Source organism: Streptomyces sp. M41 (assembly GCF_043673425.1).
GTDB lineage: Bacteria > Actinomycetota > Actinomycetes > Streptomycetales > Streptomycetaceae > Streptomyces.
On sequence record NZ_JBIMKE010000015.1, the window covers coordinates 1 to 55,131 of the forward strand.

The 55,131-nt window shown below is 71.7% G+C and carries 54 protein-coding genes and 1 pseudogene (1 of these 55 only partly in view); 32 read left to right on the forward strand and 23 right to left on the reverse strand.

Going from position 1 to position 55,131, the window contains the following annotated elements; translation table 11 throughout:
- The first annotated feature begins 85 nt into the window (after nt 1-85).
- A complete protein-coding gene (locus ACHBTE_RS19475; RefSeq protein WP_394725227.1) occupies nt 86-865 on the forward strand; it encodes an SDR family NAD(P)-dependent oxidoreductase in 780 nt (259 codons plus the stop codon).
- Between the two features lie 21 nt (nt 866-886).
- Here ACHBTE_RS19475 and ACHBTE_RS19480 read toward each other — a convergent pair whose 3' ends face one another.
- On the reverse strand, nt 887-1,459 hold the full coding sequence (locus ACHBTE_RS19480; protein WP_394725228.1) for a GNAT family N-acetyltransferase: 573 nt from the start codon (nt 1,457-1,459) through the stop codon (nt 887-889).
- 95 nt (nt 1,460-1,554) lie between these two features.
- On the opposite strand from ACHBTE_RS19480, the gene ACHBTE_RS19485 reads away from it, so the two are divergent.
- Nucleotides 1,555-1,989 (forward strand): PPC domain-containing DNA-binding protein, encoded by a 435-nt coding sequence (locus tag ACHBTE_RS19485; protein ID WP_394725229.1) that lies wholly within the window; start codon nt 1,555-1,557, stop codon nt 1,987-1,989.
- A gap of 255 nt (nt 1,990-2,244) precedes the next feature.
- Here the strand turns inward: ACHBTE_RS19485 and ACHBTE_RS19490 are convergent, their stop codons facing one another.
- Nucleotides 2,245-2,883 (reverse strand): phosphoribosyltransferase, encoded by a 639-nt coding sequence (locus tag ACHBTE_RS19490; protein ID WP_394725230.1) that lies wholly within the window; start codon nt 2,881-2,883, stop codon nt 2,245-2,247.
- A gap of 175 nt (nt 2,884-3,058) precedes the next feature.
- Here ACHBTE_RS19490 and ACHBTE_RS19495 point away from each other — a divergent pair, with 175 nt between their 5' ends.
- The 5 genes from ACHBTE_RS19495 (at nt 3,059) to ACHBTE_RS19515 (ending at nt 5,902) form a co-directional block, all read left to right on the forward strand.
- Nucleotides 3,059-3,457, forward strand: coding sequence for an SseB family protein (locus ACHBTE_RS19495; RefSeq protein ID WP_394725232.1), 399 nt, complete (start codon nt 3,059-3,061; stop codon nt 3,455-3,457).
- Between the two features lie 17 nt (nt 3,458-3,474).
- Nucleotides 3,475-4,365, forward strand: a complete 891-nt coding sequence (locus ACHBTE_RS19500) for an SDR family oxidoreductase (RefSeq protein ID WP_394725233.1) — start codon at nt 3,475-3,477, stop codon at nt 4,363-4,365.
- A 91-nt stretch (nt 4,366-4,456) separates the two neighbouring features.
- Nucleotides 4,457-4,705, forward strand: coding sequence for a hypothetical protein (locus ACHBTE_RS19505; protein WP_394725234.1), 249 nt, complete (start codon nt 4,457-4,459; stop codon nt 4,703-4,705).
- Nucleotides 4,706-4,807: 102 nt separating this feature from the next.
- Nucleotides 4,808-5,167, forward strand: a complete 360-nt coding sequence (locus tag ACHBTE_RS19510) for a hypothetical protein (protein ID WP_394725235.1) — start codon at nt 4,808-4,810, stop codon at nt 5,165-5,167.
- A gap of 93 nt (nt 5,168-5,260) precedes the next feature.
- Nucleotides 5,261-5,902: a phosphoribosyltransferase gene (locus ACHBTE_RS19515; protein WP_394725236.1), complete on the forward strand. Its 642-nt coding sequence runs from the start codon at nt 5,261-5,263 to the stop codon at nt 5,900-5,902.
- Between the two features lie 31 nt (nt 5,903-5,933).
- Here ACHBTE_RS19515 and ACHBTE_RS19520 read toward each other — a convergent pair whose 3' ends face one another.
- Nucleotides 5,934-7,058: a CapA family protein gene (locus tag ACHBTE_RS19520; protein WP_394725237.1), complete on the reverse strand. Its 1,125-nt coding sequence runs from the start codon at nt 7,056-7,058 to the stop codon at nt 5,934-5,936.
- A gap of 203 nt (nt 7,059-7,261) precedes the next feature.
- Here ACHBTE_RS19520 and ACHBTE_RS19525 point away from each other — a divergent pair, with 203 nt between their 5' ends.
- On the forward strand, nt 7,262-8,674 hold the full coding sequence (locus ACHBTE_RS19525) for an RtcB family protein (RefSeq protein ID WP_394725238.1): 1,413 nt from the start codon (nt 7,262-7,264) through the stop codon (nt 8,672-8,674).
- Nucleotides 8,675-8,766: 92 nt separating this feature from the next.
- Here the strand turns inward: ACHBTE_RS19525 and ACHBTE_RS19530 are convergent, their stop codons facing one another.
- Nucleotides 8,767-9,222 carry an archease gene (locus ACHBTE_RS19530; RefSeq protein ID WP_394725239.1) on the reverse strand — a complete coding sequence of 152 codons (456 nt, stop codon included), beginning with the start codon at nt 9,220-9,222 and terminating at the stop codon, nt 8,767-8,769.
- 214 nt (nt 9,223-9,436) lie between these two features.
- Between ACHBTE_RS19530 and ACHBTE_RS19535 the strand changes: the two genes are divergently transcribed.
- On the forward strand, nt 9,437-10,765 hold the full coding sequence (locus ACHBTE_RS19535; RefSeq protein ID WP_394725240.1) for an enolase C-terminal domain-like protein: 1,329 nt from the start codon (nt 9,437-9,439) through the stop codon (nt 10,763-10,765).
- Between the two features lie 25 nt (nt 10,766-10,790).
- Here the strand turns inward: ACHBTE_RS19535 and ACHBTE_RS19540 are convergent, their stop codons facing one another.
- From ACHBTE_RS19540 to ACHBTE_RS19560, 5 genes are all read right to left on the reverse strand, one after another.
- Nucleotides 10,791-11,603 (reverse strand): amidohydrolase family protein, encoded by an 813-nt coding sequence (locus ACHBTE_RS19540; protein ID WP_394725241.1) that lies wholly within the window; start codon nt 11,601-11,603, stop codon nt 10,791-10,793.
- A gap of 66 nt (nt 11,604-11,669) precedes the next feature.
- Entirely contained in the window at nt 11,670-12,053 is a 384-nt protein-coding gene (locus tag ACHBTE_RS19545; RefSeq protein ID WP_394725242.1) for a luciferase family protein, read from the reverse strand.
- A gap of 167 nt (nt 12,054-12,220) precedes the next feature.
- Entirely contained in the window at nt 12,221-13,303 is a 1,083-nt protein-coding gene (locus tag ACHBTE_RS19550; protein ID WP_394725243.1) for a maleylacetate reductase, read from the reverse strand.
- Nucleotides 13,300-14,181 (reverse strand): dioxygenase, encoded by an 882-nt coding sequence (locus tag ACHBTE_RS19555; protein ID WP_394725244.1) that lies wholly within the window; start codon nt 14,179-14,181, stop codon nt 13,300-13,302. Before ACHBTE_RS19555 ends, ACHBTE_RS19550 begins: the two co-directional genes overlap by 4 nt.
- A 303-nt stretch (nt 14,182-14,484) precedes the next feature.
- Nucleotides 14,485-15,027: a hypothetical protein gene (locus ACHBTE_RS19560; RefSeq protein ID WP_394725245.1), complete on the reverse strand. Its 543-nt coding sequence runs from the start codon at nt 15,025-15,027 to the stop codon at nt 14,485-14,487.
- Between the two features lie 251 nt (nt 15,028-15,278).
- Between ACHBTE_RS19560 and ACHBTE_RS19565 the strand changes: the two genes are divergently transcribed.
- The 4 genes from ACHBTE_RS19565 to ACHBTE_RS19580 all read left to right on the forward strand — a co-directional run bounded on the left by ACHBTE_RS19565 (nt 15,279) and on the right by ACHBTE_RS19580 (nt 20,073).
- A complete protein-coding gene (locus ACHBTE_RS19565) occupies nt 15,279-16,448 on the forward strand; it encodes an FAD-dependent oxidoreductase (protein ID WP_394725246.1) in 1,170 nt (389 codons plus the stop codon).
- 120 nt (nt 16,449-16,568) lie between these two features.
- Nucleotides 16,569-18,686: a molybdopterin cofactor-binding domain-containing protein gene (locus ACHBTE_RS19570; RefSeq protein ID WP_394725385.1), complete on the forward strand. Its 2,118-nt coding sequence runs from the start codon at nt 16,569-16,571 to the stop codon at nt 18,684-18,686.
- Nucleotides 18,687-18,707: 21 nt separating this feature from the next.
- Nucleotides 18,708-19,166 (forward strand): (2Fe-2S)-binding protein, encoded by a 459-nt coding sequence (locus tag ACHBTE_RS19575; protein WP_394725247.1) that lies wholly within the window; start codon nt 18,708-18,710, stop codon nt 19,164-19,166.
- Nucleotides 19,167-19,209: 43 nt separating this feature from the next.
- A complete protein-coding gene (locus ACHBTE_RS19580) occupies nt 19,210-20,073 on the forward strand; it encodes a fructosamine kinase family protein (RefSeq protein WP_394725248.1) in 864 nt (287 codons plus the stop codon).
- Between the two features lie 21 nt (nt 20,074-20,094).
- Here ACHBTE_RS19580 and ACHBTE_RS19585 read toward each other — a convergent pair whose 3' ends face one another.
- The 7 genes from ACHBTE_RS19585 to ACHBTE_RS19615 all read right to left on the reverse strand — a co-directional run bounded on the left by ACHBTE_RS19585 (nt 20,095) and on the right by ACHBTE_RS19615 (nt 26,149).
- A complete protein-coding gene (locus ACHBTE_RS19585) occupies nt 20,095-21,288 on the reverse strand; it encodes a CaiB/BaiF CoA transferase family protein (RefSeq protein WP_394725249.1) in 1,194 nt (397 codons plus the stop codon).
- 45 nt (nt 21,289-21,333) lie between these two features.
- Complete coding sequence (locus ACHBTE_RS19590; protein WP_394725250.1) at nt 21,334-22,650, reverse strand: MFS transporter; 1,317 nt, start codon at nt 22,648-22,650, stop codon at nt 21,334-21,336.
- Nucleotides 22,651-22,653: 3 nt separating this feature from the next.
- On the reverse strand, nt 22,654-23,199 hold the full coding sequence (locus ACHBTE_RS19595; protein WP_394725251.1) for a DUF5825 family protein: 546 nt from the start codon (nt 23,197-23,199) through the stop codon (nt 22,654-22,656).
- Nucleotides 23,196-25,094, reverse strand: a complete 1,899-nt coding sequence (locus tag ACHBTE_RS19600) for a RiPP maturation radical SAM C-methyltransferase (RefSeq protein WP_394725252.1) — start codon at nt 25,092-25,094, stop codon at nt 23,196-23,198. Before ACHBTE_RS19600 ends, ACHBTE_RS19595 begins: the two co-directional genes overlap by 4 nt.
- Entirely contained in the window at nt 25,091-25,216 is a 126-nt protein-coding gene (locus ACHBTE_RS19605; RefSeq protein ID WP_394725253.1) for a hypothetical protein, read from the reverse strand. The genes ACHBTE_RS19600 and ACHBTE_RS19605 overlap by 4 nt, the downstream gene beginning before the upstream one ends.
- Before the next feature lie 126 nt (nt 25,217-25,342).
- Nucleotides 25,343-25,801, reverse strand: coding sequence for a MarR family winged helix-turn-helix transcriptional regulator (locus tag ACHBTE_RS19610; protein ID WP_394725254.1), 459 nt, complete (start codon nt 25,799-25,801; stop codon nt 25,343-25,345).
- Between the two features lie 126 nt (nt 25,802-25,927).
- Nucleotides 25,928-26,149 carry a hypothetical protein gene (locus tag ACHBTE_RS19615; RefSeq protein ID WP_394725255.1) on the reverse strand — a complete coding sequence of 74 codons (222 nt, stop codon included), beginning with the start codon at nt 26,147-26,149 and terminating at the stop codon, nt 25,928-25,930.
- A 123-nt stretch (nt 26,150-26,272) separates the two neighbouring features.
- Between ACHBTE_RS19615 and ACHBTE_RS19620 the strand changes: the two genes are divergently transcribed.
- Nucleotides 26,273-27,178 (forward strand): LysR family transcriptional regulator, encoded by a 906-nt coding sequence (locus tag ACHBTE_RS19620; protein ID WP_394725256.1) that lies wholly within the window; start codon nt 26,273-26,275, stop codon nt 27,176-27,178.
- Nucleotides 27,179-27,317: 139 nt separating this feature from the next.
- Here ACHBTE_RS19620 and ACHBTE_RS19625 read toward each other — a convergent pair whose 3' ends face one another.
- A complete protein-coding gene (locus ACHBTE_RS19625) occupies nt 27,318-27,881 on the reverse strand; it encodes an NADPH-dependent FMN reductase (RefSeq protein WP_394725257.1) in 564 nt (187 codons plus the stop codon).
- A 99-nt stretch (nt 27,882-27,980) separates the two neighbouring features.
- Here ACHBTE_RS19625 and ACHBTE_RS19630 point away from each other — a divergent pair, with 99 nt between their 5' ends.
- Genes ACHBTE_RS19630 through ACHBTE_RS19645 form a run of 4 tightly spaced genes read left to right on the forward strand, consistent with a single transcriptional unit; the run spans nt 27,981 to nt 32,443 of the window.
- On the forward strand, nt 27,981-28,655 hold the full coding sequence (locus ACHBTE_RS19630; protein ID WP_394725258.1) for a TetR/AcrR family transcriptional regulator: 675 nt from the start codon (nt 27,981-27,983) through the stop codon (nt 28,653-28,655).
- A gap of 58 nt (nt 28,656-28,713) precedes the next feature.
- Nucleotides 28,714-29,748 (forward strand): LacI family DNA-binding transcriptional regulator, encoded by a 1,035-nt coding sequence (locus tag ACHBTE_RS19635; protein ID WP_394725259.1) that lies wholly within the window; start codon nt 28,714-28,716, stop codon nt 29,746-29,748.
- A gap of 49 nt (nt 29,749-29,797) precedes the next feature.
- Complete coding sequence (locus tag ACHBTE_RS19640; protein WP_394725260.1) at nt 29,798-30,976, forward strand: 4-hydroxybenzoate 3-monooxygenase; 1,179 nt, start codon at nt 29,798-29,800, stop codon at nt 30,974-30,976.
- A gap of 30 nt (nt 30,977-31,006) precedes the next feature.
- The gene (locus ACHBTE_RS19645; protein WP_394725261.1) at nt 31,007-32,443 is read left to right on the forward strand and encodes an aldehyde dehydrogenase family protein; all 1,437 of its coding nucleotides are present in this window, start codon (nt 31,007-31,009) and stop codon (nt 32,441-32,443) included.
- A 31-nt stretch (nt 32,444-32,474) separates the two neighbouring features.
- Here the strand turns inward: ACHBTE_RS19645 and trxA are convergent, their stop codons facing one another.
- Nucleotides 32,475-32,861 (reverse strand): thioredoxin, encoded by a 387-nt coding sequence (gene trxA / locus ACHBTE_RS19650; RefSeq protein WP_394725263.1) that lies wholly within the window; start codon nt 32,859-32,861, stop codon nt 32,475-32,477.
- A 121-nt stretch (nt 32,862-32,982) separates the two neighbouring features.
- On the opposite strand from trxA, the gene ACHBTE_RS19655 reads away from it, so the two are divergent.
- The gene (locus ACHBTE_RS19655) at nt 32,983-34,416 is read left to right on the forward strand and encodes a dihydrolipoyl dehydrogenase family protein (RefSeq protein WP_394725264.1); all 1,434 of its coding nucleotides are present in this window, start codon (nt 32,983-32,985) and stop codon (nt 34,414-34,416) included.
- A 253-nt stretch (nt 34,417-34,669) separates the two neighbouring features.
- On the opposite strand, the gene ACHBTE_RS19660 is transcribed toward ACHBTE_RS19655, so the two are convergent.
- Nucleotides 34,670-37,069, reverse strand: coding sequence for a carbohydrate-binding protein (locus tag ACHBTE_RS19660; protein WP_394725265.1), 2,400 nt, complete (start codon nt 37,067-37,069; stop codon nt 34,670-34,672).
- A gap of 888 nt (nt 37,070-37,957) precedes the next feature.
- Between ACHBTE_RS19660 and ACHBTE_RS19665 the strand changes: the two genes are divergently transcribed.
- Both ACHBTE_RS19665 and ACHBTE_RS19670 read left to right on the forward strand, forming a co-directional pair.
- Nucleotides 37,958-39,529 carry a DUF4874 domain-containing protein gene (locus ACHBTE_RS19665; protein WP_394725266.1) on the forward strand — a complete coding sequence of 524 codons (1,572 nt, stop codon included), beginning with the start codon at nt 37,958-37,960 and terminating at the stop codon, nt 39,527-39,529.
- 187 nt (nt 39,530-39,716) lie between these two features.
- Nucleotides 39,717-40,664, forward strand: a pseudogene (locus ACHBTE_RS19670) (PepSY-associated TM helix domain-containing protein); the annotation flags it as partial.
- Nucleotides 40,665-40,744: 80 nt separating this feature from the next.
- On the opposite strand, the gene ACHBTE_RS19675 reads toward ACHBTE_RS19670, so the two are convergent.
- The 3 genes from ACHBTE_RS19675 to ACHBTE_RS19685 all read right to left on the reverse strand — a co-directional run bounded on the left by ACHBTE_RS19675 (nt 40,745) and on the right by ACHBTE_RS19685 (nt 42,190).
- Complete coding sequence (locus tag ACHBTE_RS19675; RefSeq protein WP_394725268.1) at nt 40,745-41,092, reverse strand: tetratricopeptide repeat protein; 348 nt, start codon at nt 41,090-41,092, stop codon at nt 40,745-40,747.
- A 67-nt stretch (nt 41,093-41,159) separates the two neighbouring features.
- Entirely contained in the window at nt 41,160-41,702 is a 543-nt protein-coding gene (locus ACHBTE_RS19680; RefSeq protein WP_394725269.1) for a MarR family winged helix-turn-helix transcriptional regulator, read from the reverse strand.
- Nucleotides 41,699-42,190 carry a MarR family winged helix-turn-helix transcriptional regulator gene (locus ACHBTE_RS19685; protein WP_394725271.1) on the reverse strand — a complete coding sequence of 164 codons (492 nt, stop codon included), beginning with the start codon at nt 42,188-42,190 and terminating at the stop codon, nt 41,699-41,701. Before ACHBTE_RS19685 ends, ACHBTE_RS19680 begins: the two co-directional genes overlap by 4 nt.
- Nucleotides 42,191-42,303: 113 nt before the next feature.
- On the opposite strand from ACHBTE_RS19685, the gene ACHBTE_RS19690 reads away from it, so the two are divergent.
- The 3 genes from ACHBTE_RS19690 (at nt 42,304) to ACHBTE_RS19700 (ending at nt 44,629) form a co-directional block, all read left to right on the forward strand.
- A complete protein-coding gene (locus ACHBTE_RS19690) occupies nt 42,304-43,269 on the forward strand; it encodes a pirin family protein (RefSeq protein ID WP_394725272.1) in 966 nt (321 codons plus the stop codon).
- Between the two features lie 28 nt (nt 43,270-43,297).
- Nucleotides 43,298-43,807 carry a flavin reductase family protein gene (locus tag ACHBTE_RS19695; protein WP_394725273.1) on the forward strand — a complete coding sequence of 170 codons (510 nt, stop codon included), beginning with the start codon at nt 43,298-43,300 and terminating at the stop codon, nt 43,805-43,807.
- 69 nt (nt 43,808-43,876) lie between these two features.
- Nucleotides 43,877-44,629 carry a VC0807 family protein gene (locus tag ACHBTE_RS19700; RefSeq protein ID WP_394725275.1) on the forward strand — a complete coding sequence of 251 codons (753 nt, stop codon included), beginning with the start codon at nt 43,877-43,879 and terminating at the stop codon, nt 44,627-44,629.
- A gap of 25 nt (nt 44,630-44,654) precedes the next feature.
- On the opposite strand, the gene ACHBTE_RS19705 is transcribed toward ACHBTE_RS19700, so the two are convergent.
- Nucleotides 44,655-45,320: a GntR family transcriptional regulator gene (locus ACHBTE_RS19705; protein ID WP_394725277.1), complete on the reverse strand. Its 666-nt coding sequence runs from the start codon at nt 45,318-45,320 to the stop codon at nt 44,655-44,657.
- 95 nt (nt 45,321-45,415) lie between these two features.
- On the opposite strand from ACHBTE_RS19705, the gene glyA reads away from it, so the two are divergent.
- From glyA to ACHBTE_RS19745, 8 genes are all read left to right on the forward strand, one after another.
- On the forward strand, nt 45,416-46,729 hold the full coding sequence (gene glyA, locus ACHBTE_RS19710; RefSeq protein ID WP_394725278.1) for a serine hydroxymethyltransferase: 1,314 nt from the start codon (nt 45,416-45,418) through the stop codon (nt 46,727-46,729).
- Nucleotides 46,726-47,946 (forward strand): sarcosine oxidase subunit beta family protein, encoded by a 1,221-nt coding sequence (locus tag ACHBTE_RS19715; protein ID WP_394725279.1) that lies wholly within the window; start codon nt 46,726-46,728, stop codon nt 47,944-47,946. The genes glyA and ACHBTE_RS19715 overlap by 4 nt, the downstream gene beginning before the upstream one ends.
- A 34-nt stretch (nt 47,947-47,980) precedes the next feature.
- Nucleotides 47,981-48,277: a sarcosine oxidase subunit delta gene (locus ACHBTE_RS19720; RefSeq protein ID WP_394725281.1), complete on the forward strand. Its 297-nt coding sequence runs from the start codon at nt 47,981-47,983 to the stop codon at nt 48,275-48,277.
- Entirely contained in the window at nt 48,274-51,102 is a 2,829-nt protein-coding gene (locus ACHBTE_RS19725; RefSeq protein WP_394725282.1) for a sarcosine oxidase subunit alpha family protein, read from the forward strand. The genes ACHBTE_RS19720 and ACHBTE_RS19725 overlap by 4 nt, the downstream gene beginning before the upstream one ends.
- Nucleotides 51,095-51,715 carry a sarcosine oxidase subunit gamma gene (locus tag ACHBTE_RS19730; protein WP_394725284.1) on the forward strand — a complete coding sequence of 207 codons (621 nt, stop codon included), beginning with the start codon at nt 51,095-51,097 and terminating at the stop codon, nt 51,713-51,715. Before ACHBTE_RS19725 ends, ACHBTE_RS19730 begins: the two co-directional genes overlap by 8 nt.
- Nucleotides 51,715-52,587 (forward strand): formyltetrahydrofolate deformylase, encoded by an 873-nt coding sequence (gene purU / locus ACHBTE_RS19735; RefSeq protein ID WP_394725286.1) that lies wholly within the window; start codon nt 51,715-51,717, stop codon nt 52,585-52,587. The genes ACHBTE_RS19730 and purU overlap by 1 nt, the downstream gene beginning before the upstream one ends.
- 125 nt (nt 52,588-52,712) lie before the next feature.
- Nucleotides 52,713-53,924 (forward strand): serine hydrolase domain-containing protein, encoded by a 1,212-nt coding sequence (locus ACHBTE_RS19740; protein WP_394725287.1) that lies wholly within the window; start codon nt 52,713-52,715, stop codon nt 53,922-53,924.
- Nucleotides 53,925-53,986: 62 nt separating this feature from the next.
- Nucleotides 53,987-55,131 carry the 5' portion of an aromatic acid exporter family protein gene (locus tag ACHBTE_RS19745; RefSeq protein WP_394725288.1) on the forward strand. It continues 10 nt past the right edge of the window, so the window shows 1,145 of its 1,155 coding nt (coding positions 1-1,145); it begins with the start codon at nt 53,987-53,989; its stop codon lies off the right edge, out of view.

The following is a 55,131-nucleotide window of genomic DNA, read 5'->3' on the forward strand; positions in this document are numbered from 1 at the left end:
CACGCCGAGAGCACGCACCTGACGCCGCGCGGCCCGCCCTGCGGGCGGACGACGGGAATTTGACGACAGGCCCTAGGGTGCGGGCATGACCTCACAGGCGTATCTCTCCGAACTGTTCTCGCTCGACGGCCGGGTCGCCCTGGTGACCGGCGGCAGCTCCGGCATCGGCCGGGCCGTCGCCAGGGCCCTCGCCCGCGCGGGAGCGAGCGTCGTCGTCGTGGCGCGCAGGGAGGCGGAGCTGGCCGAGACCGTCGGCGAACTGACGGCCCACGGCTGCCGGGCAGCCTGGGTGAGCGCCGACCTCGCCACCCGCGACGGGGTGCGCACGGCGGCGGAGCAGGCGACCGGGGTCTTCGGTGAACCCGACATCCTCGTCAACAGCGCCGGGATCAATCTCCGGCCCCCGATGGGCGAGCTGGACGACGAGGTGTGGGACACCACCATGGCCGTGAACCTTCAGGCCCCCTACCTGCTCGGGCAGCGGTTCGGGCCGGGCATGGCCGAGCGGGGATTCGGGCGGATCATCCACGTCACCTCCCAGCAGGCGCACCGGGCGTTCGTGCAGAGCGGTGCCTACGGCGTCTCGAAGGGGGCACTGGAGTCGCTGGCCCGCTCACAGGCCGAGGCATGGTCGCCGTACGGAGTCACCTGCAACACGCTCGTGCCGGGGTTCGTCATGACACCGCTGAACGCCCGGCTGTCCTCCGACCCCGAGAAGGTGGCCGCGTTGGCCGAGCGGACGATGGTCGGGCGCAACGGGCTGGCCGACGACTTCGCCGGGGCGGCGGTGTTCCTCGCGAGCCGCGCCTCCGCCTACGTCACCGGACAGGCGGTCTTCGTCGACGGCGGGTTCTCCGTCCACTGAAGGCGGAGCGGGGCGGGCCCGTCAGGTCAGGTCGAGCCGCATCAGGATCCGGGGATGACCGGCCAGCACCGAGGTGGTGTCGGCGGCGTGCACGAACCCGGCGCGTTCGAAGTTCTTGCGGATCCCGGCGTACGCCATCGTCAGGTCGACCCGGGCGTCCCCGTTGTCCAGCGGGTACGCCTCGATCGCCGGTGCGCCCTGTGCGCGGGCGAAGTCGACCGCGCCGGCGATGAGGGCGTGAGTGATCCCCTGCTTGCGATGACCGGGCCGGACGCGGATGCACCACAGCGACCACACCGGCAGGTCGTCGACGTGCGGGATCTTGCGGTTGCGCGCGAAGGACGTGACCGAGCGTGGCGCCACCGCGGCCCAGCCGACCGGCTCGTCCCCGTCGTGGGCGAGCACCCCCGGCGGAGGATCGGCACGGCACAGCCCGGCGACGTACTCGCCGCGCTCCGGGCCGCGCAGCTCCTTGTTGAGCTTCGCCGGGATCCGGTAGCTCAGACACCAACAGACGTTCGCGGTGGGCGACTTCGGGCCCAGCACGGCACGCACGTCCTCGAACTCCGACGCCGGGCGAACTTCGATGGCCATGCCCCCACCCTGTCACGACGGGACGGCGGCCGTCGCGCGATCCGTGCGAGGCGACGGGGGCGTACGGGCGGGGCGAGGCGGGTACCCGGGCGCGCATGAAGTGGCAACAGGTGCAGGACTCCCCGGCCCGGGCGTACGTCCTCGTCCTGGCCCCGGGCGAGGATCCCCTCGCCGAGATCACCGGCTTCGCCCGGGACCGGTCCCTGGGCGCGTCCCAGGTGACCGCCGTGGGCGCCTTCTCCCGGGCCGTGGTGGGGTGGTTCGACCGCGCGGCCAAGGACTACCGGCGCATCGGCGTGGACGAGCAGTGCGAGGTGCTGTCCCTGCTGGGGGACATCGCCGTCGGCGCGGACGGACCGACCGCGCATCTGCATGCCGTCCTGGGGCTGTCGGACGGTACGACCCGTGGGGGCCATCTGCTGGAGGGCGAGGTGTGGCCGACCCTCGAGGTGATCGTGCGGGACAGCCCGGCGGAGCTGGCCAAGGTCCACCACCCCGACCTCGGCCTCGCCCTGATCGACCCGGAGTGACGACCCGCCCGACCGGAGCCGTGACCCCGGTGCCGGGGTGGCGCCCGGGACAGCGGCTTCACCGAGGACCGGGTGGGCCGGCCGCCCGGTACATGCCTCACACGCGAGCGCGTACGCCGGCTTCAGAACCTCCCTGCGGCTGCGGGCACGCGAGACGGGGCAGCGGCTGCCGGCGCGGAGCCGAGTGCGCAACCGGCGAGCCCAGGCCCGGCATGGGGCGAGCCGACTTCCGCCGGGGCGTCAGGCCGTGGCGCGTCACGCCGGGGTACTGAAGGCGAGCAGCGTCTTCGCCACCTGCGTGTCGGAAACCCGGGTGAAGTCCTCGTACCACTCGCCGACCACGTGCAGGCCCGGCGGCTGCTCCAGGCACACCACGTCGTCGCACCAGGCGCGGATCGCCGACGTCGTCCGAGGGCTGCCGACGGGGAACGCCGCGACGAGCCGGGCCGGAGCAAGCCGGCGCAGGAAGCGCAGCGCCGCCGTCGCGGTCAGACCGGTGGTCAGGCCGTCGTCGACGAGGACGACCGTGCGGCCCTGGACGGACGGGGCCGGCCTGCCGTCGCGATAGACGTGCTCGCTGCGTTCACCCGCCACGACATCGCCGAGCCGGTCCTCGGACAGATGCATCATGGCCAGGCCCTGCCGGTCGTATAGCGGCGGATCGTCCGCGACGATCGCGCCGACCGGCGTCTCCGGCCGGATCGGGGTGCTGATCTCACGGGCGACGAGCACGTCCAGCGGGACATGCAGCGCCCGGGCCACCTCCGCGGCGACGGGCACACCGCCCGGCGGCAGGGCCAGCACGAGCACATCGGTCAGGTCACCGGAGTCGGCCCACTCGACCAGCCGCAGCGCGAGCTCGTGTCCGGCGTGGGTGCGGTCACGGAAAGGCACGGCGCGCCTCCCTCGGATCGGGGCAGCCGCCGAGTGCCCGGTGGGTCGGCGGCCAAACCGGGGTGTACGGCCCACCGCACGGCAGCGAGAACGCACATGAGGGGCACCGGACCGGGTACCCGAAGCGTCCGGGCGTACCGGACGGCAAGTGCACGACACGGCGACGGGACCAACCATGACCGACCCCCACTTCGAGAGCGATGCCTCCGCGGCCCAGCAGGCCCTGCGCACGGTCGTCGAGCAGGGCGCGGACGAGGCGGCACTGAACACACTGGCGCACAGCGAGGTGCTGGTACCCGCGGCGACGGACGCGGAGGGCCCAGGCCCCGCGGCGCTGACCCTGCCCGTGTTCGAACAGGAGGACGGGACCGAACTCGTACCGGTCTTCACCACGCAGGAACGCATGGAACAGGCCATGCCCAAGATGCAGCGGCACCGCAGTGTGCAGCTCGGCGCCCTCGCCCACGGCTGGCCCTCCGACAATCTGTCCCTGGTCATCGACGCCGGCACGCCCGAGCAGCTGGCGCTGACGGCCCACGGGGTGCGGGCCCTGCTGGACCGGGAAGACAGCTGACCGAAGAGGAGGACGTGGTGACGGATCCGCAGCACGCCCAGCAGAATCCGGCCACCCAGTACCCGCGGCCCGACTTTCCCGCCCAGGACCAGCCGCACCCCGGCTGGACCGGGCCGATGGATCCGCCACCGGATCACGGCGAGGAGAGCTACCGCGGCACCGGGCGGCTGGAGGGTCGCGCCACCGTTGTCACCGGTGGGGACTCCGGTATCGGACGCGCGGTCGCCCTGGCGTTCGCCCGGGAGGGTGCCGACGTGCTGTTCACCCATCTCGAGGAGGAGGCACAGGAGGCGCGTGAGACGTCCCGGCTGGTCGAGGACGCGGGCCGCAAGGCGGTCGCGGTGGCCTGCGACATCCGCGAGGAGGACAACTGCCGTGCGCTGATCGACCGTGCGGTCGCGGAGTTCGGGCGCGTCGACGTCCTGGTGAACAACGCCGCCTACCAGATGTCCCAGCCCGACGGCATCGAGGCGATCACGACCGAGCAGTTCGACCGCGTCATGCGCACCAACCTCTACGGCATGTTCTGGCTGACGAAGTTCGCCGTGCCGCACATGCCGGAGGGCGGCAGCGTCATCAACTCCACGTCGGTGCAGGCGTACAAGCCCAGCCCGCATCTGCTGGACTACGCGATGACCAAGGGCGCGATCGTGACCTTCACCCAGGGGTTGGCCCAGATGCTGGTCGACCGCGGCATCCGGGTGAACGCGGTCGCGCCGGGGCCGGTGTGGACGCCGCTGATCCCGGCGACGCTGCCCGACACGGCCGAGTTCGGCAAGCAGAGCCCCCTGGGCCGGCCGGCCCAGCCCGCCGAGCTGGCTCCCGCCTATGTCTACCTCGCCTCCCAGGAGGCCGGTTTCGTCACCGCGGAGATCCTCAACGCGACCGGCGGAACACCGCTGCCGTAGCCCGCGGGGCGTATCGGACGCTGGGCCGGATGGGCCAGCCGGTCCGGTACGCCGGGCTGCGCGGCGGGCGTGCAGAGCGCATGGTGGTGACATGAGCACGCGTCCCCCAGTGGTGGTGCTGCCCGCGGCGTCCGACGGCGGGCGCCAGGTGACGATCAACGGCGAACCGGCGGGCACCGCGTACAGCCTGTTCGACGTCCTGGACCTGGTGCACCGCGCCGACCTGCCCGCCGAGGACCGGGCCGTAGACGACCCCGAGCTGATCGAGTGGCGCGGAGGCGGGCCGTACGACTGGACCGAGACGGACGTGCCCGACGCGCCGGATACGCCGAACGGGTGAACGCGCCCACGACCCTCGGATGTCCGAGGTTCCCCTCCGGACGCCGCTGACCTTGACTTGAGGCGGCAAGTCGAACGGAACCACGACATCACGGGGGCACGTATGAATCGCAGGAAGAGCATCTTCGCGGCCGGTCTGGCCACCACCCTCTCGGCCCTGGCCCTCACCGTCGGCGTCGGGGCCGCGCCCGCACAGGCCGCCGGGTCGGGCGGGGCCGCGGCCCTGGCGGGCACCGTCGACTGCGACGGCTGGGTGCACAACAACAACCCGGACCACGGCATCGCGGGCTGCAAGAACAACACCGACCGGACCATCACCTTCCGCGCCGAGATCGTCTGCGGCTGGGCCCCCGACGTCTCCGGCCAGTGGGTGACGCTCGCCCCCGGCCAGTACAGCGAGTCCTCCGGCGTCTGCGCCGTCTACAGCTCCGGCGTCGGCAGCGTGGGCTGGACCATCCAGTAGGGCCCCGCGGACCACGGGGCTCCCTTGTGATCCGGCCGGTGTGTCCGGCGCCGGTGAGCGGGGTACGCGGGCCACGGACGGAAGGGGAGACCCATGCGGTTCCGTGACCGTGGGGAGGCCGGACAGGAGCTGGCGGAGCAGCTGCGCGTCCGCCAGGAGAAGGGCCTCCTCGCCCATCCCGTGGTGCTCGCGCTGCCCCGGGGCGGTGTCGCCGTCGCCCGGGAGATCGCCCGCGTGCTCCAGGCACCGCTGGACGTGCTCGTCGTCCGCAAGATCGGGGCCCCGTTCCACGAGGAGTTCGGCGTCGGCGCGCTCGCGGGCGACGACCCGCCGCTCTTCGACGAGGCGACGCTGTACCGGCTGGGACTGACCGAGGCCGATCTGGCGCCGGTGGTGGAGCGGGAACGCAAGGAGCTGCGGCGGCGCGAGGAACGCTATCGGCAGGGCCGGCCGGCGCCGCGGCTGGGCGGGCGCACCGCCGTGGTCGTGGACGACGGCGTCGCCACCGGCTCGACCGCACGCGTGGCCCTGCGCGCCGTACGCGGCCGGCAGCCCGAGCGTCTGGTCCTGGCCGTTCCGGTCTGCGCACCGGAGGCGGCCGGGGAACTGCGCCGCGAGGTCGACGACTTCGTCTGTCTGCACGAGCCGAGGCTGTTCAGTGCGGTCGGGGAGTGGTACGAGGATTTCGGCCAGCTCTCCGACGCGGATGTGCTGGAGGCGCTGCGGGAGGGATGAGAGCCCGCCGAGGTGGTGACGTGCCCGCCGTTCAGGCACCGCCGGCGGAGGCCGGCTTCGCCAGGGTGAGCGTGCCGTCCGCGGTGAGGGCGAGCCGGGTGCCGTAGGCGATGCGGTCGAGGGTGGCGTGCAGCCAGGCGCGGTCCTCGGGCGGGGCCGGTTCCAGCCGCATCCGGCGGGCGAGCAGGGGCAGCATCCGCAGGTCGGTGAGCTCGCCGGTGTCCGCCGCCAGCGTCACCAGATGGGCGAGCCGCAGATCGTCGCGGTACTCCTCGTAGCCCGGGATGCCCTCGTAGTCGTCGATGAAGTCGCCGCAGCCGTGCAGGATCAGCCGGTCGCGGTAGAGCTCGACGGGACGGGGGTGGTGCGAGGAGTGGCCGTGGACGAGGTCGGCCCCGCCGTCCACCAGGGCGTGCGCGAAGCGCCGCTGGTCGCGCGGGACGGCATGGCCCCAGTTGGAGCCCCAGTGCACGGACACCACCACGAGGTCGCCGGGCCGCTTCACCTGCCGAATGTGCCGTACCGCCGCCGCGGCCGTGGCGGGGGACAGTTCGGGCGCGTAGGCGACGCCGGGGAGGTCCGCCGTCGACGCCCAGCCCGGCGGGATGCCGCTGTTGCGGAAACCCAGGGCGAAGACCAGCACGCGGCCACCGTGGGGGAGCGGCAGCGCGGCCGGCGCGTACGCCTCCTCGGCGCTGCGCCCGGCGCCCGCCGTACGCAGCCCGGCGGCGTGCAGGACGTCGAGCGTCTCCTCCAGGCCCGCCCGCCCGAAGTCCCGCACATGGTTGTTGGCGAGGACGCAGACGTCGGGCCGGGCCACGGTGAGGGCGGGCAGGTTGGCCGGAGCCATGCGGTAGTGGACCGCCTTGCCGGGCTCGAACGCCGCACTGCGCGTGACGGACGTCTCGAGGTTCACGATCCGGACGTCCGGCGCGTTCGCCTCCAGCAGCCGCAAGGCCTCTCCCCACGGCCACGACGGGTCCACCGGCGCCGGGATCGGGCCGCTCACCGCCTCCGCCATGCTCACGTAGGAGCGGGCGTCGGTGACGTACCCCTCTCGCAGCGCGGGGTCGCCGGGCCGGGCCAGGATCTGGTCGACGCCGCGTCCGAGCATCACGTCACCGCAGACGAACAGCGTCACCGTGCCGCCGCTCATGTCTCAACCGTACGAAATCGTCGGAGGAGACCGTGGCTCTCGCCGGTCCGGGCGGCCTTCCGCGCACCCTTTACCCGGGTCTCCGGCCGATCCTCCGCCCGGCGGGTGGGCCACCGTGCCGCCGCGCGACCGGGCGGGTGATAGCGAACGCCCTGCGCGGGTACCCCGCACCTGCGACGCCGGGCGAGGCGCGGGAGGCCGCCATGGAACTGGTCGAGGAGAGCCCCCACCGCTTCCGTATCGACCCGCACGGGCCCATGCGGGTGCCGGGCGTGGTCTTCGCGTCCCGGACGCTGCTGCGGGACGCCGAGCAGGCCCTGGAGCAGGTGGCCGACGTCGCCACGCTCCCGGGGATCGTGGGGGCGTCGTACGCCATGCCCGACATCCACTGGGGCTACGGCTTCCCCATCGGCGGCGTCGCCGCGACCGACGTGGCGGACGGCGGGGTCGTCTCGCCGGGCGGGGTCGGCTTCGACATCTCCTGCGGGGTACGGCTGCTGGCCGCCGACACCGACCACGAGGGGCTGGCGCCGGCGCTGCCCGTCGTGATGGACGGCCTGGACCGGGCCGTGCCGCGCGGCGCCGGCCCCGGCGGGGTGTGGCACCTGACCGGCCGCGGGCAGCTGGAGCGGATCCTGCGCGGCGGCTCCCGGTACGCGGTGGGGGAGGGGCACGGCGAGGAGCGCGACCTGACCCGCTGCGAGGACGGTGGGTCGGTCGCCGACGCCGACGTGGACCAGGTCGGCGCACGGGCCCGGGAGCGCGGCCTCGGCCAGGTCGGCAGCCTGGGCTCGGCCAACCACTTCCTCGAGGTGCAGCGCGTGGAGGAGGTGTACGACGCGGTGGCCGCCGACGCGTTCGGGCTCGCGGCCGGCCAGGTGTGCGTGATGATCCACTGCGGCTCCCGTGGCCTCGGGCACCAGATCTGCACCGATCACGTCCGGGCGATGGACGCCGCGATGGCGCGGTACGGCATCGAGGTCCCCGACCGTCAGCTGGCCTGTACGCCGGTCCGGTCGCCGGAGGGGCGCAGGTATCTGGGCGCGATGGCCGCCGCCGCCAACTACGGCCGCGCCAATCGGCAGTTGCTCTCCGACGCCGCCCGCCAGGTGTTCCGCCGCGCCGCGCGCACCCGCCTTTCGCTGGTGTACGACGTCTCCCACAACCTCGCCAAGATCGAGACCCACACCGTGGCCGGAACTCCCCGCGAGCTGTGCGTCCACCGCAAGGGCGCGACCCGCGCCTTCCCGCCCGGCCATCCGGAGCTGCCCGAGGATCTGCGCGAGGTCGGTCAGCCGGTGCTGATCCCGGGGACGATGGGCACCGCCTCCTACGTCCTGGCCGGCGTGCCCGGCGGTGACGCCTTCTTCTCCACCTGTCACGGCGCGGGCCGCGTCATGAGCCGTCACCGGGCCGCCCGCACGGTGGGCGGCCGGGAACTGCGCGCCCGCCTGGAGTCGGCCGGCATCGCGGTACGCCCACGCTCACTGCGCGGCCTGGCGGAGGAGACCCCCGACGCGTACAAGGACGTGAGCGAGGTGGTGGCCGTGAGCGAGGGTGCCGGACTGTGCCGTACGGTGGCGCGGCTGGTGCCGCTGGGCGTGGTGAAGGGCTGAGGCCCACCGCGGCTTGCCGCGCGAAAGCGCTCGTTCGGAGCCCACCGCCCGCAAGCGGCTTGCCCGTTCGGTACGCGTACGGCCTGGTGGCGTCACACGTCCACGGTCACCGCGCACGACCACCCGTACGGGCCCGGGCCGATGTGCAGGCCGTGCCAGGACACGCCCTTCGGGGTGGCGCCGGTGACCTCCACGTCGGACAGTTCGGCGAGGGCGAGCCGCACGTCCAGGTCGCCGTCCGCGTCCTCGGCCTCCAGGTCGACGGGTACCCGGCCGTCCACGTCGAGGCGGTAGACGACCTCGTCGAGCAGTGCGGTCAGCAGGTCCTCGTCGCTGTCCTCGGCGAGCTGCACCCGCTCCACGCGGGTGGGCCGCACCGCCTCCACATCGGCGAAGCACTCGACCATCCCGAGCGCGGCCTCCACCAGACACCGCTCCCGGCTCGCTCCCCATGCCTCGATCCGCACATCGGCCGTGTGCGGCACGGCCCGATGACCGCTGCCACCACTGCGCCGAGCCCGGATGTCGTCGTCCGTGTCACCGACCATCGACACCACCCGCTCCGCTCGTGCCGTCCGAGATCGGCCCTGCTTCAGGGCCCGTGCAGCCGCACACCGGGTACCCGCACCCGGCACGCCGTATCGCAGGGCAGCACTTCGGGCAGTGATGCGCGTCGGCGGTTCGCTTCCTTGACCCCGACCGTTCACGAACCTAGCCTCCGTCCGCATATGTAGATACTGTCTTCATGTGAGGACCGCCTTCATGGCCCAGCCCGTCGTCACCCGCCTGTCCGTCTATCCGGTCGCAGGCCGGGACTCGATGCTCCTCAACCTCTCCGGCGCGCACGCCCCCTGCTTCACCCGCAACGTCGTCGTCCTGGAGGACTCCGAGGGCCGCACGGGCCTGGGCGAGGTGCCCGGTGGCGAGGAGATCACCCGGACGCTGCGCGACGCCGCGCCCCTGGTCGTCGGCGCCCGCGTCGGCGACTACAAGAACGTACTGCGCACCGTCGGGGCGACCTTCGCCGACCGGGACGCGGACGGCCGTGGTGCGCAGACCTTCGACCTGCGCACCACGGTGCATGCCGTCACCGCCGTCGAGTCCGCCCTCCTCGACCTCCTCGGGCAGCACCTTCAGGTCCCGGTCGCCGCCCTGCTCGGCGAGGGACGACAACGCGACGCCGTCCGGATGCTCGGCTACCTCTTCTACGTCGGCGACCCCGACCGCACCGGCCTGGACTACGTCCGCGCACCCGAAGCGGACGCCGAGTGGTACCGGATCCGGCACGAGGAGGCGCTCACCCCGGAGGCGATCGTCCGGCAGGCCGAGGCCACCTACGACCGCTACGGCTTCCGGGACTTCAAGCTCAAGGGCGGTGTCCTGCCCGGCGCCCAGGAGGTCGAGGCGGTGCGGGCCCTGAAGGAGCGCTTCCCGGACGCGCGCATCACCCTCGACCCCAACGGCGCCTGGTCCCTGCGCGAGGCCGTCGAACTGTGCCGTCCCCTCCTCGGCACCCTCGCCTACGCCGAGGACCCCTGCGGAGCCGAGGACGGCTACTCGGGCCGGGAGATCCTCGCGGAGTTCCGCCGGGCCACCGGACTGCCCACGGCGACCAACATGATCGCCACCGACTGGCGTCAGCTGACCCACGCCCTGGCTCTCCAGTCGGTGTCCATCCCGCTGGCCGACCCGCACTTCTGGACCATGCAGGGCTCGGTACGGGTCGCGCAGCTGTGCAACGCCATGGGGCTGACCTGGGGATGCCACTCCAACAGCCACTTCGACATCTCCCTGGCGATGATGGCCCACTGCGGGGCGGCGGCACCCGGTGAGTACAACGCCCTGGACACGCACTGGATCTGGCAGGAGGGCCGGGAACGGCTCACCGTCGACCCGCCGAGGATCACCGGCGGTGAGGTCGCCGTGCCGGACACGCCCGGGCTGGGCATCGGCCTGGACATGGAGCGGCTGCTCGCGGCCCATGAGCTCTACAAGGAGAGGGCGCTGTCGGGGCGGGACGACGCCGTCGGCATGCGGTATCTGATCGAGGGCTGGACCTTCGACCCGAAGCGGCCCTGTCTGGTGCGCTGACCCCGCCGACTCGCACGAGCGCGGTTCAGAGGGCGAAGACGCGGCGGGCGTTGCCGTACAGGAAGAGCTCGCGCGTCTCCTCGTCCAGCTCCAGGGCGTCCAGCCGCTCCAGGGCCCGACCCGGCGTGATCATGGGGTAGTTGGAGCCGAACAGCACCTTGTGCCGGCCCCTGCCCCGCAGATACTCCACCAGCTCCGGCGGATAGCGGCGGACGGTGTAGGCGCTGGTGTCGATGAAGACGTTCTCGTGCTTGTCGGCGACCGCGATCATCTCCGTCGTCCACGGGTAGCCGATGTGCCCGCACACGATCGCCAGTTCGGGGAAGTCCAGCGCGACCTGGTCGACGTACGGGATGGGCCGCCCGGTCTCCGACGGGCGCAACGGGCCCGTGTGCCCGACCTGGGTGCAGAACGGCACGCCCAGGTCCACGCAGGCCGCGTACAGCGGGTAGTACAGCCGGTCGGTGGGCGGCAGCCCCCACAGCCACGGCACGATGCGCAGCGCCACGAAGCCCAACTCCTCGACGGCCCGCCGCAGTTCCCGTACCGCGTCCATGGGCCGGGCCAGATCGGCGCCCGCCACCCCGCGCAGCCGCCCGCCGGACTCCTCGACGAACGAGGCCACCTCGTCGTTGTCGATCAGCGGACCCCGCGGCCCGTACCAGGCGGACGCGAGGCCGGTCTCCACGTCCGCGGCATCGAGCGCCGCCACCGTGACCTCGACGGGCAGCGGCTTGTCGAGCCGCTCCATCCCGGTCCACCGGCGCAGCGACTCGAACATCTCATGGTTGGCGTGGCGCGGCGTGGGGTGCTGCATCCAGGCGTCGATCACAGGCATGGGTACGGCCTCTCCGGGGGGCGCGTGAACCGCCTCCGCTGAAGATCGGGGTGCGGGCGCCGCCGCTCAGGACCGGGGCAGCACCGTGACACGACGGAAGTTGCACTCGTCCCCGACCGGGCGCCCGGCAGCGGCCGGCCGGTGCTGATGGGCCTTGAGCGCGGCGCTGACCAGGCTCATCAACAGGTCGACGTCCGTGTCGCAGTCGAGATGCACGGTCACCCAGGCGGAACCCGGGACCAGCCGGATCGCGGTCGACTCCTTCAGGTCGGCGTGGAATCGCTGGATCGCCGACGCCGTCAGATGCAGGTCCACGTCACGGTCGGAATGGAAGTGCACGATCTCGCTGTGGACGGAGCGCAGTGCCCGCCCTGCGCCGCAGTTGGCCGGTCCCGAGCTGAGATCGGGCCAGACCTGGAGTTGCTCCATGGCGCGCTGGGCCAGTGTCATGCCCCCATAGTCGCCCGATCACCGCCGTGCAACCAGAGGTTGAGCGAACCGTAACCGTGGTGTGAGGTGATTCGATCACCGGCCCGCTACGCACGGTGAGGAGCAGGGCGACGCCCTCCTCCCCGGTGGGGGATCCGGGTCATCCGGGTCTCGCCGGGAAGGGGCCGTCAGCGGGTGACCGCGGCCGGTGGCGTACCCTCGTGGGCCGCCCGCAGCAGGCCGAGGACGCCGTCCGCCGTGACCGGACGCGGGTTGGCGTACGACTGGCCCGCGGTCAGTGCCGCAGCCTTCGACAAGTCGGCTTCGGCGAGGCCGAGTTCGGCGAGGGAGCGCGGGGCGCCGAGGCGTCCGGACAGGTCCCGCAGGGCCGTCGGCGCGTCGACCGCGTCCAGCGCGCGGGCCACCGCCGCGACCGCGTCCGGTGCGGCGGGCGCGTTGTGGGCCAGGACGTACGGCAGGACCACCGTGTGCGTCTCGGCGTGCGGCAGGCCGAAGGTGCCGCCCAGGACATGGCACAGCTTGTGGTGCAGGCCCATGGTCGTGGCGCCCAGACAGGACCCGCACAGCCAGGCCCCGTACAGCGCACGCCCACGTGCCCCGAGCGACGCCGGCTCCGCGGCCACCTCCGGCAGCGCCCGCGCCATCGCCCGGATGCCGTCCTCGGCCATCAGCCGGACCAGCGGCGAGGTGTCCGGGGCGTACAGCGCCTCCACGGCATGCGCGAGCGCGTTGACGCCGCTGGTCACCGAGAGCGGTACCGGCAGCGAGAGGGTCAGCTCGGGGTCGTAGACCACGCTGCGGGGCTGCACCCTCGGGTCGCGGCCGGTGCGCTTGGTGCCGTGCTCGGTCAGACCCCAGACCGGTGTCATCTCCGACCCGGAGTACGTGGACGGCACCGCGATCAACGGCAGCCCGCCGCGCAGCGCGATCGCCTTGCCCAGCCCGATCGACGAACCGCCGCCCACCGCCACGCACCCGTCGGCGCCCGCGGCGCGCGCCGCCCGGACGGCGGTGCCGGCGACCTCGGCGGGCACATGCATCCGCGCCCGGTCGTGCACCCCGACGCAAGCCGGGCCGAGCGCGTCGGCGACCGCCCGCGCGGTGTCCGCGCCCCGCGCCCCGCACACCACCAGCACCCGCCGCAGCCCGAGCCGTGCCACCTCGTCCGGCGTCGCGGACACCGCCGCGCCGGGCCGGAAGACGACCCGCACGGGCCGTGACTCGTAGGAGAAGTCGAGGACGTCGGTCACGCCGGCTCCAGCACGAGGTCGAAACGAGCGTGCCGGAAGGGATTCGCCACCCCGAACTCCCTTGCCGACTCAGGGTCGTCGACCGGCGCGAAGTCCGCGATCAGGCCCGGCTTGACGGCGAACACCGCGTCCGAGTCCAGGTACTCGCTGCCCGCCACGAAGATGTGCGTGGTCACCGGGATGTGGCCCGCGGCCGAGGCGATGAAGTGGATGTGCGCCGGCCGGTAGGGGTGCCGGCCGGTGGCCCGCAGCAGCCCGCCGACCGGCCCGTCCGTCGGGATGGGGTACGGGCTCGGCACACACGTACAAAACCAGAACCGCCCGTCGCCGTCCGCCGTGAACAGGCCACGTCCGTTGCCGGGGGGCTGTACGCCGGGCTGCTGCACGTCGTAGAAGCCGTGCCCGTCGGCCTGCCACACGTCGACCGTCGCGCCGGGCAGCGCTCCGCCGTCCCGGGACAGCACGCGTCCGCTCACCACGCAGGGCTCGCCGCCGCCCACCAGGTCGATGTCCGCGCCGAGTTCACGCCCCGGCGACTCGGTCATGTGGAACGGCCCCAGAACCGTCGACTCGGTGGCTCCTGGGCCGTGCCGGTCGTTGATCATCTCCAGCAGCATCGACAGACCGAGCACGTCCGAGAGCATGATGAACTCCTGCCGGGTGTCCGTGCAGGCCTTCCCCGTCACCGTCAGGAACGCGATCGCCCGCTCCCACTCCCGCTGCGTCAGCCGCGTCTCCCGCGCGAAGGCGTGCAGATGCCGGACGAGCCCGGTCAGCAACTCCCGCAGCCGCGGATCGTCCGCGCCCCGCAGACTGTCGACGACCTCGTCGGTGACCGTCCTGTCGCCTGTCCCGTCGCCCTTCCCGCCGCCCGTCATGTCGGCTCCTTCCCCGGCTCCGGCATCCTTCCCTGCCGCATCCGCGCTCATCTCAACCGTGCCCGAGAATCGGCGGCGGCGCCCCCGCGAGTGCCCGGCACGGAGGGCGGGGTGGCCGGGTGGTGCGCCGTGCGGGAGCCTCGCCGTGGCACCGGGGGAAGCACCGGGCTCGTTCAGGACATGACGCCGCCGCGGCGGCACCGAGGTGCGCGCCGCGGCGGCGTCGGGGTCACCGGGGCCTGTCGCGAGCCGCGCGGCGGCCAGGGCCGGGGCGCTGTCGAGACGTCACGGCCCTGACCCGCCTCAGCGTGCCCCGGTCCAGTTGTGCGCCACGTCGATCACGACCCGGTCCGCGGTCACCGCCACCCGGAACGGCAGCCGCGCGCGGACGCCGAGCCCGATCTGCGTGTCCCCTTCGAAGCTGCCGGCGAACCGGGCGTCCCGGAACGTGCGGTACCCCGTGAGGTTCACGTCCTTGAGGCGCTGACCGGCCACCACGGGATACGTGGGCTTGCCGGTGTCGGGGTCGTAGGCCGGGGCGGTCACCCGTACCTCGAGCACGGCTCCGCCGCCGACCGCGATGTGGTTGCCCGAACCGTCCTGGTGGAGACGGTTGACGTACCGCACCGAATAGCCGAGGTCGCGGGTGCCCGCGCCGGGGACGTCGACGACCATGCGGTCGAAGCAGGCGTGCCTGCCGGTCCTGACGTTCGTGACCGACTCCGTCGTGGCGGCGGAGCGGGCCTTGTCCAGACTGCCCCAGCCGGTGGGGCAGGCCGTGGCCTTGGTGGTGGTGGTCGCGGTGGCCTCGGCCGGGACCGCCGCCACGCCCAAGGCGGCGGCCATGAGCGCGACTGTCGTCGCCCATGCGGTTTTGTTTCGTCCCATTTCATCCCCCGGAGGGTGGTGTGTCTGATGTTAGGGGAGACATTCGGCGCGGCGGAATGGTTGCACCGTCGTGGAGTTCGCCGGTCCGCTCTTTACAACGATCGGGACAACGATCGGGACACCGATCGGGAACCGGCGCGGAACACGGGACGTTCCACGAAGGACGGCTGCGAGCGGCGGGGCCGTACGGCGTACGTACCGGGGGCGATGTGACGCGTTTGATCGTCGTGGGCGGCGGGATCGCCGGTGCCGGGGCGGCTCTCGCCCTGCACAAGGCCGGATTCGACGTCGTGGTCCACGAGGCGCATCCCGACTCCGCCGAGGACATCGGCGCGTTCCTGACCCTCGCGAGCAACGGCATGCGCGCCCTGGCGCAGCTCGACGCCTCGCCCGCGGTCACCGCGACCGGCTTTCCGCTCACCTCGATGCGGCTCCTCGACGACGCGGGCGCCGAGACGGCCCGGGTGCCGCTCGGCGAGGCGGGCACCGCGCACCTTCGCTACCGATGCCTGCGGCGCGGTGACCTCAACGCCGCGTTACAGACCGAAGTCACCCGCCGGGGCATCGAGATCCGGCACGGCGCGCGCCTGGTCTCGGTGGAGGACGGCCAGGACACCGTCACCGCCCGCTTCGCCGACGGCACTTCGGCCACCGGCGATCTGCTCATCGGCGCCGACGGCCTGAGCTCCACCGTCCGCCGGCACATCGCCCCGAAGGCCCGCTCCGAATACGCCGGTCAGTACGTCTTCTACGGCTACACCGACACCGCACCCCCGTCCGGTGCGGGCGAGACCATCACCATGGTGCGCGGCAGCTGCGTCGCCTTCGGGTACACGGAGTCGCCCGAGGGGGAGACCTACTGGTTCGCCCGGGTGTCCGGCGAGCCGCTCACCGCGGACACCCTCGCCCACGGCACACCCGCCCGGTGGCGTGAGCTGCTGCTGCCCCTGCTGCGCAAGGACACCACCCCCGCGGCCGACCTGGTCGCGGCCACCGACCGGCTCATGGTCACCAACGCCACCGAACTGCCCACCGGGACACCCTGGCGCGGCGGCCGGTCCCTGCTGGTCGGCGACGCGGCCCATGCCGCGTCCCCCGCCACCGGGCAGGGCGCCTCCATGGCGCTGGAGGACGCCGTCGTCCTCGCCAAGTCCCTGCGGGACGCACCGGACACCGATGCCGCGCTCCGCCTCTACGAGCGCCTGCGCCGCCCCCGCACGGAGCACAACATCACCGTCAGCGGCAACATCTCCCGCGGCACCCACATCCCGTCGCGCCCCGGCCCCCGGGGCGCGGGGGCGGACCGGGCGGGCGAGGAGGAGCTCGTACGGCAGCTGGAGTGGAACACGGACCTCCTCGGCACCGGCACGACGACATAGACCGATGGTGCGGCCGACCGGCGCAACCCCGAGGCTCACCGGGCCCTCCTACAGGTCGAACCATCCCGGGTTCGCGGAGAGGAGCGTGTGGTGGCCCGTCAGTTGTCCCGTCGACAGTTCGTGGTCTACTCGCTCGCCGCGACCACCCTGACCGTGGCGGCCCCCCTCGGCTGCGACGGCTCGACCGCCGAAGGCGCCGAGGAAGCCGCGCAGGCCGGCCGCGGCGCGGCGGACGTCGTGGCCGTCGGCACCGACGAGGAGATGCTCGTCCTGGAGGTGACCCCCGCCAATCGGGTCGTGGTGCGGCTGCCGCGCGTCGAGGTCGGCCAGGGGATCACCACGGCCGTTGCCATGTTGATCGCCGAGGAGCTGGACGCCCGGCTCGCCGACGTCGACATCCCGCTCGCCGACGCCCGGGCCAAGGGCAACCAGTTCACCGGCGGCTCGAGTTCGGTCAGTTCGCTCTACGGCCCGGCCCGGCACCTGGCCGCCACCGCCCGCGCCAGACTGGTCACGGCGGCGGCCCGGCGCTGGCACGTCCCCGCGCGCACCCTGCGCACCCGGGGCACCAGGGTCTTCGCACCGGACGGACGCACCGCCACCTTCGGCTCGCTGAGCCGCAGCGCCGCCCGGATCACCCGCCCGGCCGTGCCGGCCGACCCCAAGCCGGCCTCCCGGCACCGGCTGATCGGACGGCCCACGAACCGTATCGACGCCCGCGACATCGTCACCGGCAAGGCCCGATACACCGCAGACCTCGCGGCGGCCGGAGCGAAACCGACGGTGGTGGCCCGGCCGCCGACGCTCGGCGGCAAGGTCCTCTCCGTCGACTCCCGGGCCGCCCGAGCCCTGCCCGGTGTCCATGCCGTCGTGCAGATCGCCGGCGGCGTCGCCGTGGTCGCGGAGACCTTCCACCACGCCTTCCAGGCGCGCGACGCGCTGCGAATCAAGTGGGCGCCGGGTCCCCTGGCCGGTGTCTCCGACGCCAGGATCCGCACCCGACTGCGTGCCGCGGTCCCGAAGCTGGGCGCCCCGCCGCGTGGATCGGCGCAGACCGAGGCCGAGTTCGAGTTCGCCTTCGTCAGTCACGCGCCGATGGAGGTGCTCACCGCGGTGGCGGACGTACGCGCCGCGCGGGCCGAGATCTGGTTCTCCTCCCAGACACCGCAGTCCGCGCGGGAGGAGATCGCCTCCGCGGTCGGCCTGCCGGTGGCGAAGGTCCGGGTCCATGTGGTCCGCGGCGGCGGCTCGTTCGGGCGCCGCCTGAACTACGACGCCGCGATCGAGGCGGCCCAGATCTCCAAGAAGGCGCGCCGGCCGGTGAAGCTGATGTGGAGCAGGGCCGACGACATCCGGCACGGCAGAATGCGCCCGGCCTCCCACCATCACATCCGCGCCAGCCACGACCGGAGCCGTGTGGTGGCCTTCGCCCACGCGACGGCCTCGGTCAGCGAGTCCTACGGAAAGCAGGGCATGTCCACGCAGGGCATGTCCGCTCAGGGCGGCATGCGTTCCGCCGTACGCGCCGCTCCCGCCGGGGCACCGCTGCCCAGCGACAGCGGCCTCTACAACTTCGGCCCGCTCTCCGGCGATTCGGGCTCGGTCGAACTCGCGATCCCGCTCGGCGCCTGGCGCTCGGTGGACTCCGGCACCGTGCGCACCGCCGAGGAGATCATGGTCGACGAGATCGCCCGCAGCCTCGGCAAGGACCCGGTCGCCTTCCGCCGTACGACCCTGCGGAGCAAGCGGGTCAAGGCGGTGCTGGACAAGGTCGCGAAGGCAGGGGAATGGGGCCGGCCCCTGCCCAGGGGCCACGCCCAGGGCGTCGCGCTCCACGAGGAGTACGGCTCCTGCGTGGCCTGTCTCGTCGAGATCGACGCCGCCGACCCGAAGAAACCGCGGGTGACCAAGGTGGTGATGGCGGCCGACGTAGGAACGGCCGTCAACCCCCGTGGCCTTCAGGCCCAGCTCATGGGGACCGCCGTCGACGGCATCTCCACCGTGCTGAGCGCCGGTCTGCACATCGACCGGGGCGCCGTCCGTGAAAGCAGCTTCGCCGACTTCCACTACGCCCGCCAGCGCCATGCCCCGCGTCACTTCGAGGCGCACATCATGCCCTCCCGGCGCGCGCCGGGCGGCGCCGGTGAACTCGGCGTCCCGGCCGCGGCCGGCGCGGTCGCCAACGCCTACGCCCGGGCGACCGGCACCGAGCCGCGCCGCTTCCCCCTGAACTTCTGAGACCCCTTCGAGAAGGTACCGATGCCGTCCTACTCCTTCACCCTCAACGGCGAGCGGGTCACCGTAGAGGCACCCGCGGACATGCCCCTGCTGTGGGTGCTGCGCGACCTGCTGAACGTCACCGGCCCCAAGTACGGCTGCGGCGTCGGCGCCTGCCGCGCCTGCACCAGCCATCTCGACGGCGCCGAGATACAGCCCTGCGTCGTCCCGGTCGCCGACTGCTCCGGCCGCAAGGTCACCACCATCGAGGGCCTCGCCGGCGACGACCGGGTGCACCCGGTGCAACAGGCCTGGCTGGCCTGCGACGTCGCCCAGTGCGGCTTCTGCCAGCCCGGCCAGATCATGGCCGCCGCCGCCCTCCTGAACAAGACGTCCGATCCGACGGACGCCGACATCGACCGGATCGAGAACGTCTGCCGCTGCGGCACCTACTCCCGGATCCGCGAAGCGATCAAGAAGGCCGCCGCCGGCAGTCGATGAGGTGCCTGCGCCGCGGTGAGGGGCGCGCCGTACATTGAGGTCCGTGCACCACAGCTTCGAGGGCCCGGGCGCCACCGCGACGCGCTTCACCGGGCTGGCGGTCACCGGCGAACGCCGGCTCTCCGGCACGCTCACCGAGGTCACCCTCGACGGCGGCCGGACGGCCATGGTCAAGCGCGGTGACGGCGAACGCGCCGTCCGGGCCGAGGCGGCCGGGCTGCGCTGGCTGGCCGACACCGGCACGGTCCGCGTCCCCGCCGTGCACGGCCACGACGAGCGGTGGCTGGTCACCGAGCTGGTGCCGACCGGCCGTCCGAGCCCTGGGGCGGCGGAGCGGTTCGGCCGCGAGCTGGCCGCCCTGCACGCCGCCGGCGCACCCGCGTTCGGCGCCGCACCCCCCGGCGGCCCCGAGGACGCGTACATCGGGCTCGCCCCCATGCGCAACGTCCCCGGCTCCGACTGGCCCGGCTGGTACGCCGAGCACCGGGTGCTGCCGTATCTGCGGCGCGCGGTCGACGACGGCACGATCCACGGCTCTCAGGCGCCCGTCATCGAACGGGTCTGCGAGCGCCTGCCCGAACTGGCGGGCCCCGCCGAGCCGCCCGCCCGGCTCCACGGCGACCTGTGGAACGGCAACGTCCTGTGGGGCGCCGACGGGCACGCCCACCTGATCGACCCGGCCGCGCACGGCGGCCACCGCGAGACCGACCTGGCGATGCTCCACCTCTTCGGCTGCCCCCACCTGGACCGGGTCCTGGACGCCTACCGGGAGACGGCACCCCTGGCCGACGGCTGGCGTGACCGCGTCCCGCTGCACCAGCTCTTCCCCCTCCTGGTGCACACCGTCCTCTTCGGCCGCGGCTACGCGGAGCAGGCCCTCTCGGCGGCGAGGGCGGCCCTCGCCTGAGCGAACGAGGACGACCGGACGTCAGACGACCCCGTCGCCCCGCAGCGCCTCGATCTCGGCGGGCGTGCACCCGAGTTCGGCGAGGATCGCCTCGGTGTGCTCGCCCGGTGCCGGCACCGGATCCATGCGCGCGGGCAGCCCGGCGAGGTCGGCCGGCGGGATCAGGGCCTCGACCTTGGCACCGCCGGGCACGGCGACCTCCTGCCAGCGGCCCCGCGCCGCCAGGACGGGATGGTCCAGGAACGCGGCGACGTCGTTCACCCCGGCGCAGGCGATCCGGATGGACTCCAGCTCCTTCAGCAACTCCGCGGCGTCGGACCGGGCGCACCGCTCGGCGACGACGGCGTTGAGTTCGTCGCGGTGGGCGACGCGGGCCGAGCTCGTGGCGAAACGCGGATCGTCGGTGAGCTCGGGCCGGCCCAGGAACCGTGCGCACAGGGCGGCCCACTCACGCTCGTTCTGGATGGAGAACAGCACCTCCTTGCCGTCGGCCGCCCGGAAGGCGCCGTACGGGGCGATGGTGGCGTGCTGGGTGCCCAGCCGCGGGGGCTGGCTGCCGCCGTACCGGGTGTAGTAGGCGGGCTGGCCCATCCACTCCGCCAGCGCCTCGAACAGCGACACCTCCACCGGGTGGGTCCGGCCGGTGGTGGCCCGGGTGTACAGGGCGGTGAGGATGCCGCTGTACGCGTACATCCCGGCGGCGATGTCGGCGACGGAGATGCCCACCCTGGCGGTCTCCTCGGGCGTGCCGTTCAGCGACACCAGTCCGGTCTGGCACTGCACCAGCAGGTCGTACGCCTTGCGGTCGGCCCACGGCCCGGACGTGCCGTACCCGGAGATCGTGCACGGGATCAGCCGCGGGCACCGCTCGGCCAGCGCCTCGGCGCCCAGGCCGAGGCGGTCGGCCGCACCCGGCGCCAGGTTCTGCACGAACACGTCGGCGCCGTCGAGGAGCCGGTCGAGGATCTCGCGGCCCCGGGGGTCCTTGAAGTCCAGCGTGACCGCTTCCTTGGAGCGGTTCAGCCAGACGAAATAACTGGAGGTGCCGTGCACCGTCGTGTCGTACCGGCGTGCGAAGTCCCCGCCGCCGGGCCGCTCCACCTTGATCACGCGCGCACCCAGATCGGCGAGCTGGCGAGTGGCGTAGGGGGCGGCCACGGCCTGCTCGAGGCTGACCACCGTGATGCCGGACAGGGGAAGCTGCGACGCGATCATACGGCCCAGTTGTACGACCCCGCCCGACCGCTGTCAATGGCCGTCTCAGCCCTCTTGACCTGCACCTTTCGCCGAACGATGAGGGCTGGACCCTGAGCTGTCCGGGCCGGTACCGGTACTCCCCGCCGCCCCCGTCGTCCCCTGCGCCCGCCCCGGCAGCCACAGCGTCGCCGCCGACAGCAGCGCCAGCCCCGCCGAACCCACCAGCACCGGCACCATGCCCAGCCACGCGGCCAGCGCACCGCCGCCCAGCGCCCCGACCGGCACCGTCACCAGCAACGCGGCCTGCACGAATCCGGCAACGCGCCCCTGGAGGTCCGGCGGGGTCACCAGCTGCTGCGTGGTCGTCATGGAGATCGCCCACACGGTGGCGGCGATGCCGTAGACCACCTGATACGCGAGCAGCAGCGCGAACGCCCGTCCCAGCGAGGCGGCCGGGATCAGGAAGAGCGCCACGCCCGCCGCGGGGGCGCACAGCCGGGTCGCCGCCCACAGCCCCGCCGACCGGGCGAACCGGCCCGCGACGAGCGCGCCGGCCATCGTGGCCGCGCTGTACACGGCGTACAAGGCGCCCAGCTGCCAGGCGGGCAGCGACAGGTCGTCGGTCGCGTAGAGCACGAAGAGCGCGGTGGGCACACCGCTGCCCAGGTTGAGCCCGGCGGCCGACAGGACCATCCGCCGCAGCTGCCATTCGCCCCGGACGACTTCGAAGCCCGTCCGCAGCGCGGCGAGCGGCGCCTGTCGGCCCTCGGCGCCGGCCGGCGAGTCGAGGAACGCGGGCAGCGCGAACAGCAGGAGGGCCTCCACGGCATAGGCCACGCCGCCCGCCAGCAGCGCGGGACCGGCACCGAGCAGCCCGACGAGGACGCCGCCCAGAGCGGGGCCGCCCACCTGGCCGGTCGTGCGGGCCGCTGTCAGTGCCGAGTTCGCGCCGAGCAGCTGCTCCGACGCCACGACCCGGGGCAGCGCCGCCTGGAGGGCGACCGACAGGGTGAAGGTGAGGGTGCCCGACAGGACGGCCACCGCGTAGAGGTGGAGCAGGCCGACGTGGCCGAGGGCGTCCGCGAACGGGACCGAGCCGATGACGACCGCCTGGAGCGCGGTGGCCGTGACCAGCAGCCGACGCAGCGGCATCCGGTCCACGAGCAACCCGGCGAGCGGGCTCAGCAGGGCGCCGGGCAGATACGTCAGGGCGAGCAGCGCAGCCGCCCCGAACGGCCCGGCGTCCAGGCCGGTCACCGCCAGCAGGGCCAGCGCGAGGGTGGTCGTCTGACGGCCGACCGACCCGGCGATCTGCTCGCCGCACAGCAGCAGGAAGGGACGGTGCCGGCGCAGCGGCCGGTCGGCGGGGGCCGCCCCCAACGCTCAGATTCCCGTGGCGGGGACGGGCCAGCGCCGGATGCGGGGCGGCAGCGCGACCACCCATCCGTCCGTGACCAGCGCGAGCCGTTCGGCGGCCAGCAGCCCGACTGCCTCGCGGTGCGCGGCGCTCAGCTCACCGAGCCGGGCGGGCTCCAGCACCGTTTCGAACGCGGAGAGCAGATCGGGGTGGTCGAGGGTGTAGCGGGCCGAGGCGGCCCGGTCCCTGCGGTCCATGACCGTGACGAAGTCGGGCCCGCGCCGGTGGTAGAGCATCCCGTAGGCATACCCGGCCCGCCAGCTCCTCGACTCCGCCGTCTCGCCGGGAGTTTCGGCCGGCGGCGGCAGATGGCGCAGCACACTCATGTCGTACGTCGCCGCCTCGTACGACAGCCGCCACCGCACCCGCAGTCCCGCGCTCTGGCACTCCCGCAGGAACCGCACCGCCAGCACGCTCTCGTGACCGCCCGCCCCGAGCCGCAGCGGCTCGGTCACCTCCACCAGGCGGCCGCGGAGGCGATGGGCGACGTCGGCCGGCAGCCCGGTCGTCATCCGCGCACCGCGCCGGTGGCCAGGGCCGGGTCCGTGAGGCACTCGTGCTTGCCCGCCGGGAGGTCCCGGGTGGGCAGCCAGACGTACGTGGAGCCGTCCTGGAACACCAGCCCCAGGGACCGCACGCGGGTGAGCCATTCGCGCAGTTCCCGCGCCGGGGCCGGGTGTCCGTCGTCGGCCAGCAGCCGGTGCAGGGCCGCCTCGGTGCGCCCGTCCTCCAGCCGCCGCAGCGCCACCGCCTGCCAGCCGGTGAAGCGATGGGTGCGCCGCGGCAGACCGCTGCGCCGGTCGCGTACGACCACGCCGTCGTCGTCCTCCGCCATCAGCAGCGACGAATTCGGATAGCCGACGATCCAGTCCTCGACGGCCTTGCGCAGCGCTTCCTCCGGCTCACCGGCGATGCCCGCGTCCGGGGTGTCGAAGAGGTAGACCAGATCGGCCAGTTCACGCTCGGGCAGGTCGTACACATGCTGGTACATCTCGGCCGGCCGACGCTCGGGGAAGCCGAGACCGGGGTCGGTGAAATGCGGGCTGAAGCGTTCGAGCTGGATGCGGTGGGCGCCGCTGGGCGGCTGGAGGTGGACGAGCGCGGGGAGTTGGGCGACGACCGGCGCGTAGTCGGCGGCGGTCTCGCCCGGGAAGCCGTACAGCAGGTTCCAGGAGCAGGTCAGCGAGTGATTCTCGCATTCGCGCAGCGTACGGACGTTTCGGGCGCCGGTGACCCCCTTGTCCATGAGGTCCAGGACCCTGCTGCCGAGGCTCTCGATGCCGGGCTGGATGTGCACCGCGCCCGCCCTGCCGAGGAGTTGCAGCTGTGCGGGAGTGAGATTGGACTTGACCTCGTAGTGCAGCCGCAGGTCCCAGCCGCTGTCGGCGGCCTGCGGGAGGAAGTCCCGGAAGTACGCCATGTCGATGATGTTGTCGACGGTGACGACGTCCAGGATGCGATGCCGTCGCACCAGCCGCTCGACCTCGCTCCACAGCCGTGGACCGGGTTTGGCGCGGAACGCCATCGAGGAGCCGTTCAGCCCGCAGAAGGTGCAGTGGTGCTTCTCGCCCCACCAGCAGCCCCGCGCGCCTTCGACGACCAGCTTCGGATGCACGTACTCCGCCACGGGGGACGCGTCCAGCGCTGCCTGCCACTGGTCGTAGTCGGGGGAGGGGATGTCGGTCGGGGCCACGGTCCGCCGGGTCTCGAGGTTGGCCCGGGACAGCTCGCCGTCCCACCAGCACAGACCGGGGACGTCCTCGGGTGGTGTGCCCGCGTCGAGGTGGCGCAGGAGGGCGGGGAAGGCGTACTCGCCCTCGCCGCGTACGACGTGGTCGACGAAGCGGTGGTTGCGGTGCAGGGCGTGCCCCATCGGGCCGTCGCAGTTGCTGCCGCCGAAGACCACGGTCAGCCGTGCGTTACGGCGTTTGAGTTCCGCGGCGAGGGCGAGCGAGGGCACGTTCTGCATGAACGTCGTGGTGAACCCGACGACGTCCGGCTGCCCGGCGAGTACCTCTGTCGCGCACTCGGCGATGAACGCGGCGGCGTGCGCCCGCATCGCGAACGCGGTGTCGACGTGCAGCCCGTGCCGTTGTGCGTAGGCGCGCAGTCGGGCGGCGCCCCAGTCGGGGTCGTCGTACAGCGCGCCCGAGAACACCCAGTCGCCCAGGCCGTGGAAGATCGAGTCGCTGCCGACCGACACATAGTCGCCGGGGCGCAGCGCGCCGCCGGAGCGCTCCAACAGGAACTCCGCCCAGCGCAGCGAGCCGTGCAGTTCACGCACCTCGTCGTCGGGACGGGCCTGCCGCACCAGCCGGTGCAGCAGGCCCACCTGGAGCGACGGGAGGTCGATCGGATGCCAGGGCATGGTCACCAGGTGGATGCGCATGCCGGGGCGGCTCGTCAACGCGAGGGCCGCTTCTCCACGATGCGCGGCGTGCGGTGGGTGCTCTCCTCCTCGCGCACCACGACCTTCTTGATCTCCATACCTTCCCCCCGAGTGGTCTCAAGTCCTCTGTTTTCGCACAAGATTGCTCACGATATGAAGCGATCGATCTGTGACACAAGAAGTCTTTGAGACAGCGCCCGCTGATGCACCGGCCTGCGCACCGGTTTGGCGCACCGGCCGCTCCGAGAGAAGCGGAAGGGACCGGGTCAAGCGGGTACGCGGAGCGTCTCCACCGCCTTGACGAGCGGGGCGAGTTCGGGGTTGGCGGCGGCTTCGTCGAGGGCCTGGCGCAGGGCGGTGTCGTTGGTGGGGCGTGCTTGGCTCAGCAGGGTGAGGCCCGCGTCGGTGACATCGGTGTAGATGCCGCGGCGGTCGGTGGGGCAGAGGTAGCGGGAGAGCAGGCCGCGGTCCTCGAGGCGGGTGACGAGGCGGGTGGTGGCGCTCTGGCTGAGCACCACGGCGTCGGCGACCTGCTTCATCTGGAGGTGGCCGCCTTCACCGTTGTGCTGGCGGCTGAGGACGTCGAGCAGGGAGTACTCGCGCACGCTGAGGTCGTGCCGGCTCTGCAGGGCGCGCTCGATGTGGGCCTCGATCCTGCCGTGCAGCAAGGAGAGGGCGCACCAGCTCTGGGCGAGCGCGGTCAGCGCGGGGTCTGTGGCGGTCATGGCGCCGGAGTCCTCCCGTCCCGGGGTGAGTGACGTCCAGGATAGGGCATCCGCGAAATTTCCGGCGATCGCACGTATCGCGCGTGTGCAAGCAAATGGGTCGGCGGCCGAGCCCGCCAGACGAACTCAGCGCGCGAACGCCGAGCTCGGCCGGGCCTGCGCGGGCCGGCTGCGGGAGACGATGCGCATCCCGCGGTCGTCGACGACCCGAACCTGCAACGAGCCGCATCCGCACCGCGTCCACACCGTGCGGCCCGCCGCCGTGCCGTGCCGGGACACCACCTGGAAGGGCTCGGCGCTGTCGGGCCATCCGCAGTGCGGGCAGACGGTACCGGTCGTGCTGGTCATGGTGACTCCTCGCGCTCGGTGGGTCTCATGGCTGATCGTTCGTCGCGACACCATCCAGGGTGCGATGCGGTTCCATGTACGTCCAGGTTGACTTTATGGACATCACCTTGAAGCCTGGCCTTCATGATTGACCTGCGCCGACTGCATGTCCTCAGGGCCGTCTCCCACTACGGCACGGTCACCGCGGCTGCCCGCGCACTGCACTTCACGCCCTCGGCCGCCTCCCAGCAGATCCGCCAACTGGCCCGCGATCTGGGCGTGGACCTGCTGGAACCGCAAGGTCGCGGAGTGCGTCTGACCGCGGCGGCCGAGAGTCTGCTCGCGCATGCCGACGCGATCGCGGCGCGCTGGGAGGAGGCCGAGCTCGATCTGCGCGCCGAGTACCGGGCGCCCGCCGGACAGCTGCGGGTCGGCGGGTTCCCGACGGCCGTGTCGGTGCTGCTCGCGCCCATGGCCGTACGGCTGCGCGAGCGGCACCCGCGGCTGACCGTACGGATCCAGGAGACGGCGGTGCCGGACTGCTTCGACCTGCTCTTCGAGGGGGAGGTCGAGCTGGCGGTGGTGGAGGTGAGCCCGCACAATCCGCCGCTCGGCGACCCGCGCTTCGACCAGCAGCCGCTGCTGGACGACCCGTATGACCTGGTCGTCCCCGACGACCATCCGCTGGCCGGACGTGAGTGCGTCGATCTGGCCGAGGCGGCGCACGAGCACTGGATCGCGCCGGTGCCCGACAGTCCGTGCCGGCCGCATGTGATGTCGGCGTGCGGGGCCGCCGGGTTCACGCCCGGCGTGGTGCATCACGCCCGGGACTGGGAGGTCACCGCCCAGCTGATCGCCCACCGGCTCGGCGTCGCCCTGATCCCGCGGCTGGCCCAGCTCACCGCGCACCTGCCGATCAGCCGCGTCCGCTGCACCGGCGACCCGCACCGCAAACTGCTGACCTGCACCCGCCGGGGCTGCCGGGAGCGCCCGGCGGTGGCGGCGGCACTGGCGGAACTGCGCGAGCTGGCGCCGACGGCGGTGGCGTGAGGGGTCGGCGGTATCGAGGCGGGAGGCTCAGCCCGCTGCGGTGGCCGCGACGCGTCCTGGCGACGGCGGATACGGCGAGGGACCGGAGGTGTGGCTCCGGCCCCTTCGAGGTGCTGCCGTTCCGAGTGCCGCCGTGCGGTCAGGCTGCGGCCGTCCGGTCGGCGTGACCGTGGACGCGGGCGATGACCTCGGTCAGCTGCGCGGCGACCTCGGCGTCGTCGACCGGGTGAGTCTCGGCGAAGCGGGTCACCGAGCCGGGGATCGCCAGCTTGACGTCCTCCAGCACCTTGCCGCCCGCGATGCCCACGGACTTGCGGGTCTCGTCCTGCGCCCACACGCCGCCGTACTGGCCGAAGGCGGTGCCGACCACGGCGACCGGCTTGCCGCCGAACGCGCTGGCGCCGTAGGGGCGGGACAGCCAGTCGATGGCGTTCTTCAGCACGGCCGGGATCGTGCCGTTGTACTCGGGGGAGAACAGCAGGAACCCGTCGGCGGCCAGCGCGGCCTCGCGCAGCCTGGTGGCGGCGGCGGGGGCGCTGCCCTCGACGTCGATGTCCTCGTTGTAGAAGGGGATGTCGGCCAGGCCCTCGAAGAGCACGACCTCGGCGCCCTCGGGGGCGAGCTTGACGGCCGCCTCGGCGAGCTGACGGTTGTGCGAACCGGCGCGCAGACTGCCGACGAGCGCGAGGATGCGAACAGACATGCGAACTCCAAGATGCTGAAACACTGCCGTAAATGATCCGGACCGAGGTCCGCTTAATTTCTAGCAGCATAACCGGACCGCGGTCCAGTTTCATTCCCGATGCTTTACGCTGGGTCCATGTCCGCCCTTCCGCCGCCCTTCCCGCCCTCCCAGGAGCCCGACACCACCCCCCATCTGCTGGAGGTCGGGTCCGGACCCGACGAGCGCTGCCTGCGAGCGGACGCCGCCCGCAACCGGGCCCGGCTCCTGGAGGCCGCCGCCCTGCTCATCGCGGAGCACGGCGCGGCCGGAGTCACCATGGAGGCCGTCGCCGCCGCGGCCGGCGTGGGCAAGGGGACGGTCTTCCGCCGCTTCGGCGACCGCACCGGGCTGCTCTCGGCCCTGCTGGACCACTCGGCGAAGAAGCTCCAGGCCGACTTCCTCGGCGGCCCCCCGCCGCTGGGCCCCGGCGCGCCGCCGGTCGAGCGGCTGCGCGCGTTCGGCCTGGCCGTGCTCTACCGCTCGGTCGAGCAACTGGATCTGCAACTGGCCGCCCAGCCGGAGCCGGCCCGCCGCTTCGCCCACCCCTCCTACGGCGCCCTGCACACCCACGTCACGATGCTGCTGCGGCAGATCCGGCCGGACGCCGACTGCGACCTGCTCGCTCGCACGCTCCTGGCCTCGCTCGACCCCGCCCTGATCAACCACCTGACCAGGCAGTGCGGCATGCCCATGGAGCGACTGGAGAAGGCCTGGCTGGACCTGGTGGCGCGGGTGGCCGGCACCGGTGAGTGACCGGTCGGGGACCCTGAGCGAAGGCTCGCTCAGAGTTTCTGCAAGGATGCGGTACGTCATGGTGCAGATACCGAAAACGCCCGCGCCCGCCATCCCCGCCCAGCGCTCGGTACCCACGAGCGCCGACGTGGCCCGCCTGGCCGGCGTCTCGCGCGCGACCGTCTCCTACGTCCTGAACAACACCAGTGCCGTCCGGATCAGCGAGCCCACCCGCCGCCGTGTCCACGAGGCCGCGAAGGAACTGGGGTACGTCCCGCACGCGGCTGCCCGGACCCTGCGCGCCGGGCACAGCCGTATGGTCCTGATGCCGGCGCCGAGCTTCCCCGTCGGCCCGCTCTACAGCCAGTTCCTCGGCGACCTCCAGATCGCCCTCGGCCGCCTCGACTACACGGTCGTGCAGCACGGCAGCGTCGGCCTGCTCGGCGACGACGCCGCCCGCGCCTGGGCCGAACTGCGCCCGGTCGCCGTTCTCGTCCCGGGCTCCGGGCTCTGCCCCAAGGGGGTGACTGTGCTCAAGCGGTCCGGGGCGCGGGCGGTGATCACGCTCGGCCCCGGGTCCGTCGAGGGCGCACACGCCCTGCTCATGGACCACGAGGCCGTCGGTCACTGCGCGGGCGGCCATCTGTACGCCCGCGGCCGGCGCCGCATCGGCGTCGTCGTCCCCGAGGAGGACGGCCTGGAGTCCTTCTCCGGGCCCCGCCTCGAAGGCGTGCGCCGCGCCCTGCACGGTACGGACGCCACCGTCACCGCCGTCGCGCTGGCCTACGAGGAGAAGTCCGCCGCACGGCTCGCCGCCCGCTGGCGCGACCTCGGCCTGGACGCCGTGTTCGCCTACAACGACGAATACGCGATGCTGCTGATGCGCGCCCTCCAGGACGAGGGTGTGCGCATCCCCGCCGACGCGGCCGTCATCGGCGCCGACGACCTGATGCTCGGACGCCTGCTGCGCCCCAGGCTGAGCACCGTACGGATCGAACTGCCCTCCGGCCGCGACCTCGCGGAACTGGTCGACCGTGCGGTGCGCAGCCCCACAGCAGCGCCCGAGACGCACAAGGTGCTGGGGGCCACCGCGGTGCACCGCGAGTCCAGCTGAGGCAGCGCGCGTTCGGCCGACGTACCGTCGAAGCCAGGGAGGCGTGGCCATGCACACGACGGTCGGCATCATCGGCGGAGGCCCAGCCGGGCTGCTGCTCGCCCGGCTGCTGCACCGCGCGGGCGTCGACTGCCTGGTCCTGGAGAGCCGGACGCGCGCTCATGTGGAGCAGCGCCAGCGGGCCGGAATGCTGGAGCAGGGCACCGTCCACGCGCTGCGCGAGGCCGGCGCCGCCGCACGGCTGGACGCCGAGGGGCTGGTGCACCAGGGCATCGAGCTGCGCTTCGAGGGGGAACGCCATCACATCGACTTCCCGGCCCTCACCGGCGGCCGTACGGTGACGATCTACGCCCAGACCGCGATCGTGAAGGATCTCGTCGCCCTGCAACTCGCCGACGGGCCACCGCTGTTGTTCGAGGCCGAGGCACTCGCCGTCGAGCGGGCGGAGAGCGAACGACCCGTCGTGCGGTTCCTGCACCAGGGCCGCGAGCAGACGCTGACCTGCGACTGGGTCGCCGGCTGCGACGGTTTCCACGGCGTCTCCCGCGACGCCTTCCCGGCCGGGGCGAGCCGCTCGTACGCGCACGAGTACCCCTACTCCTGGCTCGGCATCCTGGCCGAAGTCCCGCCGTCCTGCGAGGAGTTGATCTATGCGCGCAGTGAACGCGGCTTCGCCCTGCACAGCATGCGCTCGCCCGCCGTCTCCCGGCTCTACCTCCAGGTACCCAACGGCACGGCACCTGAGGACTGGCCGGACGAGCGGATCTGGGACGAACTCGACGCCCGCTTCGCGATCGACGCCGACTGGACGCTGAAGCGGGGACCCGTCATCGACAAATCCGTGACGGTGATGCGTGCCCATGTCCACGAACCGATGCGCCACGGACGGCTGCTGCTCGCCGGGGACGCCGCCCACATCGTCCCGCCGACGGGCGCAAAGGGCCTCAACCTCGCGGTGTCGGACGTACGGCTGCTGGCCCGTGCCCTCACCGCGCTGCACCGCACCGGGGACCCGCAACTCCTCGACGGATACTCCGAGTCGTGCCTGTACCGCGTGTGGCAGGCCACCCGCTTCTCGGACGACATGACCAGGATGCTGCACACGCGACCCGACGGGGATGCGTTCGACGATCGGATGCAGCTCACACGGCTGCGCCGGATCACCGCATCCCGCCACGCAGCTGCCGAACTGGCGGCGAACTATTCGGGACTTCCGCTGTCCGGGTGAGTCCCGCCGGTGATCGAACGGAGAGCCGCAATGCCGTTGCTCGACCCCAAGACCTGGCAGCCCCGCCCCCTGTCCGGGAACGCACACGCCGTCACCGAACCCGCCACCGGCGACACCCTCGGGACCGTCACCCTGGCCGACGCCGCCGACGTCGGGACGGCCGCACGGGCGGCCCTGGCCGCGCAGACCGGGTGGGCGCGGCTGCCGCACTTCGTCCGGGCCGGTGTGCTGCGCAAGGCCGGCGACCTGTTCACCGCCCACACCGACGAGCTGCGCGAGTGGCTGGTCCGGGAATCCGGCTCCGTCCCGGGCAAGGCCGAATTCGAACTGCACGTCGCCGCCCAGGAGTGCTACGAGGCCGCCGCACTGGCCTCCCGCCCGGCCGGTCAGATCCTGCCCAGCGAGGCGCCCCGGCTGTCGTACACACGCCGGGTACCCGTCGGCGTCGTCGGCGTGATCGCGCCCTTCAACGCCCCGCTGATCCTCTCCATCCGCTCCGTCGCCCCGGCCCTCGCCCTCGGCAACGCGGTCGTCCTGAAGCCGGACCCCCGCACCGCGGTCTGCGGCGGCCTGGCCCTCGCGGCGATACTCGTCGAGGCCGGGCTGCCCGACGACCTGCTGCACATCCTGCCGGGCGGTCCGCAGGTCGGTCAGGTGCTGGTCGCGGACCCCCTGGTGCCCGTCATCTCCTTCACCGGCTCCACGGCCGCGGGCCGGGCCGTCGGCGAGGCCGCCGGGCGGCATCTCAAGCGCGCGCATCTGGAGCTGGGCGGCAACTCCGCCCTGATCGTGCTGGAGGACGCCGACCTCGACGCGGTCATCTCCACGGCCGCCTGGGGATCCTTCTTCCACCAGGGCCAGATCTGTATGACGACCGGCCGCCACCTCGTCCACCGGTCCCTGTACGAGGAGTACGTCGAGCGCCTCGCCGTAAAGGCCGAGTCCCTCTCGGTCGGCGACCCGCACCGCGAGCGGGTCCATCTCGGCCCGCTCATCGACACCGGGCAGCGCGACAAGGTGCACCAGCTGGTGGAGGCCAGTACGTCACGAGGCGCCCGGCTGGCCGCCGGCGGCACCCATGAGCAGCTCTTCTACCGGCCGACCGTGCTCGCCGGCGTCGACGACGACAGCCCGGCCTACGCCGAGGAGGTCTTCGGCCCCGTCGCGCCGGTACGCCCCTTCACCAGCGCCGACGAAGCCGCCGCCCTCGCCGCGGCCAACGCCTACGGACTCGCCCTGGGCATCGTCACCCGGGACGCCGCCCGCGGCCTCGACCTGGCCGAACGCATCCCCACCGGCATCGTGCACATCAACGACCAGACCGTGAACGACGAGGCCGTCGCCCCCTTCGGCGGTGTCGCCGCGTCCGGCACCGGCGCGCGCTTCGGCGGCGAGGCCAACCTGGAGGCGTTCACCGACGTGCGCTGGACCACGGTGCGCGGTGACGTGGCGGCGTATCCCTTCTAGGGAATGGTCAGACGCCCCCTGGGCCAAAGCCCTACTGGCCGTTCTGCTCGGCCTGCTCCTGCTGGGCGGCGACAGCCTTGTGCACCTCGTCCATGTCGAGCTTGCGGGCCTGCCCGATGACATCCGTCAAAGCGGCCTCGGGCAGCGCACCCGGCTGCGCGAACACGGCGACCCGGTCCCGGACGATCATCAGCGTGGGAATCGACTGGATGCCGAAAGCGGCGGCCAACTCCGGCTGCGCCTCGGTGTCCACCTTGCCGAACACGAGATCCGGGTTGTCCTCCGCAGCCTTCTCGTACACCGGCGCGAACTGACGGCACGGCCCGCACCAGGACGCCCAGAAGTCGATCAGGACGAATTCGTTGTCCGTGACCGTCTGGTCGAAGTTCTCCTTGGTGAGCTCCACGGTGCTGCTCATGGCGTTTTCCCTCTTCCTGGTGTGTGGGGCGAAGCCGTCGTCGACAACATGACCGTACGGCCGGGTATTCCGCGCGCGTACCCGTGTGGCCACGCGGCACACCACCCGTAAGACTGACCCCATGACGGAAACGGATTCCATCGCGTACGACGTCGTGGTGCTCGGGGCCGGGCCCGTGGGGGAGAACGTGGCCGACCGCACCCGAGCGGCCGGTCTCTCCACCGCGGTCGTGGAGAGCGAGCTGGTCGGCGGCGAGTGCTCGTACTGGGCGTGCATGCCCAGCAAGGCCCTGCTGCGCCCGGCCATCGCCCAGGCCGACGCCCGCCGCCTGCCCGGACTCAGCGACTCCGTGCGGGGCCCCCTCGACCCGGCCGCCGTACTCGCCCGGCGCAACGAGTTCACCTCCGACTGGCAGGACGACGGCCAGGTCGGGTGGCTCAGTGGCATCGGCGCCGACCTCTACCGCGGCCACGGACGCCTCACCGGGCCTCGCACGGTCGAGGTGAGCGGCCCCGACGGCGCACGGCGAGCGCTGACCGCCCGGTACGCCGTCGCCGTCTGCACCGGCAGCAGGGCCGTCCTGCCCGACCTGCCCGGACTCGCCGATGTGAAGCCGTGGACCAGCCGCGACGCCACCGGCGCCCAGTCCGTGCCCGGCCGGCTGATCGTGGTCGGCGGCGGAGTGGTCGCCACCGAGATGGCCACGGCCTATCAGGCCCTCGGTTCCCGGGTCACCCTGCTGGTCCGGGGCAAGGGCCTGCTGAACCGCATGGAGCCCTTCGCCGGCGAACTCGTCTCCGAGGCGCTCACCGCGGCGGGCGTCGACGTGCGCACCGGGACCTCGGTGGAGTCCGTCACCCGGCAGAACGGCACCGTCGTCGTCGGCACCGACGCCGGCGACCGGATCGAGGCCGACGAGATCCTGTTCGCCACCGGACGGGCCCCGCGTACCGACGACATCGGCCTGGACACGGTCGGCCTGGAAGCCGGCTCCTGGCTGGAGGTCGACGACAGCCTCCGCGTCACCGGCAGCGAATGGCTGTACGCGGTCGGCGACGTCAACCACCGTGCCCTCCTCACCCACCAGGGCAAGTACCAGGCCCGTATCGCGGGTGCGGCCATCGCCGCCCGCGCCTCCGGCGTGCCGCTGCTGGAGGCGGACCCGTGGAGCGCGCACACCGCCACGGCCGACCACTCCGCCGTCCCGCAGGTCGTCTTCACCGACCCCGAGGCCGCCTCGGTGGGCCTGTCCCTGGCCGAGGCGGAGCAGGCCGGGCACCGCGTCCGCGCCGTCGACTACGACCTCGCCTCGGTGTCCGGCGCGTCCCTGTACGGCGACGGCTACCGCGGCCGTGCCCGCATGGTCGTCGACCTGGAACGCGAGATCCTCCTCGGCGTCACCTTCGTCGGCCCCGGCGTCGGCGAACTCATCCACTCGGCGACGATCGCCGTCGCCGGGCAGGTGCCGATCAGCAGGCTGTGGCACGCGGTCCCGTCGTATCCGACGATCAGCGAGGTGTGGCTGCGGCTGCTGGAGTCCTACCGGGACAACTGACGGCGAGAGTGGGCGAGTTCGCCGCAGGGCGCGACCGTCCGTCCCGGCGGTCGCGCCCGGCCGAGCCGGCGCGCCCGTCACTGCGCCGCAGCCGACAGCCGGCGCCAGCTCCAGATACTCCTCGCTCCACAGATCCGGCAGCACCCGATTCGGGGCCCGGTGCCGCCAGAGGTCACTCCTGGCCGATGGTACGGCCCGCATCACCTGCTGGGCCGCCCACTTCGTGAAAGCGCGAGGCCAATGACCGGCGAGGTCAGCAGGTGCCAATCTTTTCCCACGCACCCCAGGCGGTCGGCCCTCCGGGCTCGTTGCCCTGTGTCCACCAGTTGGCCCTCCACTGGCTGCGATTGTGGGAGACGACCTCTCCACCGATGTATGTGGTACTGCTGTCCCAGGCGGGCACGGTGCAACTGCCGCCGGTCGCTCCGGCGCTGGTGCCGGCGTCGGCTCCCCCGGCTGAGGCTCCTGCCGAGCTCCCCGCGTTCGTGCCGCCGCTGGTCGCCCGGCCACCGTCGCCGTTGCCTGCGGTCGCTCCGGCGTTCTCGCTGCTGGCAGACACCTTGAAGTTGTCGTACTGGACATGTCCCCATCCGCTGCCCAGTCCGGCTTGTCCTGCCTTGTGGGCGGTGTCGGTGACCGTGCCCACCTCCTTGCCATCGATCTTGGCGGTGATGGTGTCGTCCTGGAAGGTCAGAGCCATGGTGTGCCATGTGTTGAGGCCGAGCGTGCCCACTGTCCCAGCCTTCAGCGGCGTGCCCATCCCCTTCCACTTCTCCTTGTTGTCGAGCACGGTCCTGCGGATCGACCACTCTCCCTTGTCCGTGAGTTGGAGGAAGTAGGCGGCGAGGCCGTTGTTGTTCTTTGCCTGGATTCCCACGCGGCCCAGAAGGTCGACGTGGCCTGCTTGTTCGAGCATCACGTCGGAACTGACGGTGTAGTCGGTCCAGCTCGACTGGTAGGTTTTGTCCTCCGAGTCCGCGTCGCCGATCAGCGTATAAGGGTCGGAGTAGGGCTCATCCGTCCATCGGATCGGCTCTCCGAGGGCTTCCTGTCGCAGGCAGCTTCCGCCTCGGTCCTGGCCGTTGGGGTTCTTGCCGGTGCACTTGCCGATCTCGAACGCACCGTTCATCGCGGTCAGGTACTTCGCCTGCTGACCGCGCTTCGCGCCGGCGTAGCCCTCGAAGTCGTCCGCGTGGTTCTTGTCGAAAGCGGCCCGAGCCGGAGATGTCGCCGTTCCCTTACCTCCTCGCTCTGTGCTGGTAACGGTGTAGACGTAACCGGGCTTCAGCTTGATCGTGAAGCTGCCGGCCTTTGCAGCGATCCCGCTTCCCGCCATCGGGGTGATGTCTTCCTGCTGCACGAAGTAGTCACTGGGCTGGGCCGACTTGTCGAGGTTGGTGGCCCACACATGGACCTTCCCTGTTGGCAAGCCTCCTTGCACAGTGAAGGTGGCAGTCTGCTCAGCCGGGGCATCCACCGTCTCGATGACAGCGCTGTAGGCGTTCTTCTCGGGCGACCGCAGCGTTACGTAGCTGCCGTTCTTCGCATCTCCGCCGAGGTATCCGCTCGCGCTGTCGATGTATTTCCAGCCAGGGTTGGTGAACTGGGCGGTGTGCGCCATGACCCACGTCGTCGGGCCGGGGTCGTAGGCTCCTGACCAGGGCTGGTCTGCCAGGAGGAGCCCAGCCTTGGAGAAGTGGAGGTTCTGGTAGAGGGAGGCGACGATCGGCCAGTTGATGTAGGCGGTCATCTTCGAGTCGATGTAGCCACGGTTGATGGCCCGGGCCACCTGTCGCGCACCCGTGTCGAACGGCTGCGAGCCGTTCTCGCTCGCCCAGAGTGTCTTGCCCTGCTTCACCAGTTCCTGCGAATCCGCGTAGGCTGCCCGCCTGTCCTTTGCGTGCTCTACGCAGCTCTTCGCTTCGCTCATGTACCCGCATGGGTAGTGCACTCCCATGACGTCGATCGCGTCCCTGAGCGCGCGGTCCTTCTTCATGTGCTCGGCGATGTGCCATTCATGTTCGCCACCGACGATCTTGGTAGCGTACTTCTTGGCCTTCAGCGTCGCGCTGAGCTTCTTGTACCACTCATCGGCATTGCCCCGCGGATACCGCTCGTTCCAGCCACCCAGGTAGTCGATGGTCAGCTCGTTGTCCGTGGCGCACCGCATCCAGTCCATGAGGTAGTCGATAGTGGGGAAGGCGCCGTCCTTCGGGGCGTAGAAGTCGTTGGCGTTGTTGACCTTGAGCCAATGTGGTGCCGCCCACGCCAGGCCGGCCAGTTTGATGTCGGGGTTGCGCTTCTTGGCCTCCTTGGCAAGCCAGAGCTCGTAGCCGGCATCGCAGTTGATGTCACCCTTGGTGTGCTGGAAGCTGGGCTCGGAGCCGTCGGTCGTGTTGGCGTCACCACCGATCTCCAGCTTGAGGATCTGCACCTGTGCGCCATAGCCCGGCTTGAACAGGTAGTCCAGGATCTCGTTCCGTTGCTTGTCGGGGTAGTCGATGAGCAGGCGGGTGTTTCCACCGCCTCCGCTGATCGCCCCCACACCGTCGAAGGTGCCTCCCCCCTGGGAACCGTCGACCTTGATCGAGGTGGAAACGGCAGCTCCCTGTTCGGCACCGGGAGCTCCCGCTGCTTGGTTGAGATAGGTCACGGCGAGCACTGTGGCGATGGTCGCCACAAGGGCTATGGCCTTCATGAGAACGGCGCTTCGCTTCGTGAGTGGCCGTTGACTGTGAATGTGCACGGCATCTTCCTTCCAGGCGCGAATCATTCGACTTGAACAGCGACAACGGAGGAGTGATACGTCCAGTCACCAGGCCAAGGGCTGAGCACGGTGAGCACGGGGCCGTGATCGTTCGCAGAGAATGGCTCTGACGCACGGCTGTGCCATGTGAGCGGGAGATCAGGTGGCGTGGTCGTGGGCCTTGTGGCACCTCCTGCGCAGAGTCCACAGAGGCAAACAAACTCCTGCAACCTCAAACAGTGAGAGCACTGTAGGGGCCCCGCTCACGCGCGTCAAGAATTCGGCACTCGAGACAGTGCGAAAAGCCCGCCAATTTCACCGCGTTCTGACAACACGCCGCTGCGCGCCCATGTCGACGGAATCGTGTGAGCAGGTCGGATTGGTTACTGCCAGATGCTGATGACGTACGCAAGTGACAAATTCGAGAGCGCCGCCTATCACGAACCTCGTGGCGTGGTACACGATCCAATCGTCACAGCCAACTCGCGGTAGCGATGAGGGTGATCGCGGCCAGTGTCTCGTGCTCCCGACACCGGCCCCATGCGTAGCTGAGCAGACGCCTCGGCTCGCCGTGGGCCAGGCCGAGACATTGCTCCGGCGGTGACAACTGACGCCGCATAACCTTGCTGAACATGAGTGTTTCCCTCACTCATGGGGTATCACGCCGGGCAGAACCGAAGAGCCGGACTCAACGGTTCATAATTGAAAAGTCCAAGAACCCCCTCCCCCCAGTCCATAGCATGCCCGCGTGGCGCGCCTCACGCTCTTGTTCCCACGAACGATTAGGGAGCACGCATGGATACCGAAGGAACTGGCGCGGAACAGGAACAGAGGTCCCGGCCCTCCCGGCGCCACCTGCTGACAACCGCCCTCGCCGTCACCATTCCACTGACGGGCGGTGTCGGCGCATTCGCGGCAGCGACATCGTCAACAGTACGCACGGTGGGGCACCGTGGAATCCGGCCTGACGACCCCGACGGCCGTGCCCCGATACTCAATCCGCGCCGCGGCTTCCGCTACGAGATGTCCTACAACGCCATTGACCTGACGAGCCCCTGGCCCAGAGAGAAAAGTCATTCGCCCAAGTCCGCCGAGACCCTCTCCCTCCTGGAAGACACCTACGGCCCCGGTGTCAGCCTCACCCAGCTGTACTTCTATCTGTGGGAGTACGCCACGACAGACATTCCGAAACGCGCCCTGGACAACATCGAATCGGTCCTCGCCGGCCTCCGCGCAAAGGGCTACGCCGCGGTCCTGCGCTTCGTGTACGACGACGGCGTCCGAGCGAAGCGCCGCTACACCGTGCAGAACATCCAGCGGCACATCGGACAACTCGCCCCGATCGTGGCTCGCCACAGCGACGTCGTGGCCGTCTGGCAGGCCGGCTTCCTCGGTGCCTGGGGCGAGTGGGCCGGCAGCTACCACAAGCACGAGACTTACCCAGATGCCGTCACGACCATCATGACGACTCTCGTCGAGGCGCTACCGGCGGGCATACACACGCAAATGCGGTACGCCTGGAAGCGAAACATGATCACAAATCATCAGATCCTGGACCGCATCGGATTCCACAACGACTACCTGACCCTGGAAGGCGGCCTGTATGACTTCTACGTCCCCTCCGACCCGCACTGGAGCACCTACCTGGACGTCGGAACCACCTGCATGATGGACGGCGAGATGCCGTGGGACAAGAACGAGGACAAGGACCCCCACGCCTGGAGCAAGGTCATACCCGGCATCGATGTGGCGCGACGCCTCCAGACTCTGCGCTTCGACTCACTGTCCATCGCACACAACTCGACAGTCACGATCCCGGCCTGGCGCAAGAGCACGATGACGGAGAAGGATGCCGTGGCCGCCCAACTGCCCATCTCCGATGGCTACTTCCGTGACCGCGCAGGCAAGTCGGTGCCCCGTACCCATTTCGAGTATGTGCGAGACCACCTCGGCTACCGACTCGAGATCCAGCAGGCACGCTACGACGTCGGCGAACTCACCTCCCGTAAGCTTCCGGTGGAAGTCGACCTGGTCAACCGCGGCTTCGCCCCGCCCAAGCACCCGCGCCCGGCCTACCTTGTACTGCTCGACGCCGAGGGAAAAACCGTGGCCCAGACGCACACGCGCGCCGATTGGACCCAGTGGCAGCCCCAGGGCCGTGCAGAAACCACGGACAACCACGGCGAACCCCCCACCCATACGGTGCACGGCACTCTGGAGGTGCCCTGGTCGGCCCGCGGCACCTACCGCCTCGGCCTGAAACTCGCCGGTCATCACAACGGCGGCGAACCCAGGCACGTGCGCTGCGCGAACGCGACAGTGGACTGGGCAGAGGGCGTAAACGTCGTGGCGCAAGTCCAGCTCTGACGGTGACGCGCGGCCGACGATGCGTCTCCCACGAACACTGACCCGACAATCAACCCCGCCACCTGTACCCAGCCGTTCCTATCGGACGCGTCCCGGCCCGCACGGTTCACCCCGCGCCGCACTTCAGGAAACTCGGGGCGCGGACACGAGGTCAGGTCGCGGCGCAGGCGTTCGTGCGTCCGCGCCGGGCCGTCAGGGTCCTCGTCCGCTACGGCAGCTCGAAGCCCAGTGCCTCGGCGGCGTGTTCCGGCGTCGGTGCAGCGAGCTCGCCGCCAGCTGGCTGTGGGTGATCGCGGCCGGCGGCGTGGTGCTGTGGTTCTCCCGCCGCCGCGCCCTGCGTAAGGTGCGCGGCACCAGCGGACGCCGCCGCACGCTCGGCCTGCACGGCACCGTCGGTGTCTGGGCCGCGGTCGGCTTCTTCTTCCTGTCGGCGACCGGCTTGACCTGGTCGACGTACGCCGGTGCCAACATCGACGAGCTGCGTACCTCCCTGGGCCAGGCGACCCCGTCCATCTCCGCCGCGGGCGGCGACCACGGCGGTCACGGCGCCGCCGCGGGCGACGGCGGGAACGGTGAGCACGGCGTCGGCCTCGACAAGGTGCTGTCGGCCGCGCGGGCCGAGGGCCTGGGCGACCCCGTGGAGATCGTGCCGCCGGCCGACGCCTCGTCCACCTATGTGGTGAAGCAGGTGCAGCGCAGCTGGCCGACGAAGCAGGACTCGGTCGCGATCGACCCGGCCACCGGCGAGGTCACCGACGTCCTGCGGTTCGACGACTACCCCGTGCTCGCCAAGCTGACCCGCTGGGGCATCGACCTGCACACCGGTGTCCTGTTCGGCGTGGTCAACCAGATCGCCCTGATGCTGCTCACGCTCTCGCTGATCCTGCTGATCGTGTGGGGTTACCGGATGTGGTGGCAGCGCGGCCGTGGTTCCGCCTTCGGCCGTCCCGTCCCGCGCGGGGCCTGGCAGCAGGTGCCGCCGCAGATCCTGGTCCCGCTCGTGGCGCTCGTCGCCGTGGTCGGCTACTTCGTGCCGTTGCTCGGCATCTCCCTGGCCGCCTTCATCGTCGTGGACGTGGTGCTCGGGGAGATCGCCCATCGGCGGGGGAAGCCCAAGCCTGCCGCGGTGAAGTAGGAGCACCGATACTCCAGGGGCCCGGTTCCGGGGGGATCGGGCCCCTGGCGACTTCCGCCCGAGGGCGGCCGGCCGATCGCTCAGAGGTGCTCGAAGTCGCCCGCCAGCGCCGAGGCGAGGCGCATGTGCCGCTCCGCCTCCTGCTGACGCCCCTGCCGCTGAAGGGTGCGGCCGAGCATCAGACGGGCGTACTGCTCCACGGGGTCGTTCTCGACGATGATGCGCAACTCGCTCTCCGCGCGCCGGAGCTGGGCCGAGTGGTAGTAGGCGCGAGCCAGCAGCAGCCGCGGCCCGGTCTGCGCCGGCACCTCCTCGACCAGCTTGCCGAGGACGCGCGCGGCGGCGGCGAAATCCTTGGCGTCGAAGAACATCCGCGCGCGCTCCCAGCGCTCGGCGGGTGTTCCGTGGTCGTAGTACATGATGTCCACTTCCGGCCTCCTTCGAGGCCCTCAACGGACCCGAGTGGTTCGCTATTCCACTACTTGGCCGGGTCGGCTACTTGATCGGGGTCGGCGGCACGGGGCGGGTCGCGGTCAGGGCAGCCAACTCCGCGTCCGCCCGCTCGGTGATCAGGCTCAGCACACGACCGGCGGCGGCCAGATCCTCCGCCGGGAGGCCGGCGTAGATCCGGGCCGTCAGGGGAGCGGTCTCGGCGCTCGTCGTCTCGTACAGCTCCCGCCCGGCGTCCGTGATCCGCACCCGGGAAGGCTCCTGGGGAGCGAGCAGCCCTGCGCCGATCAGCTCGTCGATCACACGGTGCACGTCCCCCGCGTCGATCTTGAGTGAACCGACGACCCCCTCGACGAGGCGGTCGCGCTCGAGTAGTCCCTCGGCGACGGCGACCAGCCGGAGCGCGACGGACTGCTGGAAGGTCGCGCCGTGCCGGGCCAGTACGTTCTCCAGCAGCGCCCGGCTCGCGTAGTGGGCCAGGGCTATGACCCGGGGCCCGAGCGGGGGAGCGGCGGTCGGGGCGGAGGCGGTGCTCGGCTCGGTGCTGATTTTGTTGCTGCGCTCGGTACTTGGCTCGGTGCTGGTCATGACTGCTCCTTGTCGGGCTCGTCGTCGGTGGCGAACGGGTCGAGAGGCGCGTCGAGCAGGGTCGTCAACTCGCGGGTGAACTCCCGTGTGCGCGCGCTGTCCAGGCCGCCGAGCGGGGCGAGCAGCTGCTGCAGCAGGCCCTGGACGACAGCGATCGCCTGCCGGGTCCGGTCACGGCCCGCTTCGGTCAGGGCCAGCTGCACCGCACGTGGGTCGCGGGGGTCCCGCGTGCGTTCGAGCAGCCCGGCCGACTCCAGGGAGCGCGCCAGCTTGGAGACGTACAGCGGTTCCAGGCCGGTGTGGTCGGCCAGACGCCGCTGACTGGGCCGCTCCCCGCGGCGCTGCATGCCGTACAGCGAGGCCACCAGCGCGTACTGCGCGTGGGTGAGCCCCAGCGGGGTGACGGCGCGGTCGACCGCGACCCGCCATTTCGTCGACAGACGCCACACCAGAAACCCGGGCGAGACGTTCTCGGAACCCTTGCTCATGCCCAATAAATTACATGGCTACTATATCCATGGCTACTATTTTTTGCATCGCATCGAGACAGCCCCGAGTGACGGACTGACGCGGCGGCTCCGACGGGGCTACTTTGGGCGTCATGAGCAATCTTGATCGCGAGGCCGCGCCCGCCGTCTGCGGCGGCCGTGGTTTCGTCGTGGCGGAGCCCGTACGTGAACTTCTCAGCCCTCGCCACGTGAAGCTCGGCGAGTCCAGCGAAGTCCGGCGTCTGCTGCCCAACCTGGGCCGCCGCATGGTCGGCGCCTGGTGCTTCGTCGATCACTACGGCCCCGACGACATCGCCGAGGAGCCCGGCATGCAGGTGCCGCCGCACCCGCACATGGGACTGCAGACGGTGAGCTGGCTGCACGAGGGCGAGGTGCTGCACCGCGACTCCACGGGCAGCCTCCAGACCATCCGCCCGCGCGAGCTGGGCCTGATGACCTCCGGCCGGGCCATCAGCCACTCCGAGGAGAGCCCGAAGTCCCACGCCCGTTTCCTGCACGGCGCCCAACTGTGGGTCGCCCTCCCGGACGGACACCGCCACACCGACCCGCGGTTCGAACACCACGCCGAGCTGCCGGTCGTCACAGCGCCGGGCCTGCGCGCCACGCTGATCCTCGGCGGCCTGGACGGCGCGACCTCGCCCGGCACGACGTACACCCCGATCGTCGGCGCCGACCTCGCCCTCTCACGCGGCGCCGACGTACGCCTCCCGCTGGAGCCGGACTTCGAGTACGCCGTCCTGGCCATGTCCGGCGAGGCCCACGTGGACGGCGTCCAGGTACTGCCCGGCTCCATGCTCTACCTCGGCTGCGGCCGTCCCGAACTCCCGCTGCGCGCCGAGTCGGACGCCGCCCTGATGCTCCTCGGCGGCGAACCGTTCGAGGAGGAGCTGATCATGTTCTGGAACTGGATCGGACGCTCCCAGGAGGAGATCGAACAGGCGCGTCGGGACTGGATGGAAGGCACGCGATTCGGCGAGGTGAAGGGGTACGACGGGGCTCCGCTGCCCGCTCCGGAACTGCCGCCGGTTCCGCTGAAGCCACGGGGCAGGGTCCGCTGACCCGCACGGGTGTAGGGAGCGGCTGGAGATGGCGGACATCGACGAGTTCATCGGGCGGCTGAACCCCGACATGTGCGTGGTCACGGCCACGGCCGGCGGCGAGCGGGCGGGCTGCCTGGTCGGGTTCGCCTCGCAGTGCTCCATTCGACCTGTGCGGTTCGTGGTGTGGCTCTCGGAGGTCAACCACACCTTCCGGGTGGCACGGGCGGCCGAGTTCCTGGCCGTGCACCTGCTGGAGCGCGAACAGCGCGCCCTGGCCGAGCTGTTCGGCGGACACACCGGAGACCAGGAGGACAAGTTCGGTCAGGTCCGCTGGTGGGAGGGGCACGGCGGGGCTGTCGTCCTGCACGACGCGCCGGCCTGGTTCATCGGCCGGATCGTCACGCGCGTCGACGGCGGTGACCACGTCGGATTCGTCCTCGATCCGGTCGCGCACGGTGGGCACGGCGCGCGCGAGGCGCACGAGGGGCCGCTGCTGCGCCTTGACGACGCCCGTACGATCTCGCCGGGCCACCCGGTGGACCCGCCTTCGGGCTGACATTTGTCCCGTCGAGGGCCGGACGATCGTTTCTACCGGTGACCCCACGTCGCCCACGAAGCTGGGTCCATGACGACCGACACGGGGACCGGCAAGGGGAGTTCCACCAGGAGGCGGGGCGCGCTCCGCGACTTCGCGCCGCTGCTCATCGATGTCGCGCTGCCGCTCGGGGCGTACTACCTCCTGAAGAACGGCTTCGGGACGAGCACCCTGACGGCGCTCGGCCTGAGCGGTGTCGTGCCGGCCGTGCGGACGGGGTGGGGGCTGTGGAAGGGACGCGAGGTCAACGGGCTGCCGGCTCTCATCCTCGTCGTGAACGTCGTGTCGCTGCTGCTCGGCTTCGCGGCGGGTGACCCCCGGCTGATGATCGCCAAGGACAGCGCGCTGAGCAGCACGATCGGGATCGGGATCATCGCCTCCGTGCTGCTCGGCAAGCCGATGATGACCGCCGGTATGAAGCCCTGGGTGCTGAAGGGCGACCCCGGGAGGGAGGCTGCCTGGGCGCGGCTCCGGGCCGGATCGGCGCGGTTTCGGCGGGCCGAGCGGATGTTCTCGCTGGTGTGGGGAGTCGTCCTGCTCGCGGAGTGCGTGGTGCGCGTGGTGGGGGCGTATGCCCTGCCGGTCGACACCATGGTGTGGGCCGGCAACGTGATCATGGTTGTCGCCCTGGGCGTGGGCCTCCTCGTCGGCGGTGCGCTGGGCGCCGGGCCGATGGCCGCGATGGTCATCGCCGAGGCGAAAGCCCGGGAGCGGGCACAGGACCACGCGCAGGAGCAGGAGCGGGAGCAGGAGGCGGAGACGTCCGAGGTCGCCTCCGCCTAGTAGGGACGCCGCGCACGCGAGGACGTCAGATGGCCGCGCGAATGGCTCGCTCGAAGTCCTCGACATGGCTGCGGGCGAGCCGTGCCGCCTTCTCGGGCTCGCCGGCCACGATCGTGTCGATCAGCGGGCCGTGTTCCTCGATATGACCGGCCATGTCGGTCAGCCGGTCGATGAACAGGCACCAGATGCGGGTGGCCAGATTGTCGTGGCGGACGAGGGTGTCCTCCAGATACGGGTTGTGCGCGGCGGCGTAGATCGCGCGGTGCACCTGGAGGTCCAGGTGCATGAGGTCGGTGGCCCGCTGCCGGCCGGACTGCGCACCCTCCAGCTCCTGGCGCAGGGCGGTGAGCGTCGCCCGGTCCGTGGCGGTGGCGCGGCGCGCCGCCTGCGCCGCGGCCAGGGGCTCCAACTCCTGCCGTACCTCGGAGATATGGGCCAGGTCGGTGATGTTGACCTCGGTCGCGAAGGTGCCGCGCCGCGGGTAGGTCGTGATCAGCCGCTCGTACTGGAGCCGCTTGAGGGCCTCGCGCACCGGGGTCCGCCCCACGCCGAGGGACTGCCCCAGCTGCTCCTCGTTGATCGGTGCGCCCGGGCGGATCTCGAGCATGACCAGCCGGTCACGGATGGCGCGGTAGGCGCGCTCGGCGAGGGTCGGTTCCGCACCGATGGGCTCGGTAGCCGCCTGCTGCATGGATGCCCCCTTGACCTCTCCGGCGAGCTCTCATACCGTACCGCACAGTCTGATATATCAGTTGCGCATTAGACGGCTCCCAGGATGGTGCACAGATGGCAACGAACCCGTCGCCCACCTCGCCCCTCTGCCTCCCGCTCGGCGAGCTCGACCCCGATGTCGCCGCCGCGGTCGACGCCGAACTGCACCGCCAGCAGTCCACCCTCGAGATGATCGCCTCGGAGAACTTCGCCCCGGCCGCCGTCATGGAGGCCCAGGGCTCCGTCCTGACCAACAAGTACGCCGAGGGCTATCCGGGCCGCCGCTACTACGGCGGCTGCGAACACGTCGACGTCGTCGAGCAGTTGGCCATCGCCCGGGTGAAGGAGCTGTTCGGCGCCGAAGCCGCGAACGTGCAGCCGCACTCGGGTGCCCAGGCCAACGCGGCGGCGATGTTCGCGCTGCTGAACCCCGGCGACACGATCCTCGGCCTCGACCTCGCGCACGGCGGGCATCTGACCCACGGCATGCGGATCAACTACTCCGGCAAGCTGTACGACGCCGTGCCGTACCACGTGCGCGAGTCCGACATGCGCATCGACATGGAGGAGGTCGAGCGGCTCGCCCTCGCGCACCGGCCGAAGATGATCGTCGCCGGCTGGTCCGCCTACCCCCGACGGCTGGACTTCGCCGAGTTCCGGCGGATCGCGGACGCGGTGGGCGCGTATCTGATGGTGGACATGGCGCACTTCGCCGGCCTGGTGGCCGCGGGGCTGCACCCGAGCCCGGTGCCGTACGCCGATGTCGTCACGACCACCACCCACAAGACCCTCGGCGGACCCCGCGGCGGGGTGATCCTCAGCCGGGCCGGCCTCGCGAAGAAGATCAACTCAGCGGTCTTCCCCGGCCAGCAGGGCGGCCCGCTGGAGCATGTCGTCGCGGCCAAGGCGGTGGCCTTCAAGGTCGCGGCGGGGGAGGAGTTCAAGGAGCGCCAGCAGCGGACCCTGCACGGCGCCCGCATCCTCGCCGGACGGCTGCTCGCGGACGACGTGGCCGAGGCCGGGATCACCGTGCTGACCGGGGGCACGGAGGTCCATCTGGTCCTCGTCGACCTGCGCAGGTCCGCCCTCGACGGACAGCAGGCCGAGGACCGGCTGCATCGCATCGGCATCACCGTCAACCGCAACGCGGTGCCGTTCGACCCCCGGCCGCCCATGGTGTCCTCCGGGCTGCGCATCGGCACCCCGGCACTGGCCACCCGCGGCTTCGGTGACGCGGAGTTCCGCGAGGTGGCCGACGTCATCGCCGAGGCCCTCAAGGGCGAGGCGCCCGACGACGACCTGCGCGCCCGGGTCGGGAAACTCGCCGCCGCCTTCCCCCTCTACCCCCATCTGCCCCGCCGGCCCCACCCGAACGGAGACGCGGCATGACCGCACAGCCGCTGCCGGAGCACCCGGACTTCCTCTGGCGCAACCCCGAGCCGCGCTCCTCCTACGAGGTCGTCGTCGTGGGCGCGGGCGGCCACGGCCTCGCCACCGCCTACTACCTCGCCAAGAACCACGGCATCACCGACGTCGCCGTCCTGGAGAAGGGCTGGCTGGCCGGCGGCAACATGGCCCGCAACACCACGATCATCCGCTCCAACTACCTCTGGGACGAGAGCGCGGCCATCTACGAGCACGCCCTCAAGCTGTGGGAGGGGCTCCCCGAGGAGCTGGACTACGACTTCCTGTTCAGCCAGCGCGGCGTCCTCAACCTCGCGCACACCCTCCAGGACGTCCGGGAGGGCATGCGCCGCGTGGGCGCCAACCGGCTCAACGGCGTCGACGCCGAGTGGCTGGAGCCGGACGAGGTCGCCAAGGTCTGCCCCATCCTCAACGTCTCGCCCCGCACCCGCTATCCGGTCCTCGGCGCGACCTTCCAGCCCCGCGCCGGCATCGCCAAGCACGACCATGTCGCCTGGGCTCTGGCCCGCCGGGCCGACGCGCTGGGCGTGGACCTCATCCAGGGCTGCGAGGTCACCGGCTTCCTCAAGGACGGCGACCGGGTGGTGGGTGTCGAGACGAACCGGGGCCGCATCCACGCCGGGCGGGTCGGTCTCGCGGCTGCCGGGCACAGCAGTGTGCTGGCCGAGCGTGCGGGCGTACGGCTTCCCGTGCAGTCCCACCCCCTCCAGGCCCTGGTCTCCGAGCTGCACGAACCGGTCCATCCGACGGTCGTCATGTCGAACCACGTGCACGTCTACGTCTCCCAGGCCCACAAGGGCGAGCTGGTGATGGGCGCCGGTGTCGACTCCTACAACGGCTACGGGCAGCGCGGCTCCTTCCATGTGATCGAGCGTCAGATGGCCGCCGCCGTCGAACTGTTCCCGGTCTTCGCCCGGGCCCATGTGCTGCGCACCTGGGGCGGCATCGTCGACGTCACCCCGGACGCCTCCCCGATCATCGGCCGCACACCCGTCGAGAACCTCTACGTCAACTGCGGCTGGGGCACCGGCGGCTTCAAGGCGACCCCGGCCGCCGGCTGGACCTTCGCCCACACCATCGCCACCGGCGAGCCGCATCCGCTGAACGCCCCTTTCGCCCTCGAACGCTTCACGACGGGCGCGTTGATCGACGAACACGGCGCGGCAGCCGTGGCCCACTGAAAGACCGCCGAAGGCCAGTCGAGAGAAGGACACCGTGCTGCTGATCAGCTGCCCCTGGTGCGGTCCGCGCGACGAGACCGAGTACCACTACGGCGGACAGGCCCATGTCCCCCACCCCGAGAACCCCATGGACCTCACCGACGAACAGTGGGCCCACTACGTCTTCTACCGCGACAACCCCAAGGGCCCCTTCGCCGAGCGGTGGGTGCACAGCACCGGCTGCCGCCGCTGGTTCAACGTCCTGCGCGACACCGCCACCCATGAGGTGCTGGCCTCCTACCGGCTGGACGAGCCCCGCCCCGAACTGCCCCAGTCCGGAGGGAACCGATGACCGACCAGCACTTCCGGCTCCCGCGCGGCGGCCGTATCGACCGCTCCACCGTGCTGCGGTTCACCGTCGACGGACGGGAGCTGACCGGGCACCCCGGAGACACCCTCGCCTCCGCGATGCTCGCGGGCGGCCTCATCGAGGTGGCGCCCTCGCTCTACCGCGGCCGCCCGCGCGGCGTCGTCGCCGCGGGCGTCGAGGAGCCCAACGCCCTTGTCCAGCTGGACGGTCCGTGCGCGGAGGGCATGCTCCCGGCCACGACCGTGGAGCTGTACGACGGCCTGTCCGCCACCACGCTCTCCGGGATGGGCCGGCTGGATCCGGCCCCCGACCCCGCCGTCCACGACAAGAAGTACGCGCACACCGACGTCCTGGTCGTCGGCGCCGGACCGGCCGGACTCTCGGCCGCCGCGGTCGCCGCCGGCTCGGGCGCCCGTGTGATCCTCGTCGACGAGCAGCCCGAGCACGGCGCCGGAGAGCGGGAGACCGAGTTGCGCGCGGCGCTCGACGCCGCCCCCGAGGCCGTCGTCCTGCACCGCACCACGGCCTTCGGGTCGTACGACGACAACTACGTGCTGGCGCTGCAACGCCGCACCGACCACCTCGGCGCCGACGCCCCCGAAGGCGTCTCCCGGCAACGGCTGTGGCACATCCGCGCCCGCCAGGTGATCCTGGCGACCGGCGCGCACGAGCGTCCGCTGGTCTTCGCCGGGAACGACCGGCCCGGGGTGATGCTCGCCGGGGCCGTGCGCACCTACCTCGACCGGTATGCCGTGGCGCCGGGTTCGCGGGCCGTGGTGAGCACGACCAACGACAGCGCCTACGACACGGTCGCCGCCCTGCACGCCGCGGGCGTCACGGTGGCCGCGGTCGTGGACGCGCGTGCCGAACTGTCCGGCCGGGCCGCCGAGATCGCCGCCGCGACCGGCGTGCGGGTGCTGACCGGCAGCGCGGTGGTGGACACCTCGGGCGACCACCGGATCACCGGCGTCACCGTCCAGGGCCTCGACGCCGACGGCCGGCTCACCGGGGAACCGGACCGTTTCGACTGCGACCTCCTCGCCGTCTCGGGCGGCTGGAGCCCCGTCGTCCATCTCCACAGCCAGCGTCAGGGACGGCTGCGGTGGGACGCCGAGCTGGTCGCCTTCGTGCCCGACGGGGCCGTACGGGACCAGCAGGTCGTGGGTGCGGCGCGCGGGACGTACGACCCCGACGCCTGCCTGGCCGAGGGGGCGCGGGCAGGTGCGGTGGCCGCGACGCGGGCCGGGTTCCCGGTCGCCGTACCGGCAGAGATCACGCGGCCCGCGCCCGGCCCGACGCGCGCCCTGTGGCTGGTGCCGGGAGCCGACGACGGCTGGGACACCCATTTCGTCGACCTCCAGCGCGATGTCACGGTCGCCGACGTCCGGCGCTCCACCGGCGCAGGTCTGCGCGGGGTGGAGCACATCAAGCGCTACACCTCGCTCGGCACGGCGAACGACCAGGGCAGGACGTCCGGCGTCAACGCGATCGGTGTCATCGCCGAAGTCCTCGGCGAAGGTGCCTCCCTTGGGGAGCTCGGCACCACGGCCTACCGGGCGCCCTACACGCCGATCGCCTTCGCGGCCCTCGCCGGACGGGAGCGCGGCGAACTGTTCGACCCGGAGCGGACCACGTCGATCCACGGCTGGCATGTGGCGCACGGCGCACGGTTCGAGGACGTCGGACAGTGGAAGCGCCCCTGGTACTACCCCCGGCCCGGCGAGGACATGGACACCGCCGTGGCCCGCGAGTGCCGTGCCGCACGGGAGGGGGTGGCGTTCATGGACGCCTCCACCCTGGGCAAGATCGAGATCCGGGGTGCGGACGCGGGCGAGTTCCTCAACCGGATCTACACAGGCCCCTTCAAGAAGCTGAAGCCCGGCACGGCCCGCTACGGCGTGATGTGCAAGCCGGACGGCATGATCTTCGACGACGGGGTGACCCTGCGCCTCGACGACGACCGCTACTTCATGACCACCACGACCGGTGGCGCCGCCGCCGTACTGGACTGGCTGGAGGAGTGGCTCCAGACCGAGTGGCCCGAACTCGACGTGTACTGCACCTCGGTGACCGAGCAGTGGGCGACCATCGCGGTCGTCGGCCCGAAGTCCCGCCAGGTCGTGGCCCGGCTCGCGCCCGGCGTCGACCTGTCGGCCGAGGCGTTCGGCTTCATGGCCTTCCGCGAGACCACGCTCGCCTCCGGCATCCCCGCCCGCATCTGCCGGATCTCCTTCTCCGGTGAACTCGCCTACGAGATCAACGTCTGCGCCTGGTACGGCCGCACCGTCTGGGAGCAGGTGCACGAGGCGGGGCAGCCGTACGGCATCACCCCGTACGGCACCGAGACCATGCATGTCCTGCGGGCCGAGAAGGGCTACATCATCGTCGGCCAGGACACCGACGGCACCGTCACCCCGCAGGACGCGGGCATGTCCTGGGCGGTGTCCAGACAGAAGGACTTCATCGGCAAGCGGTCCCACTCCCGCGCCGACACCGCCCGCTCCGACCGCAAGCAACTCGTCGGCCTGCTGCCGAGCGACCGCACGACCCGGCTGCCCGAGGGCACCCAACTCGTCGCGCCCGGCGTGCCGATCACCCCCGAGGCCGGGCCGGTGCCGATGCTCGGCCATGTCACCTCCAGCTACCACAGCCCGGCACTCGGCCGCCCCTTCGCCCTCGCCCTCGTCGCCGACGGACGGGCAAGGATCGGCGAGACCCTGCTCGCCCCGGTGGGCGAGGACCTGGTGCCCGTCGAGGTGGCCGACCTCGTCCTCTACGACCCCGAAGGGACCAGGCGCGATGGCTGAGCCGACGATCGAAGTACGGGAGAACGCACGGGTGAGCCCGTTGGCGCACCTGGCGGAGCGGATGCGGGCGGCGACGGTCACCGGCGCGCGTGGCGTCGCACTCACCGAGTGGCCGTTCCTCACCATGGCCGGCCTGCGCGTCGACCCGGCGTCCGAAGCGGCCCGGCGTATCGAGAGCGCCCTGGGCGCACCTCTCCCGCGGCGTTGCGGTGACACCGCCACGGCCGGCGGGCACACGGTCGTATGGCTGGGCCCCGACGAGTGGCTCGTAGTGTCCCGGGCCGAACCGGCCGCCATGACCGCCGAGTTGCGCGCGGCACTCGGTGCCGAGCCGGGCTCCGTCGTGGACGTCTCCGCGAACCGCACCACCCTGGAGCTGAGCGGACCGGCCGCCCGGCAGGTGCTGGAGAAGGGCTGCCCACTGGACCTGCATCCCCGGTCCTTCGGTCCCGGCAGAGCGGTGTCGACCACGGTGGGCCCCGTCGCCGTACTGCTCTGGCAGGTCGACGAGACGCCGACGTACCGGCTCTTCCCCCGCTCCTCGTTCGCCGACTACCTGGGGCGCTGGCTCATCGACGCGATGGGCGAGTTCGACGGACCGGAGGTGCCCTGATGCGAACGCCCGCCGAGCACGTACTCACCCTCGACTGCCCCGAGTCGCCCGGCATCGTCCATGCCGTCTCACGATTCCTGCTGGACCACGGCAGTGACATCCTCGACAACCAGCAGTTCGGCGACCGCCGCGACGGACACTTCTTCATGCGCGTCCGCTTCACCACCACAGACGACGGCAACGGCAACGGCAACGGCACGCGGATTCTGCGCCGCGACTTCGCCGCGGTGGCCGCCCCCTTCGCCATGCGGTGGCACCTCGAACCCGTCAGCACCCGGCGCCGGGTCCTGGTCATGGTGTCCCGCTACGGCCACTGCCTCAACGACCTGCTCTTCCGTACCCGCAGCGGTGACCTGCCCGTCGACGTGGTCGCGGTGGTCTCCAACCATCGCGACCACGAGGAGCTCGTCAAATGGCACGACATCCCGTTCTTCCATGTGCCGGTCACCGCCGCGACCAAGCCCGAGGCGGAGGCCCGGCTGCTGGAGATCGTCGACACCTTCGACGTCGACCTGGTGGTGCTGGCGCGCTACATGCAGGTGCTCTCCGACGGCCTGTGCACCCGGCTGGCCGGCCGCATGATCAACATCCATCACTCGTTCCTGCCGAGCTTCAAGGGCGCGAAGCCCTACCACCAGGCTCATGAGCGCGGCGTCAAACTCGTCGGCGCGACGGCCCACTACGTCACCGTCGACCTCGACGAGGGCCCGATCATCGCCCAGGAGGTCATCGACGTCGACCACAGCCACACCCCCGACGACCTCGCCGCGATCGGCCGCGACGCGGAGTCGGCGGCCCTGGCCCGAGCGGTCCGCTGGCACTGCGAGGGCCGGGTGTTCGTGCAGGGGAGGCGCACGGTGGTGCTCCGCTGACCGGCCGTGCCATGGACGGCACGTGGGGTGGCCGACCTCAACGATCAACCCGGGCCGTCGCGTTGGCGTCCTTTCGCACCGGAGGGGCAGCTCTGCCCCTCCGGTGACAGGGAGGCGGAGACCCGATGAAACAGAGGGCCGCGCGCACCGTCGTGTGCGCACTGGCGGCGGCGTTGTCCGTGACGGGCACGGCACTCACCTCGTCCGCACACGCGGCTCAGCCGCAGCGTGACCACGAGGCGACCCGTGCCGCCCTGCACGACCTGATCGACAAGGGCGGCTTACCGGGGGCCGCGGCCGAGGCGGTCGACTCCAGGGGGACCTGGTTCGCGGCTGCCGGGCACGCGGACAGCGACACGGGCCGTCAGCGCTCGCCCGGCGATCACTTCCGCGGGGCCAGCATCACCAAGACCTTCGTGGCGACCGTCCTGCTCCAGCTGGAGGCGGAAGGGCGACTGAGCCTGGACGACACGGTCGAGACATGGCTGCCCGGCCTGCTGCGCGGCAACGGCTACGACGGACGCGAGGTCACCCTGCGCCGGCTCCTCAACCACACCAGCGGCATCGCCGACTACACCGACGACCCGGAGTTCATCCACGGCGCCGCCGGTCCCGGCTTCCCCGAGCACCGGTACGACACCCACACACCCGAGGAACTCGTGGCGACGGCACTGAAGCACCCGCCGCTGCCCGACCCGGAGAAGTCCCCCTCGTATTCGAACACCAATTACGTGGTCGCCGGGATGGTCATCGAGAAGGTGACGGGCCGCTCGTACGCGCAGGAGATCACCCGCCGCATCGTCCGGCCGCTGAAGCTGCGCGGAACGTCGTTCCCCGGTACCTCGCCCCACATGCCGAAACCGCACCCCGTCGGCTACTCCCGGCTCCACCAGGACGCTCCCGACGCACCCGTCCACGACGCCACCGAGCAGAACATGACCTGGCTGGGCGCGGCCGGCGACGTCATCTCCACCAGCGGCGACCTCAACCGCTTCCAACATGCCTTGTTGCGGGGGAAGTTGCTGCCCCGGGCGCAGCTGAAGGAGATGCTCACCGAGGTCCCGGCGGGTGAGGGGCTCGGTTACGGGCTCGGGGTCGAGTTCGCGCGGCTGTCCTGCGGCGTGCGGATCGTGGGCAAGAGCGGCCGTACGAACGGCTCCCTGTCCGCGATGGTCGGCACGCTCGACGGCAGGCACCGGCTGACGTTCAACATCAACGGCGACTGGCTTCGGGACGGCTCGCTCTACGTGAACGTCATCGAAGCGGAGTTCTGCGGGACGGCCTCGTCCTCGAAGGGCAGGCCCTCCGCACCGGCCGATGTCACGTCTCAGGGGTAAAAGATCCAGGTCGGTCGGTGGTGAGCGGAATTCATCGGCGCTGACGTGGCACTTGGCTTGGCATGCAGGTGATACGAGAGGCGGCGCTGGGTTCGCGCCGCTGGGGCCGGGCCGCCGGTGAGGCCGCCCGGCGGGCATGGGCCGAGCCGGGACGTGAGCGGGATCTGGTGATGCAGTCCTGCAAGGCGGCGCTGGCGGCGTGCATCGCGTGGGCGGTGGCCGGCTGGTGGCTGAAGGCGCCGATGGCGTTCGTCGCGCCATGGGTGGCGATCGTGCTGGTGGAGTCGACGGTGTACCGGTCGATCGCGCACGGTCTGCAACAGCTGGCGGCCATCGCCACCGGAACGGTGGTGGCCACCGGCGTCGCGCTGCTGCTGGACTCCCCGTCGGTGGCGATGGCCCTGGTGCTGCCGGCCGTCGTGCTGCTGGGCAGCTGGCAGCGCCTGGGCAGCCAGGGTGTCTACGCGGCCACCGGCGCCCTGTTCGTCCTGACCATGGGCCCGATCAGCGTCACGGCCTCGGCCGCCCGGATCGCGGAGGCCGTGTTCGGCGCGGTGGTCGGCATCGCCGTCAACGGGCTGATCCGGCCCCCGGTCTACCTGCGCAGCACCCGCGCCGCACTGGAGGACGCGGCCGACGAGGCGCAGGAGATCCTGGAGAAGGTGGCCGACGGGCTGGCCGCCGACGAGTGGGACGCCCACACCGCCGACGCCCTGCACGAACGCGCGCTGCGGCTGTGCCGACTGGTGGACCAGGCCCGGGCCGCGGTCGGCTGGAGCCGGGAGAGCCTGCGCGTCAACCCCCGCCGCCGCAGCCGCGTCGGCTCGCCTCCCGGCCAGGACTACGACGACGCCGTCACCGTCCTCGACTACGTGGCCGTCCACACCGCGGGCGTCACGCGGGCCGTGCTGGAGGCCAGCGACGACGACCGGGCGGGACTACGGCCGAGCCGGCACGTCGGCAAGTCGTACGCCGAGTTCCTGCACAACAGCGCCCGCGCCATCGGGCTCTACACCCGCAGCAGGTTCGCCCCGGGAGGGCAGGACCGCGGGGCCGACGAGGAGCTGCACGACGTGGTCGACGGCATGGTCCGGGCCTTGGACGACCTGCGGCGACAGCTGCCCCGCGCGATATCCGACGACCCCGACGCCCTGGCCACCTACGGCACGATCCTCACCCAGGCCCGCCGCCTGGCCGACCAGCTGGG

Bases quoted from the DNA above. Each gene is read 5' to 3' on its own strand.
- ACHBTE_RS19475 (WP_394725227.1), top strand. From the start codon at position 86: ATGACCTCACAGGCGTATCTCTCCGAACTGTTCTCGCTCGACGGCCGG.
- ACHBTE_RS19480 (WP_394725228.1), bottom strand. From the start codon at position 1,459: ATGGCCATCGAAGTTCGCCCGGCGTCGGAGTTCGAGGACGTGCGTGCC.
- ACHBTE_RS19485 (WP_394725229.1), top strand. From the start codon at position 1,555: ATGAAGTGGCAACAGGTGCAGGACTCCCCGGCCCGGGCGTACGTCCTC.
- ACHBTE_RS19495 (WP_394725232.1), top strand. From the start codon at position 3,059: ATGACCGACCCCCACTTCGAGAGCGATGCCTCCGCGGCCCAGCAGGCC.
- ACHBTE_RS19505 (WP_394725234.1), top strand. From the start codon at position 4,457: ATGAGCACGCGTCCCCCAGTGGTGGTGCTGCCCGCGGCGTCCGACGGC.
- ACHBTE_RS19510 (WP_394725235.1), top strand. From the start codon at position 4,808: ATGAATCGCAGGAAGAGCATCTTCGCGGCCGGTCTGGCCACCACCCTC.
- ACHBTE_RS19515 (WP_394725236.1), top strand. From the start codon at position 5,261: ATGCGGTTCCGTGACCGTGGGGAGGCCGGACAGGAGCTGGCGGAGCAG.
- ACHBTE_RS19520 (WP_394725237.1), bottom strand. From the start codon at position 7,058: ATGAGCGGCGGCACGGTGACGCTGTTCGTCTGCGGTGACGTGATGCTC.
- ACHBTE_RS19525 (WP_394725238.1), top strand. From the start codon at position 7,262: ATGGAACTGGTCGAGGAGAGCCCCCACCGCTTCCGTATCGACCCGCAC.
- ACHBTE_RS19530 (WP_394725239.1), bottom strand. From the start codon at position 9,222: ATGGTCGGTGACACGGACGACGACATCCGGGCTCGGCGCAGTGGTGGC.
- ACHBTE_RS19535 (WP_394725240.1), top strand. From the start codon at position 9,437: ATGGCCCAGCCCGTCGTCACCCGCCTGTCCGTCTATCCGGTCGCAGGC.
- ACHBTE_RS19540 (WP_394725241.1), bottom strand. From the start codon at position 11,603: ATGCCTGTGATCGACGCCTGGATGCAGCACCCCACGCCGCGCCACGCC.
- ACHBTE_RS19545 (WP_394725242.1), bottom strand. From the start codon at position 12,053: ATGACACTGGCCCAGCGCGCCATGGAGCAACTCCAGGTCTGGCCCGAT.
- ACHBTE_RS19555 (WP_394725244.1), bottom strand. From the start codon at position 14,181: ATGACGGGCGGCGGGAAGGGCGACGGGACAGGCGACAGGACGGTCACC.
- ACHBTE_RS19560 (WP_394725245.1), bottom strand. From the start codon at position 15,027: ATGGCCGCCGCCTTGGGCGTGGCGGCGGTCCCGGCCGAGGCCACCGCG.
- ACHBTE_RS19575 (WP_394725247.1), top strand. From the start codon at position 18,708: ATGCCGTCCTACTCCTTCACCCTCAACGGCGAGCGGGTCACCGTAGAG.
- ACHBTE_RS19585 (WP_394725249.1), bottom strand. From the start codon at position 21,288: ATGATCGCGTCGCAGCTTCCCCTGTCCGGCATCACGGTGGTCAGCCTC.
- ACHBTE_RS19595 (WP_394725251.1), bottom strand. From the start codon at position 23,199: ATGACGACCGGGCTGCCGGCCGACGTCGCCCATCGCCTCCGCGGCCGC.
- ACHBTE_RS19610 (WP_394725254.1), bottom strand. From the start codon at position 25,801: ATGACCGCCACAGACCCCGCGCTGACCGCGCTCGCCCAGAGCTGGTGC.
- ACHBTE_RS19615 (WP_394725255.1), bottom strand. From the start codon at position 26,149: ATGACCAGCACGACCGGTACCGTCTGCCCGCACTGCGGATGGCCCGAC.
- ACHBTE_RS19620 (WP_394725256.1), top strand. From the start codon at position 26,273: ATGATTGACCTGCGCCGACTGCATGTCCTCAGGGCCGTCTCCCACTAC.
- ACHBTE_RS19625 (WP_394725257.1), bottom strand. From the start codon at position 27,881: ATGTCTGTTCGCATCCTCGCGCTCGTCGGCAGTCTGCGCGCCGGTTCG.
- ACHBTE_RS19630 (WP_394725258.1), top strand. From the start codon at position 27,981: ATGCTTTACGCTGGGTCCATGTCCGCCCTTCCGCCGCCCTTCCCGCCC.
- ACHBTE_RS19635 (WP_394725259.1), top strand. From the start codon at position 28,714: ATGGTGCAGATACCGAAAACGCCCGCGCCCGCCATCCCCGCCCAGCGC.
- ACHBTE_RS19640 (WP_394725260.1), top strand. From the start codon at position 29,798: ATGCACACGACGGTCGGCATCATCGGCGGAGGCCCAGCCGGGCTGCTG.
- ACHBTE_RS19645 (WP_394725261.1), top strand. From the start codon at position 31,007: ATGCCGTTGCTCGACCCCAAGACCTGGCAGCCCCGCCCCCTGTCCGGG.
- trxA (WP_394725263.1), bottom strand. From the start codon at position 32,861: ATGAGCAGCACCGTGGAGCTCACCAAGGAGAACTTCGACCAGACGGTC.
- ACHBTE_RS19655 (WP_394725264.1), top strand. From the start codon at position 32,983: ATGACGGAAACGGATTCCATCGCGTACGACGTCGTGGTGCTCGGGGCC.
- ACHBTE_RS19665 (WP_394725266.1), top strand. From the start codon at position 37,958: ATGGATACCGAAGGAACTGGCGCGGAACAGGAACAGAGGTCCCGGCCC.
- ACHBTE_RS19680 (WP_394725269.1), bottom strand. From the start codon at position 41,702: ATGACCAGCACCGAGCCAAGTACCGAGCGCAGCAACAAAATCAGCACC.
- ACHBTE_RS19685 (WP_394725271.1), bottom strand. From the start codon at position 42,190: ATGAGCAAGGGTTCCGAGAACGTCTCGCCCGGGTTTCTGGTGTGGCGT.
- ACHBTE_RS19690 (WP_394725272.1), top strand. From the start codon at position 42,304: ATGAGCAATCTTGATCGCGAGGCCGCGCCCGCCGTCTGCGGCGGCCGT.
- ACHBTE_RS19695 (WP_394725273.1), top strand. From the start codon at position 43,298: ATGGCGGACATCGACGAGTTCATCGGGCGGCTGAACCCCGACATGTGC.
- ACHBTE_RS19700 (WP_394725275.1), top strand. From the start codon at position 43,877: ATGACGACCGACACGGGGACCGGCAAGGGGAGTTCCACCAGGAGGCGG.
- ACHBTE_RS19705 (WP_394725277.1), bottom strand. From the start codon at position 45,320: ATGCAGCAGGCGGCTACCGAGCCCATCGGTGCGGAACCGACCCTCGCC.
- glyA (WP_394725278.1), top strand. From the start codon at position 45,416: ATGGCAACGAACCCGTCGCCCACCTCGCCCCTCTGCCTCCCGCTCGGC.
- ACHBTE_RS19715 (WP_394725279.1), top strand. From the start codon at position 46,726: ATGACCGCACAGCCGCTGCCGGAGCACCCGGACTTCCTCTGGCGCAAC.
- ACHBTE_RS19725 (WP_394725282.1), top strand. From the start codon at position 48,274: ATGACCGACCAGCACTTCCGGCTCCCGCGCGGCGGCCGTATCGACCGC.
- ACHBTE_RS19730 (WP_394725284.1), top strand. From the start codon at position 51,095: ATGGCTGAGCCGACGATCGAAGTACGGGAGAACGCACGGGTGAGCCCG.
- purU (WP_394725286.1), top strand. From the start codon at position 51,715: ATGCGAACGCCCGCCGAGCACGTACTCACCCTCGACTGCCCCGAGTCG.
- ACHBTE_RS19740 (WP_394725287.1), top strand. From the start codon at position 52,713: ATGAAACAGAGGGCCGCGCGCACCGTCGTGTGCGCACTGGCGGCGGCG.